Source organism: Caloramator sp. CAR-1 (assembly GCF_030546345.1).
Taxonomy (GTDB): Bacteria; Bacillota; Clostridia; order Clostridiales; family Caloramatoraceae; genus Caloramator; species Caloramator australicus.
Genome location: NZ_JAUONW010000029.1, coordinates 1 through 57,671 on the forward strand (window position 1 = coordinate 1; position 57,671 = coordinate 57,671).

Here is a 57,671-nt window from a genome sequence, read left to right on the forward strand (position 1 = left end):
TTGCAAAAAATCTTCCCTTTGGTTTCTTATCTTCTCATGTATTTTTGCTACTTTCTTAGCTTGTTTCTTAAAGTTACTACTACCTAATTGTTTTTTAGAAAGCTTCCTTTGTTCCTTAATAAGTCTTTTTTCTAACTTTATAAGATATTTAGGATTGGATATTTTGTTACCTTCACTATCTATCAGAAAATGCTTTACTCCTAAATCTATACCTATTACTTTGTTAGTTTTAGACTTTTCTATAGTTTTTTCTATCCTACAGCAAATTGAAACAAAATATTTCCCTGTTGGAGTTCTACTTATAGTTGCATTTAGTATTTTACCTTCTACTTCCATTGATTTTACAAACTTTACCCAGCCTAATTTGGGTAGCTTGATCTTGTTTCCTTTAATTTCAATGTTATTATTTGTAAATGTTGTTCTATAGCTTTGATATTTACATTTCTTTGACTTAAACTTTGGATAATTTGCTCTGCCTTCAAAAAAATTCTTAAATGCTTTGTCTAAGTCTTTGAGCGAATTTTGAAGTGCAAACTTATCTGCTTCTTTTAGCCATATATTAATTTGTTTTAGTTTTGTTAAATCAGCAGAGCAATCTTTATAATTAAATGTTATACCTTGAATTTTATATATTTCTTCTCGTTTTGCAAGATAATAGTTATATACAAACCTAACACAACCAAAGGTTTTATTTATGAGCTCTACTTGTTGTTTATTAGGATAAAGCCTAAATTTAAAAGCTTTTTCCATACTTTCACCTCATAGTTATTTTAACATATGTTGTTACACAAAACAAACTTTTAACTAATATAAGTTATGATACACAGATAACATATGTTATTATTTAAGCGTCCTTACTCATGACTAAAGTCAAGAGTGTGTGGACGCTTTCTTAATCAAATTATTTTGTTTCAAATAAATTGATAGTTTTTTTCCTTCGTATGTTTCTTTATCCATGATTGCATCTATAAATCCATTTGAGAATTCTGCTATATTTTTATCCCCAGAAAAATTAATATCTATCAATTTTTTGTTAGTATAGTTATCAAGATTATAGTAAACAAGATGAGAAAAGAAAGCAGATTTTAAATGATCGTTGGAACCTAGCGTTGTAGCTGCAAATATGAATTGTTGGTTTAAAACAAGAGACATTGTTAAAATCAGAATGAAAAGAAATGATTTTGATAATATTTTTCGCATGTTAAGACCTCCTGTCAATACACAATTGTTTGATAACTATTATGCGGGGGTTACCCCTATTAAAAAAATTATTAGAATAAAAAAAGCCCGGCATTTGCCGGACTTTTTTATTATGCAGCTTTATCAGCCTTATTAGCTACCTTCTTTTCATATCTTCCATATATTGCAAGTGCAACGATTGAGAAGAAGATTGGTCCTGCTACTGACCAGAATGTTGTTAGCTTATCTCCTTGAAGCGCTGGTTCAAGAACAGTAAAGAAGTTAGCAAAACCAACTGTTAAAGTAACGATTACTGTCCAGAACAATGCGCTGTTGTAGCTTTTGAATACTTCAAATGGCTTATGAATATTAGTATTCTTCTTAAATGGAGCAAATGCATAAGAGATAAACATATATGGTAATGTCATACCTACGTTAGTCATCATAACAAGAATATCGAAGAATTTTGCCATTGAATCTCCACCGAAGGAAACAAGTGCTATCATTACAGCAACTGTGATTCCTTGAACCCACATAGCAAACTTTGGCATTCCATCCTTAACTTCGCCGAATCTTCCTGGCCAAAGTTCTGCAGGAGTTCCTTCGATCATTTGCTTAAGTGGTGCGTAAGTTAATGTGAAGAATGCACCAGTTATTGAAAGGAATACTGAAAGTCCTATGAATCTAGCAATCCATTGTCCCATAGCAATTGCTGTAGCTTCGCTTGTGCCTAATGCCATACCAATTTGGTAACCAAGGTTACCCATTATAACGTAGCTTGCATTTCCAAGGTGAACGCCATCAACATTTATAACCTTTGCCCAGTTAGTGAATATACCAACAAGGAAAATACCTAATGAATAACCAACTGAAATTATAGCAGCTGAAATTGCAATTCCCTTTGGTAGAGTCTTTTCTGGATTTTCAGTTTGGTCAACAAGTCCACTTGCAACTTCAATTCCACCATAAGCAAATATAGCATAAACTACAAATGCAAGTCCAGCTAAGATGTTTCCAGCAAACTTTGGATTTGGTGATTGAGTAAATGTTGAAAGTCCAACTATTGGTTCAGCAAGGTGTCCTTTATTTAATACAAGAACAAGTAGTGCACCTACCCAAAGTAAGATATTTAATGCAGCAACTGCTGATCCACCAAGTGAAGTTACCTTCTTAATCTTTTCAAGTCCCTTTGATGAAAGGTAAGTTACGAAAAGTATCCATAGAATACCTAAAACACCAAGAAGTTTTGGCCCTTGTAAACCAAGGAATGCCCAGCTCTTAGTAGTGTCCTTACCAAAAATAGCGTTTGAAAGTGGAACCCAAATACCTGATGATACGTTAACCATCCAGATGATGTATGAAGCATACCACATGAAGGTTCCAACGAATGCAAACTTAGGTCCTACTGACTTTTCCATCCATGAATAAATTCCACCCTTTTCATCCTTGAAGGCAGCTCCGAATTCTGCCATCATAAGAGCGAATGGAACGAAGAATGTTATAGCTGAAAGAATGTACCATGGAATAGCAGCGTATCCCATCTTGTAGAAGGATCTTGGAATGTTGTTAAAGCCATACACGGAAGTAAAGATCATAAGAATTAATGATACCAATGTTAACTTTTGGCCTTTATTTGGACCGTGTGACATTATAAAACCTCCCCTTTTTTACATTTTGTTCACAAATATACATTATACTAAAATCGACAATAAAATCAATAATTCTACAAAAAGTAGTAAAATTCTGTAAATTTAATAAATTTAGACGGATGGGATAAAATAAGACCAAGTTATCAAAATAAGGCTTAAAAATTGAATAAAAACATTGTTTAACATAAAAAATGCACAACAAAAATCATTGTTATGTCTTTTTTTTGAAAAAACAAAATTAAAATATTTTTGCCTTAAATCTTAAAATGATATTTTAATAAATATTAAAATTAAATTTTACTTCATAATTAATTCATAATCTTAAATAATGTTTAGACGATTTTTAGACACTTAAAATGTAAAATATAATATAAAGAAATAAAAGAAAGGGGTAGGGTTATGGAAATTAGAGTTCCAAGTGATATTGAAATTGCACAAAGTGCAAAGTTAAAACCCATAATGGATATAGCAAAAGAGTGGGGGATCGAAGAGGACGAAGTAGAGCTTTACGGAAAATATAAGGCAAAAATTTCTCTTGATATTTTTAAGAGATTAAAGGATAAACCAAATGGAAAATTGATTCTAGTTACAGCGATAAATCCAACTCCAGCTGGAGAAGGAAAGTCAACAACTACTGTAGGACTTGGACAGGCCCTTAACAAGATAGGCAAAAAGGCAATAATAGCCTTAAGAGAACCCTCCTTAGGTCCTGTTTTTGGAGTAAAGGGTGGTGCAGCAGGTGGAGGATACGCACAGGTTGTTCCAATGGAGGATATAAACTTACATTTTACAGGCGATATGCATGCTATAACTGCAGCTCATAACTTGGTTTCAGCTGCTATAGATAACCACATCCATCAGGGAAATGCCCTTGGAATAGATCCAAGGCAAATAGTTTGGAAAAGGGTTCTTGATATGAATGATAGAGCACTAAGGCAAATCGTTGTTGGCCTTGGCGGAAAGGCAAATGGATTCCCAAGGGAAGACGGATTTATGATTACAGTTGCATCAGAAGTTATGGCAGCCCTCTGCCTTGCAAGCGACCTTATGGACTTAAAGGAAAGATTTGCAAGAATGGTTGTTGCCTATACTTACGACGGAAAGCCGGTTACAATAAGAGACTTAAATGTTCAAGGAGCAATGGCAGTTTTAATGAAGGATGCAATAAAGCCAAACCTTGTTCAGACATTGGAAAATACACCTGCACTAATTCATGGAGGACCTTTTGCAAACATAGCCCATGGAACAAACAGCATAATAGCAACAAAGCTTGGATTAAAACTTGCAGATTATCTTGTAACAGAGGCAGGCTTTGGTGCTGACCTTGGTGCAGAAAAATTCTTTGACATAGTTTGCCGTTATGCTGGCTTTAGACCAGATGCAGTTGTAATAGTTGCAACAATAAGGGCACTTAAGATGCATGGTGGAGTTGCAAAGCAAGATCTTTCAAAAGAAAACTTAGAAGCTCTTGAAAAGGGATTTGAAAACCTTGAAAGACACGTTGAAAACGTAAGAAAATTTGGTCTTCCTGTTTTAGTTGCGATAAACAGATTTGTAAGCGATACAGAGGCTGAAATTGAACTTCTTCATAAATTATGCCAAAAGATCAATGTAGAAGTTTCATTAAACGAAGTTTGGGCAAAGGGTGGCGAAGGCGGAATTGACATGGCAAATAAATTAGTAAATCTTGTTGAAAACAACAAGCCTAACTTCAATTATTTATATGATATTAACCTCTCAATAGTTGAAAAGGTAAATAAGATTGCAAAGGAAATTTATAGAGCAAATGGCGCAACATTTACATCACAGGCAATGAAACAGGTTCAAAAGATAGAGGAACTTGGGCTTGATAAGCTACCAATTTGTATGGCAAAAACTCAATATTCCTTCTCAGATAATCCCTCATTACTTGGTGCACCAAAGGATTTTGATATAACAGTTAAAGAAGTTAGATTATCTGCCGGTGCAGGATTTATAGTTGTTTTAACAGGGGATATAATGACAATGCCTGGACTTCCAAAGGTTCCTGCAGCTGAAAAGATAGATATAGACGAAAACGGCAATATAGTAGGATTATTTTAAAGTGCCAGGCACTTAAGATTTAAGATTTTTACATTTAGAAACTTAAACTAAGGTGCCAGGCACCTAAAATTAAGATTTTGAGAGGTGATACAATGATAACGAACTTGGACATAAAAAGCGCAATGAAAATAAAACTCGACGAAATACCTGAATATCCTAAATTTGTTGAAGGCATAAGAAGAGCGCCAAGTAGAGGATTTAGGCTAACAAGGGAACAGACTGAAATCGCCCTTAAAAATGCCCTAAGATACATTCCTGAAGAATACCATGAAATGCTTGCACCAGAGTTTATGCAAGAGCTTCTAACAAGAGGGAGAATTTACGGATACAGATTTAGACCAGAAGGAAATATAAAGGCAAAGCCAATCCATGAATACAAAGGAAACTGCATTGAAGGTAAGGCCTTCCAAGTTATGATAGATAACAACCTCGACTTTGATGTGGCACTATATCCATATGAGCTTGTAACATATGGTGAAACAGGATCTGTATGTCACAACTGGATGCAGTATAGATTAATAAAAAAATATCTTGAGGTTATGACTCAAGACCAAACACTTGTTGTTGCATCAGGACATCCTGTTGGGCTTTTTAGATCAAAACCGGATGCCCCAAGGGTAATTATAACAAACGCCCTTATGGTTGGTATGTTTGACAATCCACATGATTGGGAAATTGCTGAAGAGATGGGTGTTGCAAACTATGGACAGATGACTGCCGGCGGATGGATGTATATAGGACCTCAAGGCATAGTTCACGGAACATACAATACAATACTTAATGCAGGAAGATTAAAGCTTGGCCTTGGCCATGATGCAGACCTTAGAGGAAGACTTTTCGTATCCTCAGGTCTTGGAGGAATGTCAGGTGCACAGCCAAAGGCAGTAGAAATTGCAAACGGAGTTGGAATAATAGCTGAAGTTGACTACTCAAGAATAATGACAAGATACAACCAAGGCTGGGTAAAATATATCTCATCAGATCTTGATGAAGTATTTAGGGTTGCAAAGGAACACCTTGATAAAAAAGAACCTATATCAATTGCATACTATGGAAATGTAGTTGACCTTCTTGAATATATAGTAAAGAACAACGTCCATGTTGATCTATTATCAGACCAAACCTCCTGCCATGCAGTATATGAGGGAGGATATTGCCCACAGGGACTTACATTTGAAGAAAGAACAAAGCTTCTTGAAACTGATAGAGAAAAGTTTAAAGAATTAGTAGATAGAAGCCTTAGAAGACATTATGAACTTATAAAAATACTTGTTGAAAGAGGAACCTACTTCTTTGACTATGGTAACTCCTTCATGAAGGCAGTTTATGACGTTGGAGTTAAGGAAATTGCAAGGGGCGGCGATCCAAAGAATGGATTTATATTCCCATCCTATGTTGAAGACATAATGGGACCAATGCTCTTTGACTATGGCTATGGACCATTCAGATGGGTATGCCTAAGCGGCAGTGAAGAAGACCTAAGAAGGACCGACAGAGCTGCTATGGAATGCATAGATCCAAACAGAAGACCACAGGATAGAGACAACTGGATATGGATCAGGGATGCAGAAAAGAATAGGCTTGTTGTTGGAACAAAGGCAAGAATCCTATACCAAGACGCAGAAGGAAGAACAAGAATAGCCCTTAAGTTTAACGAAATGGTAAGAAAGGGAGAAGTAGGTCCTATAATGCTCGGCCGTGACCACCACGATGTATCAGGAACTGACTCACCATTTAGAGAAACAGCTAACATTAAGGATGGTAGCAACATAATGGCTGATATGGCAACCCACTGCTTTGCAGGAAATGCAGCAAGAGGAATGAGCCTTGTTGCCCTCCACAACGGTGGCGGTGTTGGAATTGGAAAGTCCATAAACGGTGGATTTGGCCTTGTGCTTGATGGAAGCTTAAGAGTAGATGAGATAATAAAGAGCGCTATGATGTGGGACGTTATGGGAGGAGTTGCAAGGAGAGCTTGGGCGAGAAACGAACATGCAATCGAAGTTTCAATGGAACACAACAAAAAGAGCACAACAGACCATATTACACTCCCTTATCTTGCAGACGATGGCCTTGTAAAGGAAGTAGTTGACTTTGCATTTAAAAAGCATGGAATAGAAAGATAATAGGATGGGCCATTGGCCCATCCAATATTTGAAGGAAAGGAGCAAAAATTATGGCAATGACAAAGATAGTTGAATGCGTTCCAAATTTTAGCGAAGGAAGGGATCTTGATAAAATTGAAAAAATAGTTAATCCTTTTAGAGGAAAAGAAGGAGTTAAACTACTTGATTACAGCAGAGACGTTGACCACAATAGAGTTGTTGTAACTGTAGTTGGCGAACCACAGGCGGTTAAAGAGGCTATGCTTGAGGCGATGGGAGTTGCAATTGAAGTTATAGATATGAGAAACCACAAGGGAGAGCATCCAAGAATGGGAGCAGTAGATGTTGTTCCATTTATACCTGTGAAAAATATGACTATGACTGAAGCAGTTGAGCTTTCAAAGGAATTTGCAAGGGAAGCATCAGAAAAATATAACCTTCCAATCTTCCTTTATGAAAAGTCAGCAACAAGTCCTGATAGGGAAAACCTTGCAAACATCAGAAAGGGCGAATTTGAAGGAATGTTTGAAAAGATAAAGCAGCCTGAATGGAAGCCTGATTTTGGACCTCAAGAGGTGCATCCAACAGCTGGAGTTACTGCAGTTGGTGCAAGAATGCCCCTTGTTGCCTTTAACGTAAATCTTGGAACAAACAACATAGAAATTGCTAACAAGATTGCAAGAAATGTTCGTTTCTTAAATGGAGGATTAAGATACTGTAAAGCCATAGGAGTAGAGCTTAAAGATAGAGGTATTGTTCAAGTTTCAATAAACATGACCGACTATACAAAGACCGCCCTTTACAGAGCCTTTGAACTTATCAAGGTTGAGGCAAGAAGATATGGCGTTCCTGTTATAGGCAGCGAAATAATAGGCCTTGTTCCTATGGAAGCTTTAATCGATACTGCAGTTTATTACCTTGGAGTAGAAGATTTCTCAATGGACCAGATTCTTGAAAACAGAATTATGGAGTGATAATATGAAAATCTTAATAAAAAATGCCAGTGAACTTGTAACCTGCAGCGGCACTTCTCCTAAAAAAGGGGAAGATATGAGGGAGCTAAATATAATCGAAAATGGTGCAGTATTAGTAGAAGATGGAATAATTAAAAAAGTTGGAAAAACTGAAGAAATATTAAAGGAAATAAATGAAAGGGAATATGAAGTTTACGATGCAAAGGGCAAGGCAGTATTGCCTGGATTTATAGACTCCCACACCCATTTTGTATTTGGCGGCTACAGAGCCGATGAATATTACCTAAGGCTCAAGGGTGCCACCTATATGGAGATAATGGAAAAGGGTGGAGGGATAATAAACTCAGTTGAGGCCACAAGAAGGGCAAGCAAAGAGGAGCTTATTGAGCTTGGCAAAAAGAGGCTTGACTCTATGCTAAGCTTTGGGGTTACAACTGTTGAAGGAAAATCAGGATATGGCCTTGACTTTGATACGGAAATAAAGCAGCTGGAGGTTTATAAAGAATTAAATGATATTCATCCAATTGACATAGTTCCAACCTTTCTTGGTGCCCATTCAATTCCAAGGGAATACAGATGCAGAAACATGGAATATATAGATTTTATAATAGAAAAAGTATTACCCTACATAAAGGAAAAGAATCTTGCACAATTTGTGGATGTTTTCTGCGAAAAAAATGTATTTTCTGTGGATGAATCAAGAAAGCTTCTTCTTGCTGCAAAGATGATGGAATTTAAGTTAAAGCTCCATGCCGATGAGATAGTATCCCTTGGCGGTGCTGAACTTGCTGCAGAGGTTGAAGCAGTTTCTGCTGATCACCTATTGCAAGCCAGCGATAAAGGAATAGAGATGATGGCCAAAAGGGGAGTTATAGCAACGCTTCTTCCTGCAACAGCCTTTAGCTTAAAGGAAAATTTTGCAAGAGCAAGATATATGATAGATAGTGGACTAGCTGTAGCCCTTGCCAGCGATTTTAACCCAGGAAGCTGCTTTACTGAAAACTTATCTCTTGTGATTGCTCTTGCAACACTTTATATGAATATGTCCTTAGAGGAGGCAATAACCGCTGTTACGATAAATGCTGCAGCGGCAGTAGGAAGGGAAAAGGAAATAGGAAGCATTGATGTAGGCAAAAAGGCAGATATAATAATATTAGAACATCCATCATATAAATTTATTCCATATCATATTGGGGTTAGTATAGTTGAAAAGGTATTTAAGAATGGAAAATTGATTTACGATAAGGAGAGGGATGATAGATATGCTTATAGAAAAAACAGTTAAAGGATTTGTAGAAGAGACATTTAGCGCATCACCAGTGCCAGGCGGCGGAAGCGTTGCAGCCCTTGCAGGGTCACTTTCTGCAGCACTTTCAGGTATGGTTGCAAACCTAACTATTGGTAAAAAAGGATATGAAGAAGTTCAAGAGGAAATGAAGGAAATATTAGAAAGGGCAAAGGAGCTTAAGGATAAATTATTAGAAGATATAGACAAAGACTCAAAGGCCTTTGACAAAGTTATGGATGCCTTTAAGATGCCAAAGGACACAGATGAAGAAAAGGAAAGAAGAAAAGAAGCGATTCAAAGTGCCCTTAAAGAAGCTGCCCTTGTTCCTCTTGAAGTTGCAAAGGATGCTGAAAAGATATTTGAGATCTCTGAGAAAGTTATAGTAAAGGGAAACAAAAATGCTGTAACTGACGGTGCTGTATCCTGTATGATGGCAAGAACAGCAATCCTTTCAGCCCTATTAAACGTAAAAATAAATCTTGCATCAATCAAGGATGAAGAGTTTGTAAACAAAGTTTCAAAGGAAGTTGCAGAACTTGAAGAAAGGGCACATAAATTAGAAAAGGAAATCCTAGCGAAGGTTGAACTGTAAAATTTGCACCCTACCATTTTAGTAGGGTGCTTTTAAATAATATTTGGAGGGTTATTATGAACGATGTAATAAAGCTTATAAAAAACAGAAAATCTGTTAGAGTCTTTGAGGATAGAAAAATTCCTGAGGAAATAAAAGAAGAGATATTAAATGCAGCCTTTGAAGCACCCAGTGCAGGTGCCATGATGCTCTACAGCATAATTGAAATTACGGATAATGATTTAAAGGAAAAGCTTTCGGTATTATGCGACAATCAGCCCTTCATTGCAAAGGCGCCTTTTGTTTTAATATTTCTTGCAGATTATCAAAGATGGTATGATGCTTACAGCTATGCAGAATGCAAACCAAGAAAACCAGGAGAAGGAGATATACTCCTTGCATGTGCTGATGCAATAATAGCATCACAAAACACAGTGATTGCAGCAGAATCCTTTGGTATAGGCTCCTGCTATATTGGAGATATTTTAGAAAACTGTGAAGAGGTTAGAAAAATACTTGATCTTCCTGATTATGTTATTCCTGCTGCAATGGTTGTATATGGGTATCCTACTGATGCACAAAAAAATAGAAAAAAACCAGCAAGGTTTGATAAAGAATTTTTAGTGTTTGAAAATAAATATAAAAGACTAACAAAAGAAGAACATATAAAAATGCATGAAAGAAGGTTTGAAAAGGCTGGGTTAGAAGGAAAAGATACAATAGAAGAGATTAAAGCGATTCACAACCGAAAATATGCCTCAGATTTTGCAAAGGAAATGAATAGATCTGCATCGGTTTATTTGAAAAATTTTAGATAAAATCATTTAATATACTTTTACATTCAAAACCTCCATATTAAATAAATATGGGGGTTTATGCTTTGTTTTACACAAATTATATTCTTTTTAAAAGAAAAGGTGTATAATAATAAATAAGTTAACTAAATGTCAAATTTTTTAAAAGGGGTTATGATGGTGAGGGTTAAACTGTTTGGAAGTCCTTTAGTTACCTTTAATGATAAAACAATAACATTTCCATTTAAAAAGGCTGAGGCTCTTTTTTACTATATGCTTCTTAAAAGGGATGCAACAAGGGAAGAGCTAATTAGCCTTTTTTGGGCTGACCAGGACGAGGAGACGGGCAGGAAAAATTTAAGAAACGCGATATACTCTGTAAAAAAGGCCTTTAACATAGAAGTATTCATATCTCACGGCAAATCCAACCTTACTTTAAACCCTGAACTTGAAATAAACTGCGATGTTATAAATTTTTTAAACAGCGATTCCATAGAAGAATATAAAGGTGATTTTTTAGAAGGATTTTGCATTAAGGATTGTGAGCCCTTTGAGGAATTTGTAATGCAAAAAAGAGAAGAGTTAAAGGAAATATACAAAAAAAGGCTATATTACAAAATAAACCTATTTATTAAGGAACATAAAATTAACGAAGCAAAGGATTATGCTAAAAAGATACTCCTTGTAGATGAATTTGATGAAAGGGCTATAAGGATTTTAATGCAAGTTTATGCAAAAAACGGTGAGATAAATAAAGCTGTTGAGCTTTATAAAAATTTTCAGGAAAAGCTATCAAGGGAGCTTGGAATAAATCCTGAGGCAAAAACTAAAAATCTTTATGAAAAAATAATTTTAGAAAGAAAAGATGAGAAGAAAAAATTTTTTTATGGTAGAGATTTAGAATATTCAAAACTATTGCAAAACTTTTCGAGTTTTACTGATGGCTCAAACTTTAAAAATATATTAATAGTAGGCGAAGCAGGAATAGGTAAAACAAGGCTGGTTGAAGAATTTTTAGCCTCCTTTAAAGGATGTAAAATAATAAAGGTAAACTGCTATGCAGCGGAGGAGAGCTATATTTTAAAACCCTGGGGTGATATTTTAAATTCCCTTGGTGAAGAACTTAAGATGGAGGACATTCCAAAATCCTGGAAAATAGCCCTATCATCCTTTTTCCCTTCCTTAGAAAAAGTTTTTAAAATCGACGAAGCAATAAATTACGATACCAACAAGTATAAACTCATTGAAGAAATTGTTATGAGTATTATCTTAAACCTATCAAACAAACATAAACTCCTTTTTATATTTGAGGATCTGCATTGGATGGATAATATCAGCCTTTCAATACTAAAAAAGCTGTTAGCCATAGAAAGAAAAAACCTTTCCTTTATTCTAACTGCAAGATATGATAAAAAGATAAATAACTTCTATTCTGAAATCGTAAAATACGACAGGATAGAAAAAATTGAGCTTTTAAGGTTTAACAAAGAAGATACCAAAAATTTTGTCCTAAAGGCCCTTTCAAAGGAAGTTCCTGATGAAATTTTACAGAACATCTACATTGAAACGGAAGGTAACACATTTTTTATTGTAGAATATGTAAACCTTTTGAAGAACGGAAAAAAGTTAGAAAGCTTTAATGTAAAATTAAAGGAAATACTCAATACGAGATTTTTAGGGATATCCAAGGGAGCTCAAAGGGTATTAGATATAATATCCATGTTTTACGATAAGGCACCCTATGAATATATTAAACTTTTATCCAATATGGAGGACGATGAGCTACTAGATATTTTAGATGAGCTTATTTATAAATTCATTTTGACCGAAACAAAAAAAGAAGATATATTTTATAAATTTACCCACCAAAAGCTAAGGGACTTTGTCTATGAAAATCTGTCGGAGGCTAAAAAGAGGATACTTCATCTTAAAATAGCCAACCTTATTGAAGCTAAATTAAAGGGAGATAAGAAGGATGCCTATTATTATGAAGGGTTGATTTACCACTTTGAAGGTGCAGGAGAGAGATTAAAGGCAGTAAAGTATAAGCTCAAAAACTTATGCGAATATTTAAACTACACAAATGAACTTTTTCCAGAGGGCAGCGATATAAAGTCCTTTGATAAAGAAAGCCAAAAAACGATGTTTAAAAAGCTTGATGAGATAGAGGAGGACCTTGAGAAAATAAAATCCTCTGATGAGGAATATCCAAGGATTTTGCTGCTATTCTGTTACCTAAAGGGAAGATATTTCATTTGGGAAGGAGAATATACAAAGGGGACAAGTTTTATTCAAAGGGCAATAGAAATATCAAGACATCTTAAAGATGATGAAATGCTCTTAAAATCCTTAAGGCAGATGATAAACTATGCAATACAGGTTCACGATGTTGAGGGGATGGGAGAATATATAGATGAATCCTTTAAAATTGCAACTAAGCACAAAAACAAAAAAGAAATAGCAGTTCTTTTAAGACTCAAGGGATTAAACTATATAATGCATGAAAAATTTGAAAGGGCAGAGGATTCCCTTAAACACTCCCTCATGATATTAGAAGGGCTTAATAATGATGGCAGCCAAGTTTTAAACATAGCTGCAGCCTTAAATTACCTGGGAAATATAAAAAGGTTAAATGTGGATTTTAAAGGAGCATTAATCTACTACAACCAGGCTATAGAGATGTGTTTAAGGTCACAAATACGAACAGCCCTTACGGTATTCTTAACAAACGCAGGGCATGCTTCCTATGAGATGGGAGATTACCTAAAGGCAAAGGACTATTTAACAAGGGCTGTTGAAATATACGAGAAAATTGACGCATATTGGTTAAGGTCAGTTGCTGAAGGATATTTATCTTTAACGTTGATTAAGCAGGGGAAATACCAAAGTGCTATGGAACACCTTAAAAGGGCTGATACCTTTGTTCAAAAGCTGAAAAGCCCCTATGAAAATGGAATCCTTCTAAGAATAAAGGCAGAGATTAAAAATAATATGGAGTATAACGAAAGAGTTAGAAGTGAATTTGAGGATTACCTTAAGGAGGATTTAGAATTTTACTGCAAAGAGGGGATTAGACTTTTAGAAAAGGTTAGGGAAAACTACCAAGTTGATATTCTAAAAACCTTTTTAAAAAGTAGGGATTAGCATGGATATAGCTAAAAAACTTAGAATAAAAAATGACGTTGTAACCCTAGTTGGGGCTGGCGGAAAAACAAGCCTTATGTTTAGCATTGCAAAGGAGCTAAGGCTAAAAAAAGTTTTAGTTACTACGACCACGAAAATATATTACCCTTTAGATGCTCAATACGATTACTATTATAATTATGTAGAATTTCCCTTTAAAAAGATGAAGGGGATAACTGTAATGGGAAACGGAATAAATGACGAAAACAAAATTATAGGCCTTGAGGAGGAAAAAATAAAGACCATAAGGGAATATTTTGACATTGTCCTTATAGAAGGGGACGGTTCAAGGGGACTTCCAATAAAGGCACCAGAAAAGCACGAGCCTGTAATTCCTTCCTCTTCAAGCATTGTAATAGGAGTTATAGGAATAGATTCCCTTTATAAAACAATAAACCAACAAAACATATTCAGGCTAGAAAGGTTTTGCACCATTACAGGATCAAAGATTGGAGACCTTCTGGATGAATACAAAATAGCAAAACTCATTATCTCAAAGGAGGGCCTTTTTAAGGGTGCCCCAGATGACAGCAGGAAAATTGTTGTCATAAACAAAGTGGATGATGAGGAAAAGAAGGCCTTAGCCAAAAAAATATTTGATTTAGTCCAATATGAATTTGCAATTTCATCAGTAAAGTTTGGCATATTTGAAAAATGGAGATGATTTTATGGTTTCTATTGTAATTCTTGCGTCGGGATTTTCAAGGAGGATGAATAAGGACAAGCTCCTTTTAAAATATAAAGACCTTCCCTTAATTGAATGGACCATAAAAAACGCAGCAGAATCAAAGGCGGGGGAAATAATAGTAGTATATAGGGATGAAAGGGTAAAGGAAATTGCAAGAAAATACAAAGCAAAATGCATATTTAACCCTAATGCCCACCTTGGACAGAGCGAAGGAATAAAGCTTGGATTAAGGGAAATTGAAGTAAAGGATGGAGTAATGTTTTTACCTGGTGATATGCCCCTTTTTAAAGGGGAGGATATCGATAGATTAATAGATGAATATGAAAGGGAAAAAAAGATTATTATTCCAACCTGCCTTTTTGAGTCCAGATCGCCCATAATTTTCCCCTTTAGATTTTCGGAAAAATTTTTTGCCCTTCAAGGCGATAGAGGTGGAAAAACATTTTTAAAGGATTTTTCTCATGAAATTAAAGAGGTCCATTTTAAAGACGTAAAAATATTTCAAGATGTTGACGTAGAAAAAGACCTTAAAGATTTAGATAAAAGGATAGTTTTAATTAAAGGTGCAGGGGATATAGCATCAGGGGTTGCTCTAAGGCTAAAAAGATGCGGGTTTAAAATAATTATGACGGAAATTGAAAGGCCTTCGGTTATAAGAAGAAGGGTTGCCTTTGCCTCCTGCGTTTATGAAAAAAGCATAAAGGTTGAGGACACAGAGGGAATTTTAGTAGAAAAGTTAACTGATATAGAAAGGGCGTGGAGGGAGGATAAGATTCCTGTTTTAATAGACGAAAATTTAAGCGTATTAAATTATCTTAATGTAGACGTTTTAGTAGATGCAGTTCTTGCAAAGAAAAATTTAGGGACAAAAATAGACATGGCACCAATAACAATAGGACTTGGCCCAGGTTTTGAGGCTGGAGTTGATGTTAAGGCTGTGGTTGAAACAAACAGAGGTCATTATCTTGGAAGAGTTTATCTTAAGGGAAGGGCAGAAGAGAATACAGGGATTCCAGGGGATGTTTTAGGATATCGGGAAGAGAGGGTTATAAGATCACCTAAAGGAGGAAAAGTTAAGCTAATTAAGGATATAGGCGATTATGTAAAAAAGGGTGATGAAATTCTTTGTGTTGACGATGCATTAGTTACAGCTTCTATAGATGGCGTTATCCGTGGACTTATCATGGACGGATATGAAGTTTATGAGAATATGAAAATTGGAGATATAGACCCAAGGGGAAATAAAGATCACTGTTATACCGTTTCAGATAAAGCCCTTGCTGTTGCAGGAGGCGTTTTAGAAGCTATTTTTATGTTGGGGGGATTTTGATGGAAAATTTGATTTTTGAAAAGGTTTTAGAAGGCTTAAAGGAAAATAAAAGGATGGCCATTTGCACCATAACAAACACCTATGGCTCTTCACCAGGGAAAGAGGGCTTTATGATGCTTGTTTTTGAAGATGGCACATCCTTTGGAACGGTTGGGGGAGGAATTCTTGAGGCAAAGATTACAGAGGATGCCCTTGAAAGGATAAAAAAAGGCACATCAAAGACCTTTACCTATACCCTTAACGATACCGATTTAAAATCAAAATGCGGTGGCAAGGTTGATGTTTTTATGAAAGTTATTGGAAGCAGAGAAAAATTGCTCATAGTCGGTGGCGGTCACGTTGCCCTTGAACTTTATAAATTTGCAAAGCTCTTAAACCTTTATGTTGTAATCTTTGAAGACAGAGAAGAATTCGGAAACAGAGAAAGATTTCCTGAAGCTGACGAAATTGTCCTTGGAGACATAGTTACTAATCTTAAAAATTATCCAATTGACGATAGATGCTTTATTGTAATAGTAACAAGGGGACATGAATATGACGAAGCTGCCTTAAGGGAAGTAATAACAAGGGATGCAAAATACATAGGCATGATTGGCAGCAAAAACAAAGTAAACTACATCTTTAGTAACCTAAAAAAAGAAGGCTACGAAGAAGCCCTAAAAAGGGTCTACGCCCCCATAGGCCTAAAGCTTGGCGGCAATACCCCACCCGAAATCGCCCTATCCATAATAAGCGAGATAATGCTGATTAAAAATGAGGGAAAATTGGAGCATTGGAGTATGGGATATTATAATATTAAATAAAATATTTTGATTAAATGTTTAATTTCTTTATTTGGGGAAGTAATTTATTGTATTATCAATAAATTATTTTAATTCAATTATTCCTGTATAAAATCATGCTATAAATTACTATTGAAATTTTTAGATTTTATTGTTAATCTTTATTTATAAAAAGACAACATATAAAATTTAAGATATAGTTTCATTATTAAATTTTTGGAGGATGAGACAAGTGGATAAGATGCAAGGGACAAAAAAATTAGTTAATACAGAAAATCAAGAAACGTATGAACACATAACAATGTTTATGCTTCCAATTTTCAATAATATCGAAATTAAGAATAACATTATAGAAAAAGAATCGTCTAATTATTCTAATGGCGAAGATAATATAGTAGAATTAAAGAAATATAAATTTTTAAAAAGTTTAGCTGGGAAAACGAGAAAATATAAAAGATATTTAGGATCTCCATTGAGATATGCTGGTGGAAAGAGTTGGGCTGTTGGTTATGTAATTGAACATTTACCGAATAATATAAATAGATTAATATCACCATTTTTTGGTGGTGGTTCAATAGAAATAGCTATTGCAAAAGAGTTGGGAATTGAAGTTATTGGCTTTGATATATTTGATATATTGGTTAACTATTGGAAAAATCAAATTGATAGGCCATATGATTTGTATTTAGAATTAACGAAATTGGAACCAAACAAAGAAACGTATGAAAAAGTAAAAAAGGAATTAAAGGAGCATTGGGTTGGTAAAAAAGTTTTAGAACCATTAAAACTTGCAGCGTATTATTATTTTAATCATAATCTTTCTTATGGACCAGGTTTTTTGGGATGGATGTCAAAAGTATATGCAGATAAAGATACTTATTCGCGCTTATTAAAACGAGTAAAAGAATTTGATGTAAAAAATATAAGCATAGACTGTATGTCATTTGAAAATGTAATAACTCAGTATTCGAAAGATTTTTTATATTGTGATCCACCATATTATTTAGGTGAAGATAGTACTCTTTTTAAAGGGCTTTATCCACAAAGAAATTTTCCGATACATCATAATAATTTTAAACATGAATTGTTAAGAGACTTACTAATGAATCATAAAGGAGGGTTTATATTATCATATAATGATTCACCTACCATTAGAGAATGGTATAAGGATTTTGAAATAATTGAATTACCTATACACTATACGATGGGACAGGGTGAAACTAGGATTGGATTAAATAGACAAAAAGAGAATAGAAACCATATTAAAAAGACAAATGAATTGTTGATAATAAAAAGGTAATTAAGTTTGATACTATTATGATGTTAATTTGTTTTACATTTTTTTAAGGGGGAAAATTTTTATGTATAAGAAAAAAGCAATGACGTCTGAAAAAGCTAGTAAAGTAAAAAGACAAGGGCATGAAGATGCTAGAGAATTTGCTGGGGTTTTAGGGATAGCACAAGAATTTATATATGAACCACAAGCTAAAAGAGATGTTGTAGATACAGAAGGATATGCTTATTCAGTGAAAAGCGGAGAAAAAAAGTGGCAAATATTCTTATATGGTAAGAGTAGATTTGAAAGTGATTACGATTTTAACGCTAGTCCATTAGGGGATTTATTTTTAGAATGTATCAATTGTTTTCCTGAATCTTATGATGAATATAAAAAGAATAAATTGAAATGTAAAGAAAATCTTAAAAAGCCAATGAGAAGATTATGTGAAGAATTATCAAAAGAGAAGCTGTTAAGCTTTTTCTTAAAAAAAAGTATTTTCAATAGTGGTGAAGTCCATTTTTTGGTAATTAAACATGAAGGTATATTTCACGTGTTTTGGCATGAAGATGTTGTAAATATTCTAAAAGATAATTTTATTGTTAAAAATTCTAAAGCAAAAAATAAAACTCAAATGGATGATCAAAAGGTTGTTTTTAAAGTCCAAACCGTAGATCGAGCAAAAGAAATTTGTCAATTAAAAACATGCGGTGAAATTGAAATGAGAAATGATAGTGCAATTCATTACAGAGAAGTAAAATTTTGGTTAAACAAAAGAATTACATTTGAATTGTTGACATCTAAAATTATGGAAAAAAAACAAGCCAAAGAAAAACTTATATTGTATGGCTCTGCTATTAAAAAGTTATCTAAGCCTTTAAATTTTAGGCATTAATATATGACGATAGTTTTTATAAAAATATTATATAATTTAAAACGTATCTTTATTTATTAAAAAGTGACGTATGTTATTAGTATGTTATAACATATTTTTAATTAAATTCTATGAGAATCAATTAAAAGAGATTCTCTTTTTTATTAATAATATTAATTGTTTGAAAAAAGTAATTAGAATACGAAAATTATTAAACGACAACACTTGTGAATTATGTGAGATTTTAAGGTTAATTAAGAAATGAAAAGACAAATAAATGAACATTAAAAAATGATAATAATAAGTTTTTATAAGTAATAATAAAAGTATTTTTGTTAAATTATTAATTCTTATATTTCATCTGAGACTAGTTATGAATTAATAGTATTATAGAATTATTTTTATAAAATAAAGTTTTTAGGAATGAGATATATGAAAAGAAAATCTATTATTGACATAGAAAACAGCAAATTATTACCATCTAACAATATTGAAGAAGAAACCTATACAATTTTACAAAGATTATATGATACTTTACCAATACAAAATCAACCACACCATCCCAAATGCTTTACCGGATATAGCGATGATTTTTTAAATGAGCTTTTAAAATCTATCAAAAGGGCTAGGGAGATAAATATAATTGTATCTTTTTTAATGGAATCTGGTGTAAGGCTTTTGTTGGATGCTTTAGAGGATGCTAAAAATAGAGGGGTAGTTATAAGGATAATTACTGGAAGATATCTTAATATTACGCAGCCTTCAGCGTTATATTTAATAAAGGATAGATTAGGAGATTATGTGGATTTGAGATTTTATAAATATGATAATCAATCCTTCCACCCTAAAGCATATATTTTTGAATATGAAGATGGGGGAGATATATTTATTGGATCATCTAATATTTCAGAAGCAGCATTAACCTATGGCATAGAATGGAATTATAGATTAGAAAAATCCACTAACAAAGAGGATTATGAGCAGTTTAAACAAGAATTTATGAATATCTACTATAACAATACTATAAAGGTAGATGATGAAGTTTTAAAGGAATACAGCAAAAGGTGGAAAAAGCCCAAGGTGATGACCGACGAAGTTGAAACTTCGAAGAAAGAAAATAATGTAATTGACTTTTATAGACCTAAAGGAGCACAGATAGAAGCTCTTTATGAGCTTAAAAAATGTAGAATGGAAGGATATGATAGAGGACTTGTCGTAGCGGCAACGGGAATTGGAAAAACTTATCTTGCTGCCTTTGATTCAAAGGAATTTGAAAAAGTTTTATTTGTTGCCCATAGGGAAGAAATTTTAAAACAAGCAGAAGAAACTTTTAAAAATGTAAGACCTTATGATTCGATGGGGTTTTTCAATGCTGATATTAAAGATACAGATAAAGATATTATTTTTGCCTCAGTTCAAACACTAGGAAAAGAAGAATATCTAAATGAAGATTGTTTCTCAAAGGATTATTTTGACTATATAGTTATTGACGAGTTTCATCATGCTGTAACGGAAAGGTATATGAATATAATAAATTATTTTAAACCTAAATTTTTACTTGGACTTACAGCAACACCAGAAAGATTAGACAATAAAGATGTATTTGAACTTTGTGATTATAATGTGGTTTATGAATTAAGATTAAAGGATGCAATAAATAGAGGATATTTAGTCCCTTTCCATTATTATGGTATATACGATGAAGTTGACTATTCAAACCTTCCAATTATAAATGGAAAATATAAAGAAGAAGAACTTGAAAAAGTTTTAATGATAAATAAAAGAGCAGATTTGATATTAAGAAATTATTTAAAGTTTAATAAAAAAAGAACAATAGGATTTTGTAGCTCTAAAAATCATGCAGAATTTATGGCGGATTACTTTAATAAAAACGGTGTTAAATGCTGTGCTGTATATAGTGGCGATAGGGGCAATAATTGGTTGGATAGAAGTGAAGCAATAGAAAAGTTAAAAAAAGGTGATATTAGTGTAATTTTTGCTGTCGATATGTTTAATGAAGGTGTTGATATACCAGAGGTTGATATGGTAATGTTTTTAAGGCCAACTGAATCGCCAACTGTGTTTTTGCAGCAGCTTGGTAGAGGTTTAAGAAAATACGAAAACAAGTCTTATCTTACTGTTCTAGACTTTATTGGTAATTACAAGAGGGCAAATTTAATACCTTTTTGGCTTAGTGGAGAGGAATATGATGTTGATGTAATAAAGGAAAGCAAATATACCTATGGTGAAGAAATTTATCCTGATGATTGCATAGTGGATTTTGATTTTAGGTTAATCGATATTTTTAAAAAACAAGCAGAGCAACTTATGAACATTGAAGAAATTATTTATCAAGAATATCAAAGGATTAAGCAATACTTAGGATATAGACCATTAAGGCTTGAATTTTTTAAGTATGTTGATGAAGCTATATATAAAAATATGAAGAAAAATTCAAAGATAAATATTCTTAGGGATTATATTTCGTTTTTACAGAAATATAATGAATTGTTTGATGAGGAATTATTAATTTATAACACCATAGCCCATGAGTTTATAAAACTAATTGAAACTACAAATATGTCTAAAAGCTATAAAATGCCACTACTTCTTGCATTTTATAATAATGGAGATGTAAAATTAAAATTGAGCTCAGACGATATATATCTAAGCTTTAAAGAGTTTTATTCCCATCCTTCTAATGGGGTGGATTTAAAAAGGCATAAAAGCACAGAGAATTATTTAACATGGGGTAAAAAAGAATATATTGATTTATCAAGAAGAAACCCTGAAAATTTTTTGATTAAAACCCATGGCGACTTCTTTTATAGAGAAGGAGAATATTTTTGTCTGAATGAAGAATTAGAAGCATTTATAAATAACAAATATTTTATTAAGCATTTTAAAGATGCCGTAGACTTTAGGATAAAACAATATTACAAGGAGAGAATAAAGGATGAATGATACAATTAACTACTACAACGAAAATGCTATAGATTTTTACAACAACACAAAGGATGCAAATATGGCAGAGCTTTATGAAAAATTTTTAACGTTTCTTCCTAAGGGGGCAAAGATACTTGATTTGGGATGCGGATCAGGAAGGGATACAAAGTTTTTTCTTGAAAATGGCTATGAATGCGTTGCAGCTGATGCATCAATTGAAATGGTAAAACTGTCAAGTGAGCTTACAGGGAAGAAGACTTTGCATTTAAGGTTCGATGAGATCGACTTTGATGAAGAGTTTGATGGAGTTTGGGCCTGTGCATCCCTTTTACATGCAAGAAGAAGTGAAATGGATGATATATTTAAAAGAATATACAAAGCCTTAAGAAAAGATGGAATTTTTTACTCCTCATTTAAATATGGTGATAAAGAAGAGTTTAGAAATGGAAGGTTTTTTAATTTTTATGATGAGAAGTCCTTTAATGAGCTTTTAAAAAGAAATGGATATTTTGAGCTACTTGAGATGTTTATAACAACCGATGTTAGGGAAGGAAGACAGGATGAAAAGTGGCTGAATGTATTAGTTAGGAAAAAATAAATTCAATTAGAATGATTTATAAATTATAAAACAATTTAATATAGATATTTAAAAGTAACAAATTATGCTGCTGATATTTAAAACCATCTGATTCAATCTTATATGTGAAAATTAGAATCGTTTTTTATTGTTATATATTTTACAAAATTTTCTGAAAAATACTATTGAAATTAGAAAAAAAATATTCTATAATAATTATAAAAATTGGTAATAAACGTTAATATATACAAAATAAAAATTGTTAATATTCTAGATTAAATTACATATAAAAATTTTTATTTTAATAAATATGAAATCGATTACATATTTTTAATTAAGTTTATTATTTAATTAAGATGTATATTTTAGATTTATTTTTATAACATGTATGAAATCGATTACAGAAAGAGGGAAGATTATGACCACAATTTATGATGTTGCAAAAGAAGCAAAAGTTTCGGTTGCAACTGTTTCTAGAGTTTTAAATAATAATGGATATGTTTCAGAAGAGAAAAGAATGTCTGTAAAGATGGCTATAGAAAAGTTAAATTATAGACCCAACCTATTGGGAAGAAATTTAAGAAAATCAGAAAGTAGAATTATTTTAGCTTTGTTGCCGAGTATTTCAAACCCTTTTTACTCAAAGATATTAAAAGGAATTGAAGATGTTGCTATAAAGAATGAATATAATATCCTTCTTTGTAGCACTGATTCTGATAGGGAAAGGGAACGTATATATTTAAACCTAATAAATCAAAAATTAGCAGATGGCATTATATCTATGAATCCGATTCAGGATAAGGATTTCTTTTTAGAACTTAGTAAGAATTATCCTATAATTCAATGTAGCGAGTATAACAGCAACATCAAGATTCCTTATGTTTCCATAGATAATTTTAGGGCAGCTTATGATGCTACGCATTATTTAATAAGTTTGGGATGCAAAAAAATTGCATTAATAAATTCTAACGAAAAATATCTATATGCTCGCCTTAGAAAGGAGGGATATTTACAAGCATTAAGGGATAACAACATAACTATTAAAGATGATCTAATAATTTGTGCAGGAATAGGATTTCAAAATGGATATGATGCAGTAAAAAGAATTTTATCTAAAGAAAAAGTCGACGGAATTTTTGCTGTAGCAGATATATTAGCCCTTGGTGCTATAAAGGGAGTTAAAGAATTGGGATACAGTATACCAAGTGATATTTCCATTATAGGCTTTGACGATATAGAAATTTCGACTATGGTTACTCCAACATTAACAACTATAGCACAACCAATGTATGAACTTGGTCAACAAGCAGCAAAATTGATCATCAAAAGAATTAAAGATCCAAATTTTATTCCGGAAAATATTTTATTAAAACATCAGTTAGTTATAAGGGAGTCTACTAAAAAAATATAAAAATATTATAAAGGTGGGGGGTTTTATGAAAAAATTTAGTTGGATTTCCTGGCTAATCGTTTTAACTTTAATTTTTTCTTTATTTATAGGATGTAATAAAAAAACTACGACGGATGTTTCTACTAAAAAAATAGTTCTAGGTATGTCATTCCCAGCAGCAGATCATGGATGGCTTGGTGCAATAATAAAAAATGCTGAAGACGAAGCAAAGGCCCAGGGGGTCGAATACATTATAACTACAGCAGATAATCCTAATAAACAAACTAGTGACATTGAAGATTTAATAACTAAAAAGGTGGATGCTATTGTAATGCTACCTATCGAATCAGCAGCATTAACACCTGTTGCAGAAAAGATAATTAAGGCTAATATACCTTTAGTTGTAGTTGACAGAGAAATATTAAGCGACAATTTTACAGCATTAGTTAAAGGCGACAATAAAGGAATAGGAATCAATGCAGGTAAGTATATCGCTAAAGTTCTTAATGGTAAAGGAAAAGTTGTGGAAATAACTGGTGTTCCATGCTCAGTAACAACACTAAGAAGTGAAGGATTTAGAGAAGCATTAAAGGATTATCCTGATATTGAAATTATAGCAAGTCAATCTGGGGATTTTCAAAAGGAAAAATCATTATATGTAATGCAAAATATACTTCAAGCAAACCCACATATAGATGCAGTATATACCCATGATGATGAAATGGCTCTTGGAGTTTTACAAGCAATAAAGGAAGCAAAAAGAAATGATATAAAGGTTGTAACAGGTGCAGGTGGTCATAAAGATGTATATAAATTGATTAAGGATGGCGATCCATTAATGCAAGCGACATTTATATATTCACCTTTAATGGTAAAAGATGGTGTTAGATGGGCAATTGATATAGTGAAAGGAAACAAGCCTACTGATAAAATAAAGGTATTGGAAGCTACCCAGGTAACTAAAGAAAATGTTGATCAATATTATGATCCTAACGCTAATTATTAATACTTCGGGCCTTTGCCCGAAGTATTTTAAAAAGAGGTGAATATATGCAGGATTATATACTCCAAATGAAGGGAATAAAGAAATCTTTTAATAATACAAAGGCTTTAAAAGGCGTAGATCTTTATGTAAAAAAAGGAGAAATTCACGCTTTAGTAGGAGAAAATGGTGCGGGAAAATCAACTCTAATGAACATTTTAGGTGGTGTATTATCTCAGGATGATGGTGAAATTTATTTTGAAGGGAAAAAAATTCAATTTATTACTCCGAAACTTGCAAGTCATTTAGGCATTAGCTTTATTCATCAAGAGCTAAATTTGATTAATGATTTAAAGGTATATGAAAATCTGTTTTTAGGAAAGGAAATTAAAAATAAGTTTGGCTTTCTTAAGGTAAATGAAATGATTAAAAAAACTAAAGATGTCCTAAATTTACTAAATGTTGATATCGATGCAGAATATTATGTAAGAGATCTTGATATATCATCAAAGCAAATTGTTGAAATAGCTAAAGCAATATTATATGAGGCAAAATTAATAATAATGGACGAACCCACTACTTCTTTAACTGATATAGAAATAAAAAATCTTTTTAAAATAATGATAGCCTTAAAAAATAAAGGTGTATCAATCATTTTTATATCCCATAAGTTAAAGGAAGTATTTGAAATTTGTGATAGTTATACTGTGTTAAAGGATGGATTGGTTACCGGTTTTGGCGATATTAAGTGCATAGACGAGAATTTGATAACAAAACTTATGGTAGGTAAAGAAATATCAGAAAAAAATTTTTTTATCCAGGGGCAATCCATGGAAATAGTTTTAGAGGTAAAAAATCTATCTTGTAAAAAATTTTATAAAAACATAAATTTTAAACTACTGAGGGGGGAAATATTAGGATTTACTGGGCTTTTAGGTGATGGTAGAAGTGAATTGTTTGAAAGCATATTTGGTATCAAAAGATACAATGGTGAAATATTTGTTAAAGGTAAACTTGTAGAAATTACATGTCCACAAAAAGCTTTTTCTGAAAATATAGCCTATATTCCCAAAAATAGAAAAGAAAATGCTATTATTAAAGATATGTCGGTTATTCAGAACATAACTATAAGTTCGTTAAAAAATATAAAAAAAGGATTATTTATTAATAAAAAGTTAGAAAAACAAATAAGTGTTAATAACATAAAAAAATTTAACATTAAAGTTGATGATATAAACAGTAAAATAATAAATTTAAGCGGTGGTAATCAACAAAAAGTTATTATAGCAAGATGGCTTGAAGCAAATGCAGAAATAATAATTTTTGATAATCCAACTCAAGGAATAGATGTAGGCGCAAAGGCAGAAATATATGAAATAATTGCCAATTTAGCTAGGAATGGAAAGGGAATAATAATTTCTACCCCTGAACCCCAAGAAGTGCTAAAAATTTGTGATAGAATTTTTGTAATGTATCATGGAGAAATAGTGGGAATCCTTAATAGAAATCAGGCAAATGAAGAAATAATAATGAAATATGCAACAGGGGTAATAAGAGGTGATGATGGTGATAAATAATTTTATAAGAAAAAAGTTCGAGTATATCTTAAGCGAATATAGTATTATTTTTGCTTTTATAATTATTTTTCTATTTGCATCATTAGCAAATAATAGTTTTATGAGTATGAGAAATTTAATAAATATATTAAGACAAGTTTCAATAATAGGTATAATTTCTTTGGGGATGACTTTAGTTATTATATCAGGCGGAATTGATTTATCTGTAGGTTCTGCTCTTGCATTTATAGGAACTTTATGTATATTAACTTTAAATAAGACAAATAGTATTTTATTATCGATATTAGTTGCTCTTTTATTAGGTGCACTTATAGGATTAATTAATGGTTTTTTAATTACAAAGGGTAAAATTGCACCATTTATTTCAACTCTAGGTATGATGGCAGCTTTACGCTCACTGTCACTTTACATAAATAAAGGTGGAAGTATATCTGGAAATATATACTCTTTTACTAAATTATCAAATGGTGAAATATTTGGAATAGCTTATCCAATAATAATATTTATTGCTTTAACAATTATAATAAATTTACTACTACAAGATACTGCATTTGGAAGATATACGATATCTATAGGTAGTAATGAAAAAGCAGCTCTACTTTCAGCCATTAATGTAGACAAGGTCAAAATTATTATTTATGCATTATGTTCAACATTGGTTTCAATTTCATCAATTATTGAATCTTCAAGGTTAAATTCAATCTCATCAGCAAGTTCTGGTGTTTCATATGAACTTGACGCTATAGCAGCTGTAATTATTGGTGGGACAAGAATGTCTGGCGGTAAAGGCAAAATATTAGGAACTTTTTTTGGAGTTCTTATTTTAGGTATTTTAAACAACACATTGAATCTAATGAATATTTCACCATATCTTCAAGGACTTGTTAAGGGTGTAATTATTATTGTTGCGGTTCTAATTCAGAAAAAAGAATAGGAGGGGTAGTATGAAGTTAGGTTTTTTAAGTGGCTGCCTAGGAAGCATCCCACTAGAAGAAAAGATAAAGTGGGCAAGTAAAATAGGGTTTGATACCATAGAAGTATCGTGTTGGCCATATAATAATACAAGAGATTATTCTGGAACTGACATCGATGTTGAAAATTTTAATGAGGAAAAAGCAAAAAGATTACAGGAAGTTTTAGCCGAAAATAATATGACAATCTCATCCCTTGCATATTATGATAATAATCTTCATGAAGATTTAACTATTCGAAATAATTATATAAATCATCTTAAAAAGGTAATTGATGCAGCAAATCTTCTTGGTGTTGAGCTTGTTGGAACATTTACAGGTAGAAGTATGAATATTACAATCGAAGAAAATTTTAAAGAATTTGAAAGGGTTTTTTCTGAGATATTAAAATATGCAAGTTATAAAAATGTAAAGATTATGATAGAGAATTGCCCAATGCCTGGTTGGAATAAAGATGGATTTGCAGGAACTATTTCTTACTCACCGGAGCTTTGGGATAAAATGTTTGAAATTTTTCCTGAACTTGGTCTGAATTTTGACCCATCACATCTATTATGGTTAAATATAAATTATTTGTATGCATTAGAAAAATATAAAGACAAAATATTTCATATTCATGCCAAGGATGTAATTGTAAATAGAGAAGGCATTGAAAAATATTATGGAATCTATGGTAAACAAATCAATAAAAAAAATGAATGGGATACAGGCTTATTCACATATAAGATGCCAGGTAAAGGCGAAATTGATTGGCACGCATTTTTTGAAATAATTAAAAAAATAGGATACAAAGGAGCTATCAGTATTGAACATGAAGACCCAGAGTATGAAGGAAGTCTAGATAAAATAAAGCAAGGTTTAATTTTAGGATACGAATTTTTATCAAAATTAATGGGGTGATTAATATGTCAATAAAGGTTGCTATAATAGGCTGTGGATCAATTGCCGAATTTAGACATGCACCCGAATACTATGAAAATCCTAATGTAGTAATTGCAGGATTTTACGATAAACATTATGAAAGGGCAGAAAAGCTTGCCAAAAAGTTTGGGGGTAAAGTATATTTAAATTTAGAAGAAATAATGAAGGATGAAACCATTAATGCAATTAGTGATTGCACTTCAAATGAAACTCATGTTCTGGTTTCAACTGAAGCTTTAAATCATGGTAAACATGTTTTATGTGAAAAACCAATAGCCACAACATTGGAGGATGCGGAAAAAATTTTAAATGCCGTTGAGAAATCTAATAAAATTTTTATGGTAGATTATAATCAAAGACTTGCAGATGCACATAAAAAGGCTAAGGAAATATTGAAAACAGGTGAATTAGGGAAGGTATTAACATTTTCCACTACCTTTGGTCATAAAGGACCTGAATATTGGAGTGCAACTAAAGGCAATTCTACATGGTTTTTCAAAAAGAATAGGTCCGTTCTTGGAGTTGCAGCTGATTTAGGTATTCATAAAATTGATCTTTTAAGATACATTCTTGATGATGAATTTGATGAAGTTTTTGCATTTGAGGCTGTTTTGGACAAAAAAGATGAATTTAACAATCCGATAGAGGTATGTGATAATTTTATATGTCTTCTGAAGACAAAAAAAGGAGTCTTAGGAACTGGAACTTTTAGTTGGACATATTATGGAGATGAAGACAATAGTACTATTTTATATTGCCAAAAAGGTATTTTAAAAATATATGATAATCCAGAATTTCCAATAATTATTGATAAAGGCAAAGAAAAAGTTTATTATCGATTAGACTCAATTCAGACAAATGAAAATCAAACAAAAAGTGGAGTTATAGATGAATTTGTAAATTGTATAATAAAAGGAAGCAAGCCATTTGCAACAGTATATGATGGTGTAGCTGCATTAAAAGTAATTATAAAAGCCATGGAATCTGCTAGGACAGGCAATAAAATTAAAATTGTTTGAAATATAAAATTTTCAGGATAAGGAAACATTTTTTTAGTTTAAGTAACCTAAGTATTATATAAATTAAATGAAACAAAATATTTGGAAATATAATTATTTGCCAATATCCGGTTTGGATATTGGCATTAATATTAAAATGGTATATCCATGTCTTTTAGGGGCTTGTTTGGGTGTTCGGGGACGTTTGTTTCATCTAAAAAGTCTTCGATGTCTATGCCGCTTTTAGGTGAGTCGGGCCATAAAAGGGCATTGTTTGTTTTTTCTATTATTGGATAATCAAGTCCGTCGGGAGTGTAAATATCAAGCTCTTTATCGTCGATGTTTTGAAGATCTACATCCTTTTTCCTTGGGCAGGTCATTTTATCACCCCTTTTTGATTTTGGAATAAAATAATGTAAAAATATAAAAATTTTTATATTATTTTGTGTGATTTTTTGGGAAAAAATACAGAAAAAATAAGTAAAAAAACAAAAAACAATGTGCTATAATAAAGTCGAGGTGGTAGCCGTGAGAGTAGATGATGTTGCAAAACTTTTACAGCTTTATATTATGCAAGGGACAGCGTCGACTAGCATTGAAGGGCAAATGCTCTTTCAAACAGTTTTAGAGAATATTTTAAAGTCAAGTTTAAATCAAGAGGGCGTAAAAACAAATGAAGATATGAATAAAAATACATCAAATGAAGATTTTGAAGGAGAAATAGAAGGTTTACAAAAGGGGATCTCGATTGAAGCGGCCATTAAAGAGGCCTCGAGAAAATTTGGGGTTGAGGAGGCCCTCATTAAGGCAGTTATTAAGCAGGAGTCAGGTTTTAATCCAAATGCCATATCAAGGGCAGGTGCAATAGGCCTTATGCAGCTAATGCCTAAGACGGCGGAATCCCTTGGGGTTAATCCCTTTGATCCTGTTGAGAATATTGAAGGCGGAGTTAAATATCTAAAGGGGCTTATAAATAGATTTAACGGCAATAAATATCTTGCCCTTGCTGCATATAACGGTGGAATTGGAAGGATGCAAAAAAGAGGCGTAGATACAGTAGAAGAGATAAATAAAATGCCTGATGAGACTGTAAATTATGTTAAGAAGGTTATGAAATATTACGAGAAATATAAATCTATTGAAGAAAGGGTTTAAGCCTTAAAGAGGGGGATGGAATATGGATGGTTTTGGTCTGGTCCTTGGAGGTGGAGGGGCCAAAGGGGCATATGAAATAGGTGTTTGGAAGGCCCTTAGGGAACTTGATGTCCCTATAAAGGCTGTCACAGGGACTTCTGTTGGTGCTCTAAATGGTGCCATAATAGTTCAAGGAGATTTTGATGTTGCTTATGAACTTTGGACTACGATAAGCATAGAAAATGTAATAAATGTTGAAAAGGAAATTGTGGTAGCTGGGGAAGGCAGTAGAAAGACTATACCTATTATAAATACCATAAAAAATTTAATAACCAACGGAGGACTTGATGTTTCCCCCCTTAAGGAGATGCTAAATAAAGTAATAGATGAGGAAAAGATAAGAAAATCCCCAATAGACCTTGGAATAGTTACCTTCTCCCTTACGGATTTTAAACCCGTTGAGGTTTTTAAGGATGAAATTCCTGAGGGAAAGCTTGTTGATTATCTTCTTGCAAGTGCTTGTTTTCCAGCCTTTAAACCCCACGAGATAGACAATAAAAAGTTTATAGATGGTGGAATTTATGATAATATTCCTTTGAGCTTAATGTTAAAAAAGGATATAAAAAACATAATAACTGTTGATATTTCAGGAGTTGGATTTGTCAAAAGGGTAAATAAAAGGGGAATTAATATAATCGAGATAAAGAACTCTGAGGATCTTGGGGGGACATTAGAATTCGATGGAGAAAGGTCAAAGGAAAATATTGAACTGGGTTATCTTGATACTTTAAGGGTGTTTGGAAAATTAAAAGGACACAAATACTACTTTATTCCAAACAAGGACTTTGAAGAGGGAAAGGAATTTATAAAAAGCCTTGACATAAATTATCTAAAAAGGATGTATGCCTTTTTAGGCCTTGATATAGGTGTTAGAAAAAGTGCAGCAAATAAAATTATTTTGGATAAGATTATAAGGACTATTCAGCAGTATTCAAATGGAAAACTTTCTTTAGAGGGAGTTTTTCCTGCGATGCTTGAAATAGCAGCAGAGCAGCTTGGAATAGAAAGAAAAAGGGTTTATACCCTAAAGGAACTATCCGAGAGAATATTAGAAGAATATAATAAAATTATAGAAAGCGAAAACTATAAAGAAAATATGCCATGGATAAATAGGCTTTTACTTGCAAGGACTCAACTTGAATTTGACAAGGAGCTTTTGAAAAATGCCTTTGATAAAAAATATTTAATATCCTATGATGCTAATATAGAAGAAAAGGATGAAAAGGTAAAAAGGATGAGAAGATTCATTGCTATGGCCTTTCCAAAGATTGCAATATCAAATATGCTAATTGCCCTATTGCTTGAGAGGGAGAATGTTCGAAGGGAAAAGGCGGTGGATTAGTTTGGCAGTTCCTTTGGAATTGCCTTTTTTCTTTTTTGAGGTTAAAATCATATTAATGAAAATGGTGGAGGAGATAGCATGAAAAGAGAAAGGCTTGATAAGATACTTTCAAATTTAGGATATGGAACAAGAAAAGAAGTTAAGATGATGGTAAAGGATGGACTTGTTGAAGTGAATGGAAAATTAGTAAAGGATAGCTCCATCCATGTGGACCCTCAAAAGGATGAAATTTTAGTTGATGGTGAAAAAGTATTTTACAGAGAATTTATATATCTTATGCTCAATAAGCCTAAAGGGGTAATTACGGCTACATACGATGATGTTGAAAAAACCGTCCTTGATCTTATAGACGATGAATACAAGGTGTTTTCCCCATCACCAGTTGGAAGGCTTGATAAGGATACTGAGGGGCTCTTGATTTTAACCAACGACGGTGAACTTAATCATTTTCTTTTATCCCCCAAAAGACACGTTCCAAAGAAATACTACGCAAAGGTTTTAGGAAGGGTAACTGAAGATGATGTTAAAAAGTTTAAAAAAGGGGTAGTCCTTGACGATGGTTATAGGACTTTGCCTTCAGATCTTGAAATTTTAGTTTCAGGCGAAGTTTCTGAAATTGAGCTTGTTATATATGAAGGAAAGTATCATCAGGTAAAAAGGATGTTTGAGGCGGTTGGTAAAAAAGTTATATATTTAAAAAGAATAGAATTTGGCCCATTAAAGCTTGATGAAGATTTAGAATTAGGCGAGTATAGGGAGCTGACGGATGAGGAAGTTGAGCTCTTAAGGGAGGCTGTGAGGTCCAAGGAGTAGCTCTACTTTGTTGTCAATGATTTATGGGGAATGATATAATATTAAGGAATTTTGTTTTAGAGGTGGAAAAGATGCTGGATCTTAGCAAGTTAAATAAGGAACAATATGAGGCGGTAACTACAACAGAAGGCCCCCTTTTGATTTTGGCAGGGGCAGGTTCTGGTAAAACAAGGGTTTTAACCTATAGGATAGCATATTTAATAGAAAGGGGAGTTAGCCCTTATTCAATACTTGCCATAACATTTACAAATAAGGCTGCAGATGAGATGAAGGAAAGGGTAATGTCCCTTGTTGGGGATAAGGCCCAGCACATGTGGATTAGCACCTTCCATTCAGCCTGTGTAAGGATACTTAGAAACGATATAGAAAGATTAGGTTATGGCAAAAATTTTGTAATATACGATACATCTGACCAGGAAAAGATAATAAAACAGGTTTTAAAGGAGCTTAATCTTAGCGAAAAGGTATATCCTCCAAAGGAGATGCTAGGCAAAATAGGAAGCTTAAAGGATCAGTTAATTGATCCAAAAGAATATTTGAGGATGAGTAATGACTTTAGAAGCAAAAAAATAGCTGAAATATATTCCTTATATCAAAGGAAACTTAAAATAAATAATGCCCTTGATTTTGATGATATTATTTTTAAGACAATTGAGCTTTTTAAAAATCACGAAGATGTTTTAAAACATTATCAAAAGAAGTTTAAATATATTCTTGTTGACGAGTATCAGGATACCAACAGGGCTCAGTATGAGCTTGTAAATCTTCTTGCAAAGGAGCACAGAAACCTTTGTGTTGTAGGAGATGATGATCAGTGCCTCATAGAAGGTCAAAGGGTTTCAACGGAAAATGGATTTGTAGAAATTGAAAATATAAAGGAAGGGGATAGGGTTCTTTCTGCTGCAGGTTTTGGGAAGACTACCTTTGGTATTGTAAATAAGATTATTAAAAAGGAATATGAAGGAGTAGTTGTAAAGGTTAAAACAAAGGGCGGAAAAACAATTAAAGCAACTCCTAACCACATTACCTTTGCAAAGATAAACCCAAGTCAGGGAATTTACTATGTATATTTAATGTATAAAAAAGGAAAGGGCTATAGAATAGGTCAAACCCAAGGGGTTCGCTCAAGGGATGGAGAAATAGTAAATGGACTTATGGTAAGGATTAATCAGGAACATGCCGATAAGGTTTGGATACTTAGGATTTGTAAGGATAAAACGGAGGCTTCCTTCTTTGAGCAATACTTTTCAATAAAATATGGAATCCCAACAACAGTATTCAATACTATTGGAAGAAAAATAGCTATGACTCAAGAACAAGTCGATGAGCTTTATGAAAAAATAGATACACACGAAAGAGCAGCAAAGCTTATGGAGGAAAATTTTATATTTGAAGAATATCCTCATCATATTCCTAATGCTGTTATTAGGGGAAACTCTGTAAGGAGGATTATAAACCTGACCTTCTTCTCTGAGTATAGGTTCTATAAAGAAGGTTATCATGGACACAGGATATCACTTAACACAACAGGAGATGATTTAAGAGAAAAATTTAAGGTGAAGGGATTCCCGGTAAGGAATGGCAAAAGAGAAACATGGAGAATAGAAACAGCACGAAAGGAATACGATGAAGCGGAGGATTATGTTAAGAGTATTCAAAAGGAGGATAGCTACTTTGAGGTCCTAAGAAGAGCAAGGCTTACAGAGAACGAAGCCTTTAGGTTTATGCCATTTGCCCACTTAAGGCCTACAATGTCAATTGCAGTAAGGGAAGGGAACAAAATTGTAGAGGACATAATAGAGGAAGTAGAATTTGAAGAATATAAAGGCTTTGTTTTTGATTTATCGGTGGAGCATTTAAGACAGTATGTATGTAGCGATGTAGTCGTTCATAACTCAATTTATGGATGGCGTGGGGCTGATATTAGAAACATCTTAGATTTTGAAAAGGACTTTCCTGAGGCTAAAGTTGTTAAATTAGAGCAAAACTATAGATGCACCAAGAGGATACTTGAAGCAGCAAACTATGTCATTGCAAACAATGAAAACAGAAAGGCGAAAAGGCTATGGACGCAGAATAAACTTGGGGATAATATAAAGTTTTTCAGGGCGGAAACAGATCAAGAAGAGGCAAAGTTTATAGCCTATGAGGTTGAAAAGCTCTTGAGGGACGGTTATTCCCATAGGGATTTTGCTGTTCTTTATAGAACCAACGCTATGTCACGTATTTTAGAAGAGGCCTTTGTAAGGCAGGGAATCCCCTATAGGGTTGTTGGTGCCTTTAAGTTCTACGACAGAAAGGAAATTAAGGATATCATTTCCTATTTAAAATTTATAAACAATCCACAGGATACCCTGAGCCTTGAAAGGATTATAAATACACCCAAAAGGGGCATTGGGGATGCTACTTTAGATAAAATAAGGCAGGCAGCAGAAAGGATGTCCATATCCTTCTTTGATGCCCTTAATAATTTAGCTTTAGTTGGAATATCAGGAAGGGCAGAGTCGGCAATAAGAAAGTTTACGTCCCTGATGAATTACTTTATAAGCATAAAAAATCAAATTAAGGTTTCAGAACTTATAAACGAAATCCTTGAAAAAACAGGATATCTAGATGAGCTTCAAAGGGAGGGCTCCCCTGAGGCGGATGCAAGAATTGAAAACCTAAAGGAACTTTATTCATCTGCAGTTGAATTTGAACAAACTTCGGAGGAAAAAACCCTTGAGGCTTATCTTGAAAGGATATCCCTTGTATCAGACCAAGATACAATAGAAGGAAAAACATCAGTGACATTGATGACACTGCATGCAGCAAAGGGGCTTGAGTTTCCAGTTGTATTTATAGCCGGCATGGAGGATGGAATATTCCCTCATTTTTCAGCCCTTGAGGACGATGATGAAATGGAGGAAGAAAGAAGACTTTGCTATGTTGGAATTACAAGGGCAAAGGAAATATTGTATCTTACATGTGCAAAACAGAGGTTAATTTTTGGAAGGACATCCTTTAATCCGGTATCCTCCTTTATAGATGAAATTCCAGAGGACCTTTTGGAGGATTTATCGAGGAAGACATCAAAGCCATCAAGGTTTATCTATGAAGACCTAAAGCCTAAGACTCAGCTTGCCTATACTGTTGATAGCAAAGTAAAAATTGAGGAGCCTAAAAAGAAAAATAATATTCAAGTTAAGCTTGGCGATAGGGTAAAGCATAAGATATTTGGAATTGGAATCGTGATTGCCATAAAGGATTCTAAAGGAGATCTTCAGGTTACAGTTAGCTTTGAAAAGGCAGGAGTTAAAACTTTACTTTTATCAACAGCACCCCTTGAGGTTGTTTAGGAGGGATAGGATGGAGGATATAAAAAAGAGGATAGAAGAGCTTAGGGAGATTATAGAATATCACAACCATAAATACTATGTTGAGGATAATCCTGAAATAAGCGACTATGAATACGATATGCTGATGAGGGAACTTAAAAAGCTTGAGGAGGAATACCCTGAGTTTAAATCACCAAACTCCCCCACCGAAAGGGTTGGGGGAAAACCCCTTAAAGAATTCCAACAGGTTCAGCATGCTGTCCCAATGCTCTCTTTGCAGGATGTTTTTTCCTTTGAAGAGTTAAAGGATTGGCACAATAGGGTAGTATCGACAGTTGGTGAGGTTGAATATGTGGTGGAATTAAAGATAGATGGACTTTCCGTTTCAATTCTTTATGAAAATGGAGAGCTTGTAAGGGCAGCAACAAGGGGAGATGGAAATATAGGAGAGGATGTTACTCAAAACGTAAAAACCATAAAATCTCTCCCTCTAAGGATCAAGGATAAGAACCTTTTAGAGGTTCGTGGTGAAGTTTATATGCCTAAAAAAGAATTTGAAAGGCTAAATGAAGAGCGTGAAATATTAGAGCTGCCCCTATTTGCAAATCCGAGAAATGCAGCAGCAGGCTCCATAAGGCAGCTTGATCCCAAAATTACAGCAGAGAGAAAACTTGACATATTTATATTCAACATCCAAAGATATTCAGGACCTAAAATTGAAAAGCACAAGGACGGACTTGAATATCTAAAGGAGCTTGGGTTTAAGGTAAGCCCAGTAAGATATGTGTGCAAAGATATAGATGAAGTTATAGAAAAAATTCAACAATTAGGAGAGACAAGGGGAGATCTGCCCTACGATATAGATGGGGTTGTAGTAAAGGTTAATGAGCTTGATAAAAGGGACATATTAGGCCAAACGGCAAAAACCCCGAGATGGGCAGTTGCCTATAAATATCCAGCGGAAAAGAAAAAAACAAAGTTAAAGGATATTATCCTTCAGGTTGGAAGGACCGGGGCTATAACTCCAACTGCAATTTTAGAGCCGGTTAGAATTGCAGGGACGACGGTTTCAAGGGCAACTTTACATAACGAAGACTATATTAGGGAAAAGGATATAAAAATCGGAGATACAGTAATTATCCAAAAGGCAGGGGAAATAATCCCTGAAGTTGTCGAGGTTGTTTTTGAAGAAAGGGATGGAAGCGAAGTTGCCTTTGAAATGCCAAAGAATTGCCCTGTATGCGGCGGTTTGGCTGTAAGGGAGGAAGGAGAGGCAGTTTTAAGATGCACCAATATGTCCTGCCCTGCCCAGATAAAAAGAAGCATAGTTCACTTTGCGTCAAGGGATGCCATGAATATAGAAGGATTAGGTCCACAGGTTGTAAATCTACTTTTAGATAATAACCTTATTAAGGATGCTGCTGACCTTTACTTTTTAAAGGAGGAGGACCTTGTAAATCTTCCAAGGTTTGGGAAAAAGTCTGCTGCAAAGCTAATTCAAGCCATTCAAAAAAGCAAAGAAAATGATTTAGAAAGATTCCTATTTGGACTTGGAATAAGATATGTAGGTTTAAAATCTGCTAAAAATTTAACAAAGCATTTTAAAACCCTTGATAATATAATAAAGGCGGGCATTGAGGATTTAATGCAGGTTGAAGAAATAGGAGAAAAAATTGCAAGAAGCATTTTTGAATTTTTCAAGGAGGAGCATAACCTTGAGCTTATTGAAAAATTCAAACTTGCAGGAGTAAATATGGCTACACTAAAAGAAGGTTCTGCAGCACCTCAAATATTTGAAGGCAAAACGATAGTTGTTACTGGAACTTTAGAAAAATTTACAAGGGATGAAGTAGAATCATTAATTGAAAGGTTAGGTGGAAAGGTTTCGGGAAGCGTTTCTAAAAAAACAAGCTTTGTTTTAGTTGGTGAAAGCCCTGGAAGCAAACTTAAAAAGGCACAGGAACTTAATATAAAGATTGTAAACGAGGCAGAATTTTTAGAAATGATAAAGGAGGCTGAAAATATTTAGAAAAATTCTATATTCTGCTATAATGAATAAAGATAAACTTAAAGGGAAAGGAAGGTTATTATGGCAGTAGATAAAAGTCAAGTTGACTATGTTGCTAAACTTGCAAGGCTTGAGTTTAGCGAAGAGGAAAAGGAAAAGTTCGTAGGGGATTTTAATAAGATTTTGCAGTTTGTTGAAAAGCTTAATGAAATTGATACAGAAAACGTTGAAATAAGCATATCATCATATCCTATGTTTAACGCCTTAAGGGAGGACGAGGTTAAGCCATCCTTGAGCCTTGATGAGGTTCTTTTAAATGCTCCAGATAAAGAAAATGGATACTTTAGGGTTCCTAAAGTTGTTGATTAGGAGGGATAAGGATGCATTACTTGTCAGCACATGAGGTTAGGGATCTTTTAAGAAAAAGGGAAGTTACAGCAGAAGAGGTTACAAGAAAAACATTAGAAAGAATAAATGAGGTTGATAATAAGGTTAACGCATACTTAGAAGTTTTTGAAGATGCAATAGAGGCCGCAAAGGAAATTGATAAAAAAATAGCACAAGGGGAAGATGTAAAGGACCTTGCAGGAATTCCAATGGCTATTAAGGATAACATCTGCATGAAGGGCAGAAAAACAACCTGTGCATCAAAGATACTGGAAAACTTCGTCTCACCATACGATGCAACTGTTGTAGAAAGGCTAAAGGATAATGGGGCAGTAATCGTTGGAAGACTTAATATGGATGAGTTTGCAATGGGCTCATCAACAGAAAATTCTGCCTTTAAAAAGACAAGAAATCCATACGATTTAGAAAGGGTGCCAGGGGGATCCTCAGGTGGTTCTGCAGCAGCAGTTGCAGCAGGCGAGGCATATTATACTTTAGGTTCTGATACAGGAGGTTCAATAAGGCAGCCGGCGTCACTTTGTGGTGTTGTTGGATTTAAGCCTACCTACGGAAGGGTTTCAAGATATGGACTTGTTGCCTTTGCATCATCCCTAGATCAGATAGGACCTTTTACAAGGGATGTGGAGGATGCTGCTTTAGTCTTAAATGCAATATGTGGAAAGGATAACAGGGATTCAACCTCAGCAGATGTTAAGGTAGAGGATTTTACTACATATTTGAATAAATCCCTTAAGGGAGTTAAGGTTGGTCTTCCAAAGGAATACTTTGGAGAAGGCATAGATGATGGAGTTAAAAAGGAAATAGAAAAGGCCATTGCCCTTTTAAAGGATTTAGGTGCTGAAATAAAGGAAATAAATCTTCCAATGTCCCAATATGCCCTTGCGGTTTACTATATTCTTTCAAGTTCAGAGGCTAGTTCAAATCTTGCAAGATTTGACGGCATAAGATATGGAGTTAGGGCAAAGGACTTTGAGGATGTCGTTGACCTTTATGTTAAATCAAGAAGCCAAGGCTTTGGAAGCGAAGTTAAAAGAAGAATTATGCTAGGAACCTATGCACTATCATCCGGATATTATGATGCATATTACAAAAAAGCTCTAAAGGTTAAAACTTTAATAATCAATGAATTTAAGAAGGCCTTTGAGGATGTTAATTTAATAATATCTCCAACATCACCATCGGTTGCCTTCAAATTTGGAGAAAAGGCTGATGATCCACTAAAGATGTATTTATCAGATATCTGCACAGTTCCTGTTAATATTGCAGGACTTCCTGCAGTGTCCATCCCGGCAGGTTTATCAGACAACTTACCTGTAGGGCTTCAGATTATAGGAAATTACTTTAAAGAAGGGGAGATTATAAGCCTTGCTCATGGAATTGAAAAGGCTCTATCCCTTAACTTAAGGCCTAATCTATAGGAGGTGCTAATATGGATTTTGAAGCAGTTATCGGTCTTGAGATACATGCAGAGCTTTCAACAAAATCAAAGATATTCTGCTCCTGCACTACTGAATTCGGTGGAGAGGCAAATACCCATTGCTGTCCTGTTTGCCTTGGACTTCCTGGAGCATTACCGGTTTTAAATAAATCAGTTGTAGACTTTGCTATAAAGGCAGGTCTTGCATTAAACTGTAAAATAAATAAGGATACATATATGGCAAGAAAAAACTATTTTTATCCGGATGCACCAAAGAATTATCAGATTACTCAGCATGAAACTCCCCTCTGCAGTGAAGGATATATTGAAATTGAAACCGATGAAGGAGTAAAAAGGATTGGAATTCAAAGAATACATATTGAAGAGGACGCAGGAAAGGCCCTTCATGAGGGGGAAAATTCACTTATAGATTTTAATAGATCCGGTGTGCCATTAATTGAGATAGTTACAAAGCCGGATATGAGAAGTCCAAAAGAGGCAAGGATGTTCTTTGAAAAGTTAAGATCAATCCTTTTATACACAGAAGTTTCCGACTGCAAGATGCAGGAAGGTTCATTAAGGTGTGATGCCAACGTCTCAGTAAGGCCAAAGGGTTCAACCGAGTTTGGAGTAAAAACAGAGATAAAGAACATGAACTCCTTTAAAGCCCTTGAAAAGGCCCTTGAGTATGAAATTGAAAGACAGATAAATGCAATTAAAAAGGGAGAAAGAATAGTTCAGGAAACTAGAAGATGGGATGAGGCAAAGGGTCAGACTATAGTTATGAGAAGCAAAGAAGAGGCTCATGATTATAGATATTTCCCTGAACCTGATATGGTTTATTTAAAGCTTGATGATGAATGGATTGAAGATATTAAAAGAACTATGCCAGAGCTTCCAGATGAAAAGAAAAGAAGATATATCGAAGAATTTGGCCTTCCAGAATATGATGCAAATATAATTACAACTTCAAAGGAACTTGCAGCCTTCTTTGAAGAAGCTGTAAATATCGGAGGAAATCCAAAGACAATAAGCAACTGGATTATGGGTGAAGTTTTAAGAATACTTAACGACAGGGAAATGGAAATTACGGATGTAAAATTTACTGCAAAGGACCTTGTAAAATTGATTTCCCTAGTTGAAAAGGGAACAATATCAAATACAATTGCAAAAAAGGTATTTGTAGATATGTTTGAAACAGGAAAGGATCCTGAAAAAATTGTCGAAGAAAAAGGACTTGTTCAAATTACAGATGAAGCTGCAATAAGGGAAATAGTTAATAAAGTTCTCGACGAAAATCCACAATCTGTGACAGATTTTAAAAACGGAAAGACAAAGGCGGTTGGATTTATAGTAGGTCAAGTTATGAAGGCCTCAAAAGGTAAGGCAAATCCTCAGATGGTTAATAAATTAGTAGAAGAAGAGCTTTTAAAAAGATAACGCATGCTAACTAGCATGCGTTTTATTTTTGGATAAATACCTTCAAAATAAAAACTATTCAAAAAATTATTAAAATTAATAAAAAAATATTATTCAATATAAAAAATATTATGAAAAAAGAATTTTAAATTTGTTTTATAAATAACAATTTATAAATATAAATAAAAACATTAGTTTATTAGTAGATACTTGCATAAAAATTCTTTTTCATGAAACAATAACACATATTTTAATTCAAAAATTTTATCTTGAATTAAAATTTTATTTGAATTATAATTTATTTCGTAGTTTAAATTATTTTTAAATTTTTTTAAAAACTGAAGGCAATATCAGAATGTATTCGAAAATCCAATAAATAACGAAAAATCGAGAGAAATATATTAAAAATTTAACGAAAATTAAATTTTTTCAATTTGTTAAAAAATTTAAAACAAATTAAAATAAAGTTAACAAACGCAAAAAAGAGGGGAGAGATCGTATGCTAAATTACATCATCAAAAGACTCGTGGCCAGTATTGTAACTCTTTGGGTAATAGCAACAGCAACATTTTTCTTAATGCATGCTATCCCTGGAGGTCCATTTGATAGCGAAAAGCCGCTTCCACCTCAGATTAAGGCAAATCTTGAGGAAAAGTTTGGGCTAAACAAGCCTATTTCTGAGCAATATATGATGTATATGAAAAATCTTTTAAAGGGAGATCTTGGACCATCATTAAAGTATGAAGGAAGAACAGTAAATGATATTATTGCTTATTCCTTCCCAACATCAGCTAAACTTGGACTTGTAACTGTTATTGTTTCACTCATATTTGGAACTTATCTTGGAGTTACAGCAGCTCTAAATCAAGGAAAATGGCAGGATCAGCTTGTTATGGTTATTGCAACATTAGGAGTTACTGTTCCAAGCTTTGTTATGGCAACATTTTTAATTTTAGTTTTTGCTGTTAAGCTTCAAATTCTTCCAGCTGTAGGCTTTGAAGGACCAGCAAACTATGTAATGCCAGTTTTAGCTCTTGGCGGATACTCATTATCATTTATAGCGAGATTAACTAGGTCAAGCCTTCTTGATGTTATAAGACAGGACTATATAAGAACAGCAAAGGCAAAGGGATTATCAAGAAATGTCGTTATTTACAAGCATGCATTAAGAAACGCACTTATTCCAATAGTTACTTATTTAGGACCTTTAATGGCAGGTATTTTAACAGGAAGTTTCGTTATAGAAAAGGTATTTGGTATACCAGGTCTTGGTAGAGAGTTCGTTACAGGAATATACAACAGAGATTATTCGATGATAATGGGTCTTACAGTATTCGACAGCTTCTTGCTTATAGCATTTAACTTTATAGTTGACTTATTATATGCAGTAATAGACCCAAGAATTAAGCTAGAAGCGTAAGGAGGAGACGATATGGAATATACAAACCTTCAGTTAACAAAGGATATGTTTGAAAAGGTTCCAAAGGAAGAAAGAAATATCAATGAAATTGTAAGGCCAAGCGAAACCTATTGGCAGGACGTTTGGAGAAGATTAAAGAAGAATAAGCTTGCTATGGGGGGACTTTTCTTCGTAATATTTATAACTTTGGTTGCAATAGTAGGACCATATTTATCACCATATAACTATTATTCACAGGACTTTTCAATTGCAAACCAAGGCCCAAGTTCAGCCCACTGGTTTGGAACTGATCCATTTGGAAGAGATATATTCACAAGAATTTTATACGGTGCCAGAATTTCACTTGTAGTTGGTTACGCTGCAAGTATATTAAACCTTACAATTGGTATTTTATACGGTGGTATTTCAGGCTACTTTGGCGGTAGAGTTGACAATATAATGATGAGAATTGTTGATACACTTTATGCGATACCAATGCTTCTTTACGTAATTCTTATAATGGTTGTTATAGGTGCAGGATTAAAGAGTATAATTTTCGCCTTAGCGATTGCATATTGGCTATCAATGGCAAGAATAGTTAGAGCTCAGGTTCTTTCATTAAAGCAACAGGAATTCGTTCTTGCTGCAAAGACTTTAGGTGCACCACACATGAGGATTATATTAAGACACCTTATTCCAAACAGTATGGGACCAATTATAGTAACACTTACATTATCGGTTCCATCAGCGATATTTACAGAAGCATTCTTGAGCTTTATAGGACTTGGAGTTTCAGCTCCGATGGCTTCTTGGGGAGTTTTAGCATCAGAAGCAATGGAAACATTGTATATATATCCATATCAGATGTTATTCCCAGCCCTTGCAATATCATTGACGATACTTGCATTTAACTTCCTTGGAGATGGATTAAGAGATGCGCTAGATCCAAAGATGCGTAAGTAGGAGGGACACTATGGAAAGATTATTAGATATAAAGAACTTAAAAACATCATTCTTTACACATGTTGGAGAAGTAAAGGCAGTAAGAGGCGTATCCTTTCACCTCGATAAAGGAGAAGCCCTTGGTATAGTTGGAGAATCAGGTAGTGGTAAAAGTATAACGATGATGTCAGTTATGAGACTTTTAGCTGACAACGGGAAAATAGTTGATGGAGAAATCTGGTTTGATGGTAGAGACCTTGCTAGCCTTTCAGAAAACGAAATGCAAAAAATTAGAGGTAATGAAATAGGAATGATTTTCCAAGATCCTATGACTTCTTTAAACCCAGTATTAACAGTTGGCGATCAGCTAACAGAGCCTCTTTTAAAGCATAAGAAGATGCCTAAGGAAGAGGCATACAAAAGGGCAGTTGAGATGTTAAGGCTAGTAGGAATTCCTAGCCCAGAAAAGAGAATTAAGCAGTATCCTCATGAATTTTCAGGCGGTATGAGACAAAGAGTTATGATAGCAATGGCCCTTATAAATGAGCCAAAGCTTCTAATTGCCGACGAGCCAACAACAGCCCTTGACGTTACTATCCAAGCTCAGATTTTAGAGCTTATGAAGGATTTAAAGTCAAAGATCAATACTTCAATAATTCTAATAACCCACGACCTTGGAGTTGTTGCTGACGTATGTAATAGAATAAATGTTATGTATGGTGGCCTTATAGTGGAAACAGGAAAAACTTCAGATATATTCTATAATCCAAAGCATCCATATACTTGGGGACTTTTAAGGAGCGTTCCAAATCCAAAGACCCTTGTAAAGGAAAGGCTAAAGCCAATCGATGGACAGCCACCAGACCTTTTAAAACCACCAGCAGGATGTCCATTTGCTCCAAGATGTGAGTATGCCATGAGGGTATGTATGACTCATATGCCTCCACTCTTTGAAGTTGGAGAAAATCACAAGGCAGCATGCTGGCTAAACCATCCTGATGCGCCAAAAGTTGAAGCACCAGTTGGAAGGAGGCATGAATGATGGAAAATAAAAAGGCACTTATTAGCATAAAAAATCTTAAAATGTATTTCCCTATAAAGAAGGGACTCTTTGGAAGACAAGTAAGCTATGTTAAGGCAGTGGATGATGTTTCCTTCGAAATCATGAAGGGAGAAACATTAGGTCTTGTTGGAGAGTCTGGATGCGGGAAAACAACAACAGGAAGAACAATAATAAAATTATACGAACCAACTTCCGGTGAAATAATATATGATGGGGTAGATATTGCAAAGTTTACTCCAAATCAAATGCTTCCTTATAGAAAGAAGATGCAGATGATATTCCAAGACCCATATGCATCATTAAACCCAAGAATGACGGTTGCTGACATAATAGGCGAAGCAATAGACATCCATAAGCTCATGACTGGTAAAGAAAGAATGGAAAGAATTCATTATCTTTTAAACGTCGTTGGATTAAACAGCGAACATGCAAACAGATACCCACATGAGTTCTCAGGTGGTCAAAGACAGAGAATTGGTATTGCAAGAGCCCTTGCAGTTCAACCTGAGTTTATAATATGTGACGAGCCTATATCAGCCCTTGACGTTTCAATTCAAGCTCAGGTTGTAAATATGCTTGAGGACCTACAAAGAGATTTTGGATTAACTTACCTATTTATAGCCCACGACCTTTCAATGGTTAAGCATATTTCCAATAGAGTTGGGGTTATGTATCTTGGTAAGATGGTTGAGCTTGCAGAGAGCAATGAGCTTTATACAAAACCGCTTCATCCATATACACAGGCACTACTTTCTGCAATACCAATACCAGACCCAGATGAGGCTATGTCAAAAAAGAGAATAGTTCTAGAAGGAGAAATACCATCACCAATCGATCCACCTCCTGGATGCAGATTCAAAGGAAGATGTAAATACGCAAAACCTATTTGCTCAGAGCAGGACCCAGTTTTTAAGGATGTTGGTGGAGGACATATGGTTGCTTGTCACTTATATTAATGTCAATATCCGGCCTTAGTGCCGGATAAATATACATAAAAAAGGGGAGGAATGAAGATGAAAAAATCAAAATTATTTATCGTCCTCGCCTTAGTATTAGCCTTAGGAGTATCATTATTCTCAGGCTGTGCTAGGGGAGGCGGAGCTGGTCAAACAATTAGATATAACTTAGGTGCAGAACCAGCAACAATCGACCCACAATTAAATAGTGCCGTTGACGGTGCTACAGTTATTGTTAACTGCTTTGATGGTTTAACAAGACTTGATGCAAATGATTCACCAGTTGCAGCAATTGCTGAAAAATGGGATGTATCAGCAGATGGATTAACTTATAAGTTCTACTTAAGAAAAGATGCAAAATGGACTGACGGTCAGCCCGTTAAGGCCCAAGATTTCATTTATGCATGGCAAAGGGCTCTTGACCCAGCTACTGCATCAGAATATGCTTATCAGTTATACTATATAAAGAACGGTCAGGCAATCAACGAAGGAAAGATGCCTGTTGACCAATTAGGAGTTAAGGCGCTTGATGACTATACTCTTGAAGTTACACTTGAAGCACCAACACCATACTTCTTATCCTTAACTGCATTCCCAACATATATGCCTGTAAGAAAGGATGTAGTTGAAAAGGATCCTCAAGGTTGGGCAACAAGACCAGAAACTTATATTTCAAACGGACCATTCAAGCTTGTGGAATGGAGACAAAAGGATGCTATCGTTCTTGAAAAGAATCCAAACTGGTATAATGCAGATAAGGTAAAATTCTCAAGAATCGAAATGAAGATGCTTGAAGAAGCAACAAGTGCCCTTGCTGCGTTTAGAACTGGACAGCTTGATTTCATTGAATCACCACCACAGGCTGAAATTCCAAACATGGTAAAGACAGGAGAAGCTCAAATTTTATCAAACCTTGGAACTTATTTCTACATCTTTAACCTTTCACCAAATGCAGAAAAGATAGACCCAGCTGCTGCAAAGGCTATAAAGGATGTTAGAGTAAGAAAGGCAATTGCTCTTGCAATTGATAGAAAGGCATTAGTTGAAAATGTAACTAAGGGTGGACAATTACCAGCAACATCCTTCGTTCCAAATGGTATTCCAGATGCTGATGGAACAGACTTTAAGAAGAAGGACTACTTCCCAGCAGAGGGTAATGTAGAAGAAGCAAAGAGACTTCTTGCAGAAGCTGGATATCCAGATGGAAAGGGATTCCCAAAACTTACGTTAATTTACAACACAAGCCAAGGCCATCAGGCTATTGCAATGGCAATACAAGATATGCTAAAGAAGAACCTTGGAATAAATATAGAACTTGCTAACCAAGAATGGAAGGTATTCCAAAAGACAAGAAACGATAAGAACTATATCTTTGCAAGACACGGTTGGCTTGCTGACTATGTTGACCCAATGACATTCCTTGACATGTGGGTAACAAATGGAGGACAAAACAACATAGGATATAGCAATCCAGAATATGATAAGAGAATCGAAGCTGCAAAGAAGGAATTTGATCAAGCAAAGAGAATGCAACTTATGCATGAAGCTGAAGACATCCTTATGGAAGATATGCCACTTATCCCACTTTACTACTATACAAATGTTGTATGTATAAAGGACTATGTAAAGGATGTTCATAAGTCAGCTCTTGGATTCGTTTACTTCGATTACGGATATATTGAAAAGAAATAACAAAAATAAACCCGCTATTTTGCGGGTTTATTTTTTTCAGGAGGGGTTTTTCTAGGCGTGTAATATGCACACTGGGTTTCTTGATTTAAAACGTTTTGTGTTATGCTGATGTGATCAAGGCTGCATTTGCCATCCATTTCATAAATGCAATTAGCCGAGCAGTTGATGTTGGTCATCCTCTTCCCTCCCATTATTAGTATCTCCCAAATAGTGCAAATTAATGAATATTGAGCTTGCATAGATTGAAAATTGATTGTCTACCTTTTTAGATACTTCAGATAGAGGAATTAAATTGTTGCTTATTTTAATTGACTTTAGAAATACTGGAGCTAAATTCACTTCGCTGAATATAGGAATGTTTTCGTTTATTTCTATATCCAATCCATCGATGTTTACTTTTCTTTCAACTGTTGACTGAACGAGTTTATCGATAGTATTGCTGATAAATAGGTCGATTATATCTAATAATTTATCGTCCTTTTTTATTAAGAAATAGGTATAAAGACATTTTATAACTTCTGCAGCATCCCTTATGGAGTATTTTACTTCATCTTCAATGGCAAATATACCCAAAGTTTCGTTAAAGGTTTCAAGCAGCATATTCAATATTCTTTCGGCGGAGATTTTAAACTTTTCAATTTTTGTTATTAAATATCCTTCTAAAAGAGCCGAGGCTGCTCTAAAATGGGTAATTAATGAAGCAGGAAGGAAATTATTTGGTGATTTTTCAATTTCACCAGTTATTTTTATTCTTGATTCTATTTCTGCACAACCTAAGGCAATAAGCTCGCAAATTGAGGTTAATATTTCTTCATCTTTTATATATTTTGAAGCTCTATATAGCGATGATATTATTAAGGAAAGATTTCTTGTTGTTAACTCTAGGGCAAGATTGAAGTTTTCATAGAGGAACTTAAATATTTTCTCCCCATCTAGTTTATACATCTTCTCCTTTTCTGAGTTTTCCTTTAGTGTTTCTTTGTAAGCCATAAAGGCTTCAAAAACCAACACTTGATCTAAAAAGTCAAATTCCTTTGAGTTTTGTTTTAGTTTTAAATTGTCTCCGATAAACTTTGTTTTATCCTCTGCATCCACAAAAAGACCATCTTTGTTTCTAAGATAACCCGTAAGAAACTCTATAAAGTTTTTAATCTGTCGTCTTATTATAAAATCCTTTGCTTCTGTTGTAGGCTGTTGATTTAAAAGGCTTATCATTGAAGTAATTGCAAAAACTTGTGAACTTACCGTAATTTCTTTTTTAAAGGAATTAAAATCCCAAATATATTTCCCTGGGTTTACAATTGAAGAGGGCGCCTCTGAAAAGCCTGCCTTTGCTTCCTTATAAATACAATGCAAAGGCATAAGATTTTCTAAAAGTTCCTTATCCTCATCGCTGGAAATTTTGTTGATATGTTCTCTTTCCTTTTCACTGAAAAAATACGGGATTCCACATCCTGAGTAAAATAATGTCCATAAAATATTATTTAGAGCATAATATTTCAGCTTAGCAAAGGCTAATAATTTATCCACCTCAATCACCGACAAATAAAGTTCTATTATTATAATATGATGATTGGACAAGTTATGTTACAAAGGCATTTAATTTTTTCTTACAAAATAATATAATATATTTGGAATGGAGGTTAGGCTATGGATATAGGAAAGCTACCAAACGAAATTTTAAGAGAAAAAATTTTGAGAAAAATAAGAAAAATAAATGAAGATGTTATAGTAACGCCATCCATTGGTGAGGATTGTGCTGCCATTAAATTTGACGATGAAGTCTGTGTGGTGACGACGGATCCTATTACGGCTGCAACTAAGGATATTGGTAAAATTGGCGTTATAATAAACAGCAACGACATCGCATCTTCAGGGGTAAGGCCAATAGGCATAACCGTAACGCTTTTAGCACCGCCCAATGCTAAAATAGAAGAAATTGAAAATATAATGGATGATATAATAAAAACCTGTGAAGGTTTAAATATAGATATATTAGGTGGTCATACAGAAATAACCGACGCTGTTAATAGATATATCTTATCCATAACAGCTATAGGAAAAGGGAAAAATATAGTTAAAACTGGTGGTGCAAAGGTTGGAGATGATCTTATCATGACAGGCTATGCAGGGCTTGAAGGAACATTTATTTTGGCAAATGAGCTTTATGATAAACTTATATTTAAAGTTGATAAGCATATATTAGATAAAGTAAAAAAAATGCAGCCGTCTATCAGCGTTTTGGAGGTTGGACTTGTTGCAGGCAAATTTGGGGTTAATTCAATGCACGATGCAACTGAAGGGGGAATATTAGGAGCAATTTGGGAGGTCGCAGCATCAAGCGGGAAAGGAGTATATGTTTATAAGGATAAAATTCCAATGCTTGAAGAAACAAAATCAATATGTAATGCTTTAGGTTTAGATCCGTATAGGCTAATCTCAAGTGGCGCCATGCTAATTTCAACTTCAAAGGGAGAGGAGCTTTTAAATATATTTAAAGAAAAAGGAATACATGCATCTATTATTGGAAAAATTACAGAAAAGGACATTATATTAAACGATGGTGGTAAGGAAATAGAAATAAAAGAGCCATCATCTGATGAAATATATAAAGCTTTTAAGGAGGATTAAAATGAGAGTTGACGGACGAGATAACTTAGAGCTAAGGCCAATTAAGGTTACAAGAAATTACATAAAACATGCAGAAGGGTCTGTTTTAGTTGAATTTGGTGATACTAAAGTAATCTGCACAGCATCCATCGATGATAAGGTTCCACAATTTTTAAAGGGAACAGGACAGGGATGGATTACATGTGAATACGGGATGCTCCCAAGGTCGACTGTGGAGAGAAAGCCAAGGGAGGCTGCAAAGGGTAAGATAGATGGAAGAACGGCAGAAATTCAACGGCTAATAGGAAGGGCATTAAGATCAGTGGTTGATCTTACAAAAATCGGAGAAAGAACTATATGGATAGATTGCGATGTTATTCAGGCAGATGGTGGAACTAGGACAGCATCCATCACAGGCGCCTTTATTGCCCTTGTGGATGCCATTAATAAACTTGATGAGGTTGAAAAATTAGCTGTCTATCCGATTAGAAATTATGTGGCGGCTGTAAGCGTTGGTATATTTGACGGAGAAGTCTTGCTTGATCTTTGCTATGAGGAGGATTCTAAGGCCAAGGTTGATATGAATGTTGTTATGACTGACAAGGGAGATTTTGTAGAGATTCAAGGAACAGGAGAGGAGTCACCCTTTAATAGAAAAGAACTTAATATGATGCTTGAAGCTGCAGAGATTGGGATAGAAAAACTTATCGAAATTCAAAAAAGAGAGTTAGGCAGTGCTGCAAATAGAATTGGGGAGGAGATTAGTGTTGAAGTTTCAGAAGATAATACTAGCCAGCAATAACAAGCACAAGGTTGATGAGATAAAAACCATTCTTAATAAATATGGAATAGAAGTTTTATCATTAAAGGAGGTAGGAATAGAGGTAGAGGTTGAGGAAGATGGGACTACCTTTGAGGAAAATGCCCTTAAAAAGGCTTCTGAAATTTGTAAGTTAACAAAATTGCCTTGTATCGCTGATGATTCAGGGCTTGAAGTGTTTGCTTTAAATGGAGCGCCTGGAGTATATTCAGCAAGATTTGCCGGAGAACATGGGAATTACAAAAAGAACAATCAAAAACTATTAGAGCTTTTAAAGGATGTTCCTTACGATAAAAGGGATGCCAGATTTGTTACTGTGATTGCCTTTGTAACAGATGATGGTGATAAAATTTTAGCAAGAGGGGAAGTATTTGGGAAAATAGCCTTTGAGGAGAAAGGTGAAAATGGATTTGGATATGACCCGTTATTTATTTATCCGGAACTTAACAAGACATTTGCACAGCTAAGTCCAGAAGAAAAAAATAAAATTAGCCATAGAAGAAGGGCGCTTGATAACTTTGTTAAGTTATTCGAAGAAAAGTATAAGCTATAGGGGGAGCGGAAGTGAGGGTTGGAATTGTAAGCGATACCCATAAAAATCTCTTTATGCTGGATAAGGCAATTAAAAATATGGGTGAGATTGATCTTTTGATTCATCTTGGAGACTGTGTAGAGGATGTCAAAAAGATAAGCGAAAAATATAATAATATTGAAATCGTATATGTAGCTGGAAACAATGACTGGTCATATAAGGAAACGGAAAAGATAATCACTATAAAGGGCAACAAAATATTGTTAACCCATGGCCATAGATACAACGTTTACTTTGGACTTGAAAGACTTTATTTTAGAGCATTAGAAGCAGAGGCCAATATAGTCCTATATGGTCACACCCATGTTCAAAATATTGAATGGGTAAATAATATACTTTTTATAAATCCAGGAAGCACAACATTGCCAAGGGATAAAAGTCCAGGGTGTATTAAACTCCTATTCGACGAAAAGGGCGATTTTGAAGCCTTTACATACAAATTTGAGTATTAACTAAAAAAATTTTAAAAAATGTATTGACACATATCACATTCTGTTGTATACTCTATTATGTCGTCAGGCGGACGACGCCGACGACGAAAAGTCGGGGTGTGGCGCAGATGGGAGCGCGCGTGGTTTGGGACCATGAGGTCGCAGGTTCAATCCCTGTCACCCCGACCAAAATTAAAAAAGTGCTTGACAAAATGATTAAATATGATATAATTAAACATGTCGATTGCGCGGGTGTAGCTCAATGGTAGAGCACCGGCCTTCCAAGCCGGTTACGTGGGTTCGATTCCCATCACCCGCTCCAGATAAGCGCCTTTAGCTCAGTTGGATAGAGCAACGGCCTTCTAAGCCGTGTGTCGGGAGTTCGAATCTCTCAAGGCGCACCATTGTGGTGGATATAGTTCAGTTGGTTAGAGCGCCAGATTGTGGCTCTGGAGGTCGTGGGTTCGAATCCCACTATCCACCCCATAAATGTTGGGCAGTAGCCAAGTCGGTAAGGCACGGGACTTTGACTCCCGCATTTCGTAGGTTCGAGTCCTACCTGCCCAGCCATGTGAGCCACTAGCTCAGTCGGCAGAGCACAAGACTTTTAATCTTGGTGTCCGGGGTTCGATTCCCCGGTGGCTCACCAAAATATGCGGGCGTGGCGGAATTGGCAGACGCACTAGACTTAGGATCTAGCGCCTCGTGCGTGGGGGTTCAAGTCCCTCCGCCCGCACCATTTATTATGCGGGAATAGCTCAGTTGGTAGAGCGTCACCTTGCCAAGGTGAAAGTCGCGGGTTCGAGTCCCGTTTCCCGCTCCAGGCATGCGGGTGTAGCTCAATGGTAGAGCACCGGCCTTCCAAGCCGGTTACGTGGGTTCGATTCCCATCACCCGCTCCAGATAAGCGCCCTTAGCTCAGTTGGATAGAGCAACGGCCTTCTAAGCCGTGTGTCGGGAGTTCGAATCTCTCAGGGCGCACCATAATGTGGGCCATTAGCTCAGTTGGTAGAGCACCTGACTCTTAATCAGGGTGTCCTGGGTTCGAGTCCCCGATGGCCCACCATTAATTTTGCTTACATAAGTTAATATGTGAGCGCCCATAGCTCAGCTGGATAGAGTTACAGACTTCGAATCTGGAGGTCGTAGGTTCGAGTCCTACTGGGCGCACCAGTTAGAATGCGGGCCATTAGCTCAGTTGGTAGAGCACCTGACTCTTAATCAGGGTGTCCTGGGTTCGAGTCCCCGATGGCCCACCAAAAAACCACCAAAATGGTGGTTTTTTTATTTATCCTTTATTTTTTTTACATATTAGTGTATAATCCTTATTGAGAAACAAGGGAGGTGAAGGGATGGGAAAGCCCAGCATATTCAGCAAGGATTATGAAAAGATGATGCGAAGAAGAAGAATAAACATTACTTTGATAATTTTAATTATAATAAGCGTTGTTTATTTTTTTGGAGATAGATTTATTAAATTGGACTTTTTAAAAAAATTCAATCTTGCTTTTTTTGAAAAGTTGAAGATAGAAAAAAAGATTGGAGATAAAAAAACACAAGAACCAACGACTAAGGAAAGCGTAAAAGAGTCTCAAAAGGAAGTTAAAAATATAAAAGTTGAAAAGTATAAAAAAAGCGATGGGGCTATAATTGAATTTTACATAGATACGGTTAAAGGTGAAATAGTCGAGATCAAGGATTTAAAGGGAGAGACGAATTATAATATTTCTCAAAATAAAAAGTTTGCTGTTTTTGACGATATTAAGGCAGGTAAAATTCTTTTTTTAGATTCACAGGGTAATGTTAAGGAGCTGACAAGGGATTATTATAGATCATCAAAACTAAATAAAAATTTTTATAGAAAGGATATATTAGCATCAAACCCTGATTATATATGGGCGGCAAAGCCATATATCGCTTATGATGAGAGGATTTTGTTTTTATCAGAGCTTCCTTATTTTAAAAAGGACGGTAGTATTCATCTTTGGTATATAGATTTAAAATCAAAGCAGATAAAAAGAATAACAGATCTTAATATAAAGGATATTAATTTAGTTGAGTTTATAGGTTATGATGAAAACGGAGTAAAAATAAAAGTAGGGAATGATTATTATATTTTAAAAAAAGATAATTATAAATTAGTTAAGTCATAACACATTATCAATTGAACATTTCGAACATATAATTATATTAAGCAATCTTTATGGTGATTATATGCTCAAGTTCCACAGAATAGACGACATAGAAAAGTTTGTATCAAGCACTCTTTTGGTGGATTATAAGAAAAACTATACAAATCTTTTATTGTCGTCGATTATGGCAGGAATTCATAGGACCTTTGGATTGAGGCATGAAGGAATAATAATGGCACTGGAAATTGTAGATACAATAAAAGATGATACCTCTAATCTTATTGAAAGAAATCTACTTGTTTGGAACCTATATGTTTTAGCTCATGAGTTTATAGAAGAATGCTCCTTTGAAAGGGCTATGAACTTCATCGAAAGGGCAGAAAAAAATTGGACTAGAGATATTTTGTTAGGAGACGAGATGGGGGTCTATCATGTTTCCTGGATCGAGCAGATTTGGCTCCTTAAAAGCCATATTTACATGCTTTTAAAGGATGATAATAATTTTCAAAGGACTACTGATATGATTTTGGATAGTAGATTAAAATTGTTTAAAGAGGCAGAAAAAGAAACTGAAGAAATCATCATTTTTGATAGATGCACCTATAATGCGTATGAAATTATGGCTATGGAAAGTAGAAGAAAAAATATTGTAAATGCAATAAATTTTTTAAAACAAGCAATTTTGATAAAAGGAAATATTAAAGTAGATAATGACAATAAAAATATTAGTTCTAATCCATATAAATATTATGATAATCTTATGAATTTTTTCAATAGGTTGCAAGAAAAGCCCTATGATAATATTAAATATTTATACTGTGCTTCCTGTAGATTTTTTGACGGTGAAGGGCTTTGCAAAAGACACGGAACTACAACAGATAAATTTAAGGCATGTAGCATGTATGAGGGACAAAATAAAAAGGCAACCCCCACGGAAACAATATGAGGCGGCAGCACTGAAACAGGAACAGGAACAAAACAGGAGAAGGGATTGCCTTTTTAATTATATTTAATTATGCACCCATTTAATATTTTATCCTTAATTATAATTATTATACATTCTGATAAAAATTTTGGAGGAATCCTATGAAAAAATTTATTTGGTTTGTTCTTTTAATACTATCATTATTTCTTATTAATGCCTGTAGTATTCAAAGTCCAGATATATCAACCTTTAATGGAAAGTTAGTTTTTTTTACTGTTGATGTTGGTCAGGGAGACTGTCTTCTTATTAAAACACCAGGTGATAATTATGTAATGATAGATTCCGGTTCACAAAATGAAGAAAATAAATTAAAATACTTTTTAAATGAGTATAATATAAGAAGGATAGACTATGTTGTTGCAACCCATCCCCATGAAGATCATATAGGCAACATGGATTATATTATCAAAAATTTTGATGTTAAAAAGGTTTATATGCCTAAGGTTACTTCAAATACTAAATCCTTTGAAAATCTAATGGAAGCTATTGAGGAAAGAGGTCTTAAAATAAACACAGCAAAGGCAGGGGTAAATTTTCAGTTAGATGGAGTTGAATTTAAATTTTTAGCCCCTAATAGAAATTATTATGAAGATTTAAATAATTATAGTGCAGTATTGATGATAAGCTATGACCAAAACAAGATTTTGCTCATGGGGGATGCAGAAAAACCTTCTGAGGATGAGATTATTAAAAAATTTGACGTTAAGGCTGACATTTTAAAGGTTGGACATCATGGAAGTTCATCCTCAACTGGAAGCAGATTTTTAAATAAAGTTAACCCTTCCTATGCAGTTATCTCCTGTGGTAAAAATAACGATTATGGTCATCCCCATAGGGAAACTTTAAGTCTTCTTAAGAAAAACAATATAAACATTTTAAGGACGGATCTTGATGGGACGATAATATTTTTGCTCGATGGGCAAAAGATAGAATTATATAGATAATTACACTTGAATGTAAAAATATTGTATGTTATCATTATAGTGCATATTTGTAAGGTTTTAAGATATGTAAAAAATTAAAATTGAATATAGAATGGAGGATTTTTCAATGAACACAAAAGTAGAAAGAATAGAAAACAATGTAGTTAAAATTGAAGTTACTGTTCCTGTTGAAAATTTCAAAGAGGCTCTTAAAAAGTCATATGAAAAGAACGTGTCAAGATTTAGCGTTCCTGGATTCAGAAAGGGAAAGGCTCCAATGGCTATTATTGAAAAATTCTATGGAGAAGGCGTTTTCTATGAAGATGCTATTAACTTCATAGTAGAAGAAACATATCCAAAGGCTGTTGAAGAAAACGATATTCATCCAGTTGATTACCCAGAACTTGATATAGTTCAAATTGGTAAGGATGTTGATTTTATCTATACTGCAAGAGTTACAGTAAAACCAGAAGTTAAGCTTGGTCAATATAAAGGACTTGAAGCTACAAAAATAAGCTACTTAGTAACGGATGAAGACGTTGAAGCTGAAATCAACATGTTAAAGGAAAAAAATGCCAGAATTATAAACAAGGAAAATGGAACAATAGAAAAAGGGGATATTGCTGTTATAGATTTTGAAGGATTTATAGACAACACACCATTTGAAGGTGGAAAGGCTGAAAATTACGAGCTTGTTATAGGTTCAGGAACATTCATTCCAGGATTTGAAGATCAATTAGTAGGTGCAAAGGTTGGAGAAACTGTAGATGTTAATGTTACATTCCCAGAAGATTATCATGCAGAAAATCTAAAGGGCAAGCCAGCTTTATTTAAGGTTACTATAAAGGATATAAAGGTAAAGGAATACCCTGTAGTTGATGATGAGTTTGCAAAGGATGTTTCAGAATTTGAAACATTAGAGGAATTAAAGGCTGATATTAGAAAAAGAATTCAAGAAGAAAATGATAAAAGGGCAAAGATGGAACTTGAGGATCAGCTTATCGGAAAAGTTGTTAATGCATCAGAGGTTGAAATTCCAGAGGCCATGATAAATCAAGAAATCGACTATATGGTAAAGGATATGGACTATAGATTAAGATACCAAGGATTAAATATAGATCAATACATCGAAATGATGGGAATCACTATGGAAACTTTAAGAAACGATCTTAAGGAAGTTGCAACAAACAGAGTTAAAACTAGCCTTGTATTAGAAGCAATAGCAAAGGCAGAAAATATTACAGCTACTGAAGAGGAAATTGAAAGTAGAGCAGAAGAACTTGCAAAGCGTTATGGAGTTAAGGATATTGAAAGAATGAAGAAGGCTATTTTAGATTCACAAAGAGCATTAATTGCTGAAGAAATTGTGAACAATAAAGTTATAGACTTTGTTGTTAGTGAAAGCAAAATAATAGGTTAATTTGTTAAAGCAATTGCTTTTTGGCAATTGCTTTAACTTAAATTAAAGGAGGGATAGTTATGAGTTTGGTTCCAATAGTTGTTGAACAAACCGCAAGGGGTGAAAGATCCTACGATATTTATTCAAGACTTTTAAAGGAAAGAATTATTTTCCTTGGGGATGAAATAAACGATCAAACTGCAAACCTTGTTATTGCACAGCTTTTATTCTTAGAATCGGAGGATCCAGATAAGGATATATATCTTTATATAAACAGCCCTGGAGGAGTTATATCAGCAGGTCTTGCTATTTATGATACTATGCAATATATAAAGCCGGATGTTTCAACTATATGCGTTGGTATGGCAGCTTCGATGGCGGCGGTTCTTTTAGCTGCTGGTGCTAAGGGAAAAAGATTTGCTCTACCTAACAGCGAAATAATGATACATCAACCACTTGGTGGGGCAAGGGGTCAGGCAACAGATATAGCAATTCATGCGGAGCATATATTAAAGTTAAAGAAAAGGTTAAATGAAATTTTAAGCGAAAGAACAGGTCAGCCAATAGAAAGAATTGAAAAGGATACAGACAGAGACAACTTTATGACAGCACTTGAAGCAAAGGAATATGGTCTTATAGACGATGTTATTACCAAGAAAATTACTAAATAAT

General features: G+C 34.1%; 47 protein-coding genes, 13 tRNA genes and 2 pseudogenes. 57 read left to right on the forward strand and 5 right to left on the reverse strand.

What is annotated here, in order from left to right; genetic code table 11:
- The 3 genes from Q3V94_RS08580 to yjeM form a co-directional block, all read right to left on the reverse strand.
- A partial coding sequence (locus Q3V94_RS08580) for an RNA-guided endonuclease TnpB family protein (protein WP_303526887.1) occupies positions 1 to 750 on the reverse strand: 750 nt, incomplete at its 3' end.
- A 120-nt stretch (positions 751 to 870) separates the two neighbouring features.
- Positions 871 to 1,200, reverse strand: a complete 330-nt coding sequence (locus tag Q3V94_RS08585) for a hypothetical protein (RefSeq protein ID WP_274766216.1) — start codon at positions 1,198 to 1,200, stop codon at positions 871 to 873.
- 110 nt (positions 1,201 to 1,310) lie between these two features.
- Positions 1,311 to 2,828, reverse strand: a complete 1,518-nt coding sequence (yjeM, locus tag Q3V94_RS08590) for a glutamate/gamma-aminobutyrate family transporter YjeM (protein ID WP_274766215.1) — start codon at positions 2,826 to 2,828, stop codon at positions 1,311 to 1,313.
- A gap of 399 nt (positions 2,829 to 3,227) precedes the next feature.
- Here yjeM and Q3V94_RS08595 point away from each other — a divergent pair, with 399 nt between their 5' ends.
- The 20 genes from Q3V94_RS08595 to Q3V94_RS08695 all read left to right on the forward strand — a co-directional run bounded on the left by Q3V94_RS08595 (position 3,228) and on the right by Q3V94_RS08695 (position 29,158).
- A complete protein-coding gene (locus Q3V94_RS08595; protein ID WP_303526888.1) occupies positions 3,228 to 4,910 on the forward strand; it encodes a formate--tetrahydrofolate ligase in 1,683 nt (560 codons plus the stop codon).
- A 92-nt stretch (positions 4,911 to 5,002) separates the two neighbouring features.
- The gene (locus tag Q3V94_RS08600; RefSeq protein WP_303526891.1) at positions 5,003 to 7,036 is read left to right on the forward strand and encodes a urocanate hydratase; all 2,034 of its coding nucleotides are present in this window, start codon (positions 5,003 to 5,005) and stop codon (positions 7,034 to 7,036) included.
- A 50-nt stretch (positions 7,037 to 7,086) separates the two neighbouring features.
- The gene (gene ftcD / locus Q3V94_RS08605; RefSeq protein ID WP_303526894.1) at positions 7,087 to 7,989 is read left to right on the forward strand and encodes a glutamate formimidoyltransferase; all 903 of its coding nucleotides are present in this window, start codon (positions 7,087 to 7,089) and stop codon (positions 7,987 to 7,989) included.
- 4 nt (positions 7,990 to 7,993) lie between these two features.
- Positions 7,994 to 9,274: an imidazolonepropionase gene (hutI, locus tag Q3V94_RS08610; protein ID WP_303526896.1), complete on the forward strand. Its 1,281-nt coding sequence runs from the start codon at positions 7,994 to 7,996 to the stop codon at positions 9,272 to 9,274.
- Positions 9,252 to 9,869 (forward strand): cyclodeaminase/cyclohydrolase family protein, encoded by a 618-nt coding sequence (locus tag Q3V94_RS08615; protein WP_303526897.1) that lies wholly within the window; start codon positions 9,252 to 9,254, stop codon positions 9,867 to 9,869. The genes hutI and Q3V94_RS08615 overlap by 23 nt, the downstream gene beginning before the upstream one ends.
- 56 nt (positions 9,870 to 9,925) lie before the next feature.
- A complete protein-coding gene (locus Q3V94_RS08620) occupies positions 9,926 to 10,666 on the forward strand; it encodes a nitroreductase family protein (protein WP_303526898.1) in 741 nt (246 codons plus the stop codon).
- A 153-nt stretch (positions 10,667 to 10,819) separates the two neighbouring features.
- Positions 10,820 to 13,786: an AAA family ATPase gene (locus Q3V94_RS08625; RefSeq protein WP_303526899.1), complete on the forward strand. Its 2,967-nt coding sequence runs from the start codon at positions 10,820 to 10,822 to the stop codon at positions 13,784 to 13,786.
- A 1-nt stretch (position 13,787) separates the two neighbouring features.
- Positions 13,788 to 14,489: a selenium cofactor biosynthesis protein YqeC gene (yqeC, locus tag Q3V94_RS08630; RefSeq protein WP_303526901.1), complete on the forward strand. Its 702-nt coding sequence runs from the start codon at positions 13,788 to 13,790 to the stop codon at positions 14,487 to 14,489.
- 4 nt (positions 14,490 to 14,493) lie between these two features.
- On the forward strand, positions 14,494 to 15,843 hold the full coding sequence (gene yqeB, locus Q3V94_RS13685; protein ID WP_368506514.1) for a selenium-dependent molybdenum cofactor biosynthesis protein YqeB: 1,350 nt from the start codon (positions 14,494 to 14,496) through the stop codon (positions 15,841 to 15,843).
- On the forward strand, positions 15,843 to 16,646 hold the full coding sequence (locus Q3V94_RS08645; protein ID WP_303526903.1) for an XdhC family protein: 804 nt from the start codon (positions 15,843 to 15,845) through the stop codon (positions 16,644 to 16,646). Before yqeB ends, Q3V94_RS08645 begins: the two co-directional genes overlap by 1 nt.
- Before the next feature lie 220 nt (positions 16,647 to 16,866).
- Positions 16,867 to 17,925 (forward strand): DNA adenine methylase, encoded by a 1,059-nt coding sequence (locus tag Q3V94_RS08650; RefSeq protein WP_303527009.1) that lies wholly within the window; start codon positions 16,867 to 16,869, stop codon positions 17,923 to 17,925.
- A 61-nt stretch (positions 17,926 to 17,986) separates the two neighbouring features.
- Positions 17,987 to 18,796, forward strand: coding sequence for a hypothetical protein (locus tag Q3V94_RS08655; protein WP_303526905.1), 810 nt, complete (start codon positions 17,987 to 17,989; stop codon positions 18,794 to 18,796).
- Positions 18,797 to 19,207: 411 nt separating this feature from the next.
- Entirely contained in the window at positions 19,208 to 21,739 is a 2,532-nt protein-coding gene (locus Q3V94_RS08660) for a DEAD/DEAH box helicase family protein (RefSeq protein ID WP_303526907.1), read from the forward strand.
- Positions 21,732 to 22,319, forward strand: a complete 588-nt coding sequence (locus Q3V94_RS08665; RefSeq protein ID WP_303526908.1) for a bifunctional 2-polyprenyl-6-hydroxyphenol methylase/3-demethylubiquinol 3-O-methyltransferase UbiG — start codon at positions 21,732 to 21,734, stop codon at positions 22,317 to 22,319. The genes Q3V94_RS08660 and Q3V94_RS08665 overlap by 8 nt, the downstream gene beginning before the upstream one ends.
- Before the next feature lie 397 nt (positions 22,320 to 22,716).
- Entirely contained in the window at positions 22,717 to 23,709 is a 993-nt protein-coding gene (locus tag Q3V94_RS08670) for a LacI family DNA-binding transcriptional regulator (protein WP_303526911.1), read from the forward strand.
- 25 nt (positions 23,710 to 23,734) lie between these two features.
- Positions 23,735 to 24,694, forward strand: coding sequence for a substrate-binding domain-containing protein (locus Q3V94_RS08675; protein WP_303526914.1), 960 nt, complete (start codon positions 23,735 to 23,737; stop codon positions 24,692 to 24,694).
- Between the two features lie 44 nt (positions 24,695 to 24,738).
- A complete protein-coding gene (locus Q3V94_RS08680) occupies positions 24,739 to 26,247 on the forward strand; it encodes a sugar ABC transporter ATP-binding protein (protein WP_303526917.1) in 1,509 nt (502 codons plus the stop codon).
- A gap of 106 nt (positions 26,248 to 26,353) precedes the next feature.
- Entirely contained in the window at positions 26,354 to 27,181 is an 828-nt protein-coding gene (locus Q3V94_RS08685) for an ABC transporter permease (RefSeq protein ID WP_303526919.1), read from the forward strand.
- Between the two features lie 10 nt (positions 27,182 to 27,191).
- Complete coding sequence (locus Q3V94_RS08690; RefSeq protein ID WP_303526921.1) at positions 27,192 to 28,118, forward strand: sugar phosphate isomerase/epimerase; 927 nt, start codon at positions 27,192 to 27,194, stop codon at positions 28,116 to 28,118.
- Between the two features lie 5 nt (positions 28,119 to 28,123).
- Positions 28,124 to 29,158: a Gfo/Idh/MocA family protein gene (locus Q3V94_RS08695; RefSeq protein WP_303526923.1), complete on the forward strand. Its 1,035-nt coding sequence runs from the start codon at positions 28,124 to 28,126 to the stop codon at positions 29,156 to 29,158.
- 131 nt (positions 29,159 to 29,289) lie between these two features.
- On the opposite strand, the gene Q3V94_RS08700 is transcribed toward Q3V94_RS08695, so the two are convergent.
- Positions 29,290 to 29,517, reverse strand: a complete 228-nt coding sequence (locus Q3V94_RS08700; RefSeq protein WP_274766187.1) for a hypothetical protein — start codon at positions 29,515 to 29,517, stop codon at positions 29,290 to 29,292.
- A gap of 148 nt (positions 29,518 to 29,665) precedes the next feature.
- Between Q3V94_RS08700 and Q3V94_RS08705 the strand changes: the two genes are divergently transcribed.
- From Q3V94_RS08705 to Q3V94_RS08770, 15 genes and pseudogenes are all read left to right on the forward strand, one after another.
- Positions 29,666 to 30,292, forward strand: coding sequence for a lytic transglycosylase domain-containing protein (locus Q3V94_RS08705; RefSeq protein ID WP_303526926.1), 627 nt, complete (start codon positions 29,666 to 29,668; stop codon positions 30,290 to 30,292).
- Between the two features lie 22 nt (positions 30,293 to 30,314).
- A complete protein-coding gene (locus Q3V94_RS08710) occupies positions 30,315 to 31,673 on the forward strand; it encodes a patatin-like phospholipase family protein (RefSeq protein WP_303526929.1) in 1,359 nt (452 codons plus the stop codon).
- A gap of 78 nt (positions 31,674 to 31,751) precedes the next feature.
- The gene (locus tag Q3V94_RS08715; protein ID WP_303526931.1) at positions 31,752 to 32,486 is read left to right on the forward strand and encodes a pseudouridine synthase; all 735 of its coding nucleotides are present in this window, start codon (positions 31,752 to 31,754) and stop codon (positions 32,484 to 32,486) included.
- A gap of 74 nt (positions 32,487 to 32,560) precedes the next feature.
- Positions 32,561 to 34,369 (forward strand): annotated as a pseudogene (locus tag Q3V94_RS08720) (UvrD-helicase domain-containing protein); the annotation flags it as partial.
- A 99-nt stretch (positions 34,370 to 34,468) separates the two neighbouring features.
- A pseudogene (locus tag Q3V94_RS08725) lies at positions 34,469 to 35,449 on the forward strand (ATP-dependent helicase); the annotation flags it as partial.
- A gap of 84 nt (positions 35,450 to 35,533) precedes the next feature.
- Positions 35,534 to 35,824: a hypothetical protein gene (locus tag Q3V94_RS13690; RefSeq protein WP_274766180.1), complete on the forward strand. Its 291-nt coding sequence runs from the start codon at positions 35,534 to 35,536 to the stop codon at positions 35,822 to 35,824.
- A 10-nt stretch (positions 35,825 to 35,834) separates the two neighbouring features.
- The gene (ligA, locus tag Q3V94_RS08730) at positions 35,835 to 37,832 is read left to right on the forward strand and encodes an NAD-dependent DNA ligase LigA (protein ID WP_303526934.1); all 1,998 of its coding nucleotides are present in this window, start codon (positions 35,835 to 35,837) and stop codon (positions 37,830 to 37,832) included.
- A 60-nt stretch (positions 37,833 to 37,892) separates the two neighbouring features.
- A complete protein-coding gene (gatC, locus tag Q3V94_RS08735) occupies positions 37,893 to 38,180 on the forward strand; it encodes an Asp-tRNA(Asn)/Glu-tRNA(Gln) amidotransferase subunit GatC (protein ID WP_008909121.1) in 288 nt (95 codons plus the stop codon).
- 5 nt (positions 38,181 to 38,185) lie between these two features.
- Positions 38,186 to 39,637, forward strand: coding sequence for an Asp-tRNA(Asn)/Glu-tRNA(Gln) amidotransferase subunit GatA (gene gatA, locus Q3V94_RS08740; RefSeq protein ID WP_303527013.1), 1,452 nt, complete (start codon positions 38,186 to 38,188; stop codon positions 39,635 to 39,637).
- Between the two features lie 11 nt (positions 39,638 to 39,648).
- On the forward strand, positions 39,649 to 41,076 hold the full coding sequence (gatB, locus tag Q3V94_RS08745) for an Asp-tRNA(Asn)/Glu-tRNA(Gln) amidotransferase subunit GatB (RefSeq protein WP_303526936.1): 1,428 nt from the start codon (positions 39,649 to 39,651) through the stop codon (positions 41,074 to 41,076).
- A 478-nt stretch (positions 41,077 to 41,554) separates the two neighbouring features.
- A complete protein-coding gene (locus tag Q3V94_RS08750) occupies positions 41,555 to 42,475 on the forward strand; it encodes an ABC transporter permease (RefSeq protein ID WP_274766178.1) in 921 nt (306 codons plus the stop codon).
- A gap of 12 nt (positions 42,476 to 42,487) precedes the next feature.
- On the forward strand, positions 42,488 to 43,417 hold the full coding sequence (locus tag Q3V94_RS08755; RefSeq protein WP_008909126.1) for an ABC transporter permease: 930 nt from the start codon (positions 42,488 to 42,490) through the stop codon (positions 43,415 to 43,417).
- A gap of 10 nt (positions 43,418 to 43,427) precedes the next feature.
- Positions 43,428 to 44,438 (forward strand): ABC transporter ATP-binding protein, encoded by a 1,011-nt coding sequence (locus tag Q3V94_RS08760; protein WP_008909127.1) that lies wholly within the window; start codon positions 43,428 to 43,430, stop codon positions 44,436 to 44,438.
- A complete protein-coding gene (locus Q3V94_RS08765; RefSeq protein WP_040306437.1) occupies positions 44,438 to 45,415 on the forward strand; it encodes an ABC transporter ATP-binding protein in 978 nt (325 codons plus the stop codon). The genes Q3V94_RS08760 and Q3V94_RS08765 overlap by 1 nt, the downstream gene beginning before the upstream one ends.
- Positions 45,416 to 45,472: 57 nt before the next feature.
- Positions 45,473 to 47,107, forward strand: coding sequence for a peptide ABC transporter substrate-binding protein (locus Q3V94_RS08770; RefSeq protein WP_008909129.1), 1,635 nt, complete (start codon positions 45,473 to 45,475; stop codon positions 47,105 to 47,107).
- A 150-nt stretch (positions 47,108 to 47,257) separates the two neighbouring features.
- Here the strand turns inward: Q3V94_RS08770 and Q3V94_RS08775 are convergent, their stop codons facing one another.
- Positions 47,258 to 48,688, reverse strand: coding sequence for a hypothetical protein (locus Q3V94_RS08775; protein WP_192811212.1), 1,431 nt, complete (start codon positions 48,686 to 48,688; stop codon positions 47,258 to 47,260).
- A gap of 69 nt (positions 48,689 to 48,757) precedes the next feature.
- On the opposite strand from Q3V94_RS08775, the gene Q3V94_RS08780 reads away from it, so the two are divergent.
- The 22 genes from Q3V94_RS08780 (at position 48,758) to clpP (ending at position 57,670) form a co-directional block, all read left to right on the forward strand.
- Positions 48,758 to 49,738, forward strand: coding sequence for an AIR synthase family protein (locus Q3V94_RS08780; RefSeq protein ID WP_303526942.1), 981 nt, complete (start codon positions 48,758 to 48,760; stop codon positions 49,736 to 49,738).
- A gap of 1 nt (position 49,739) precedes the next feature.
- Entirely contained in the window at positions 49,740 to 50,519 is a 780-nt protein-coding gene (gene rph / locus Q3V94_RS08785) for a ribonuclease PH (RefSeq protein WP_008909133.1), read from the forward strand.
- Complete coding sequence (locus Q3V94_RS08790) at positions 50,485 to 51,090, forward strand: XTP/dITP diphosphatase (RefSeq protein WP_008909134.1); 606 nt, start codon at positions 50,485 to 50,487, stop codon at positions 51,088 to 51,090. Before rph ends, Q3V94_RS08790 begins: the two co-directional genes overlap by 35 nt.
- Positions 51,091 to 51,101: 11 nt before the next feature.
- Positions 51,102 to 51,581 (forward strand): metallophosphoesterase family protein, encoded by a 480-nt coding sequence (locus Q3V94_RS08795; RefSeq protein ID WP_008909135.1) that lies wholly within the window; start codon positions 51,102 to 51,104, stop codon positions 51,579 to 51,581.
- 92 nt (positions 51,582 to 51,673) lie between these two features.
- A tRNA-Pro gene (locus tag Q3V94_RS08800) sits at positions 51,674 to 51,749 on the forward strand.
- A gap of 59 nt (positions 51,750 to 51,808) precedes the next feature.
- Positions 51,809 to 51,882 (forward strand) — tRNA-Gly (locus tag Q3V94_RS08805).
- Positions 51,883 to 51,887: 5 nt separating this feature from the next.
- Positions 51,888 to 51,964, forward strand: a tRNA-Arg gene (locus tag Q3V94_RS08810).
- Between the two features lie 5 nt (positions 51,965 to 51,969).
- A tRNA-His gene (locus Q3V94_RS08815) sits at positions 51,970 to 52,046 on the forward strand.
- 7 nt (positions 52,047 to 52,053) lie between these two features.
- Positions 52,054 to 52,130: transfer RNA gene (locus Q3V94_RS08820), tRNA-Gln, on the forward strand.
- A gap of 3 nt (positions 52,131 to 52,133) precedes the next feature.
- Positions 52,134 to 52,209 (forward strand) — tRNA-Lys (locus tag Q3V94_RS08825).
- A gap of 6 nt (positions 52,210 to 52,215) precedes the next feature.
- Positions 52,216 to 52,299, forward strand: a tRNA-Leu gene (locus Q3V94_RS08830).
- 8 nt (positions 52,300 to 52,307) lie between these two features.
- Positions 52,308 to 52,383: transfer RNA gene (locus Q3V94_RS08835), tRNA-Gly, on the forward strand.
- Positions 52,384 to 52,388: 5 nt separating this feature from the next.
- A tRNA-Gly gene (locus tag Q3V94_RS08840) sits at positions 52,389 to 52,462 on the forward strand.
- 5 nt (positions 52,463 to 52,467) lie between these two features.
- Positions 52,468 to 52,544 (forward strand) — tRNA-Arg (locus Q3V94_RS08845).
- 6 nt (positions 52,545 to 52,550) lie between these two features.
- Positions 52,551 to 52,626, forward strand: a tRNA-Lys gene (locus tag Q3V94_RS08850).
- 30 nt (positions 52,627 to 52,656) lie between these two features.
- Positions 52,657 to 52,733, forward strand: a tRNA-Arg gene (locus tag Q3V94_RS08855).
- A 10-nt stretch (positions 52,734 to 52,743) separates the two neighbouring features.
- Positions 52,744 to 52,819, forward strand: a tRNA-Lys gene (locus Q3V94_RS08860).
- Between the two features lie 93 nt (positions 52,820 to 52,912).
- Positions 52,913 to 53,713, forward strand: coding sequence for a hypothetical protein (locus tag Q3V94_RS08865; protein WP_303526947.1), 801 nt, complete (start codon positions 52,913 to 52,915; stop codon positions 53,711 to 53,713).
- Positions 53,714 to 53,774: 61 nt separating this feature from the next.
- Positions 53,775 to 54,638: a hypothetical protein gene (locus Q3V94_RS08870; protein ID WP_303526949.1), complete on the forward strand. Its 864-nt coding sequence runs from the start codon at positions 53,775 to 53,777 to the stop codon at positions 54,636 to 54,638.
- A gap of 140 nt (positions 54,639 to 54,778) precedes the next feature.
- The gene (locus Q3V94_RS08875) at positions 54,779 to 55,621 is read left to right on the forward strand and encodes a ComEC/Rec2 family competence protein (protein ID WP_008909138.1); all 843 of its coding nucleotides are present in this window, start codon (positions 54,779 to 54,781) and stop codon (positions 55,619 to 55,621) included.
- Between the two features lie 106 nt (positions 55,622 to 55,727).
- Positions 55,728 to 57,020: a trigger factor gene (gene tig / locus Q3V94_RS08880; RefSeq protein ID WP_008909139.1), complete on the forward strand. Its 1,293-nt coding sequence runs from the start codon at positions 55,728 to 55,730 to the stop codon at positions 57,018 to 57,020.
- A gap of 59 nt (positions 57,021 to 57,079) precedes the next feature.
- Positions 57,080 to 57,670, forward strand: coding sequence for an ATP-dependent Clp endopeptidase proteolytic subunit ClpP (clpP, locus tag Q3V94_RS08885; protein ID WP_008909140.1), 591 nt, complete (start codon positions 57,080 to 57,082; stop codon positions 57,668 to 57,670).
- Position 57,671 lies beyond the last annotated feature (1 nt).

Coding starts and splice junctions, on each gene's coding strand:
- Q3V94_RS08585 (WP_274766216.1), bottom strand. CDS start 1,200: ATGCGAAAAATATTATCAAAATCATTTCTTTTCATTCTGATTTTAACA.
- yjeM (WP_274766215.1), bottom strand. CDS start 2,828: ATGTCACACGGTCCAAATAAAGGCCAAAAGTTAACATTGGTATCATTA.
- Q3V94_RS08595 (WP_303526888.1), top strand. CDS start 3,228: ATGGAAATTAGAGTTCCAAGTGATATTGAAATTGCACAAAGTGCAAAG.
- Q3V94_RS08600 (WP_303526891.1), top strand. CDS start 5,003: ATGATAACGAACTTGGACATAAAAAGCGCAATGAAAATAAAACTCGAC.
- ftcD (WP_303526894.1), top strand. CDS start 7,087: ATGGCAATGACAAAGATAGTTGAATGCGTTCCAAATTTTAGCGAAGGA.
- hutI (WP_303526896.1), top strand. CDS start 7,994: ATGAAAATCTTAATAAAAAATGCCAGTGAACTTGTAACCTGCAGCGGC.
- Q3V94_RS08615 (WP_303526897.1), top strand. CDS start 9,252: ATGCTTATAGAAAAAACAGTTAAAGGATTTGTAGAAGAGACATTTAGC.
- Q3V94_RS08620 (WP_303526898.1), top strand. CDS start 9,926: ATGAACGATGTAATAAAGCTTATAAAAAACAGAAAATCTGTTAGAGTC.
- Q3V94_RS08625 (WP_303526899.1), top strand. CDS start 10,820: ATGGTGAGGGTTAAACTGTTTGGAAGTCCTTTAGTTACCTTTAATGAT.
- yqeC (WP_303526901.1), top strand. CDS start 13,788: ATGGATATAGCTAAAAAACTTAGAATAAAAAATGACGTTGTAACCCTA.
- yqeB (WP_368506514.1), top strand. CDS start 14,494: ATGGTTTCTATTGTAATTCTTGCGTCGGGATTTTCAAGGAGGATGAAT.
- Q3V94_RS08645 (WP_303526903.1), top strand. CDS start 15,843: ATGGAAAATTTGATTTTTGAAAAGGTTTTAGAAGGCTTAAAGGAAAAT.
- Q3V94_RS08650 (WP_303527009.1), top strand. CDS start 16,867: ATGCAAGGGACAAAAAAATTAGTTAATACAGAAAATCAAGAAACGTAT.
- Q3V94_RS08655 (WP_303526905.1), top strand. CDS start 17,987: ATGTATAAGAAAAAAGCAATGACGTCTGAAAAAGCTAGTAAAGTAAAA.
- Q3V94_RS08660 (WP_303526907.1), top strand. CDS start 19,208: ATGAAAAGAAAATCTATTATTGACATAGAAAACAGCAAATTATTACCA.
- Q3V94_RS08665 (WP_303526908.1), top strand. CDS start 21,732: ATGAATGATACAATTAACTACTACAACGAAAATGCTATAGATTTTTAC.
- Q3V94_RS08670 (WP_303526911.1), top strand. CDS start 22,717: ATGACCACAATTTATGATGTTGCAAAAGAAGCAAAAGTTTCGGTTGCA.
- Q3V94_RS08675 (WP_303526914.1), top strand. CDS start 23,735: ATGAAAAAATTTAGTTGGATTTCCTGGCTAATCGTTTTAACTTTAATT.
- Q3V94_RS08680 (WP_303526917.1), top strand. CDS start 24,739: ATGCAGGATTATATACTCCAAATGAAGGGAATAAAGAAATCTTTTAAT.
- Q3V94_RS08685 (WP_303526919.1), top strand. CDS start 26,354: ATGAGAAATTTAATAAATATATTAAGACAAGTTTCAATAATAGGTATA.
- Q3V94_RS08690 (WP_303526921.1), top strand. CDS start 27,192: ATGAAGTTAGGTTTTTTAAGTGGCTGCCTAGGAAGCATCCCACTAGAA.
- Q3V94_RS08695 (WP_303526923.1), top strand. CDS start 28,124: ATGTCAATAAAGGTTGCTATAATAGGCTGTGGATCAATTGCCGAATTT.
- Q3V94_RS08700 (WP_274766187.1), bottom strand. CDS start 29,517: ATGACCTGCCCAAGGAAAAAGGATGTAGATCTTCAAAACATCGACGAT.
- Q3V94_RS08710 (WP_303526929.1), top strand. CDS start 30,315: ATGGATGGTTTTGGTCTGGTCCTTGGAGGTGGAGGGGCCAAAGGGGCA.
- Q3V94_RS08715 (WP_303526931.1), top strand. CDS start 31,752: ATGAAAAGAGAAAGGCTTGATAAGATACTTTCAAATTTAGGATATGGA.
- ligA (WP_303526934.1), top strand. CDS start 35,835: ATGGAGGATATAAAAAAGAGGATAGAAGAGCTTAGGGAGATTATAGAA.
- gatC (WP_008909121.1), top strand. CDS start 37,893: ATGGCAGTAGATAAAAGTCAAGTTGACTATGTTGCTAAACTTGCAAGG.
- gatB (WP_303526936.1), top strand. CDS start 39,649: ATGGATTTTGAAGCAGTTATCGGTCTTGAGATACATGCAGAGCTTTCA.
- Q3V94_RS08750 (WP_274766178.1), top strand. CDS start 41,555: ATGCTAAATTACATCATCAAAAGACTCGTGGCCAGTATTGTAACTCTT.
- Q3V94_RS08755 (WP_008909126.1), top strand. CDS start 42,488: ATGGAATATACAAACCTTCAGTTAACAAAGGATATGTTTGAAAAGGTT.
- Q3V94_RS08760 (WP_008909127.1), top strand. CDS start 43,428: ATGGAAAGATTATTAGATATAAAGAACTTAAAAACATCATTCTTTACA.
- Q3V94_RS08765 (WP_040306437.1), top strand. CDS start 44,438: ATGGAAAATAAAAAGGCACTTATTAGCATAAAAAATCTTAAAATGTAT.
- Q3V94_RS08770 (WP_008909129.1), top strand. CDS start 45,473: ATGAAAAAATCAAAATTATTTATCGTCCTCGCCTTAGTATTAGCCTTA.
- Q3V94_RS08780 (WP_303526942.1), top strand. CDS start 48,758: ATGGATATAGGAAAGCTACCAAACGAAATTTTAAGAGAAAAAATTTTG.
- rph (WP_008909133.1), top strand. CDS start 49,740: ATGAGAGTTGACGGACGAGATAACTTAGAGCTAAGGCCAATTAAGGTT.
- Q3V94_RS08865 (WP_303526947.1), top strand. CDS start 52,913: ATGGGAAAGCCCAGCATATTCAGCAAGGATTATGAAAAGATGATGCGA.
- Q3V94_RS08870 (WP_303526949.1), top strand. CDS start 53,775: ATGCTCAAGTTCCACAGAATAGACGACATAGAAAAGTTTGTATCAAGC.
- Q3V94_RS08875 (WP_008909138.1), top strand. CDS start 54,779: ATGAAAAAATTTATTTGGTTTGTTCTTTTAATACTATCATTATTTCTT.
- tig (WP_008909139.1), top strand. CDS start 55,728: ATGAACACAAAAGTAGAAAGAATAGAAAACAATGTAGTTAAAATTGAA.
- clpP (WP_008909140.1), top strand. CDS start 57,080: ATGAGTTTGGTTCCAATAGTTGTTGAACAAACCGCAAGGGGTGAAAGA.